This is a genomic window from Delftia sp. WSY_7 (genome assembly GCF_043104845.1).
Lineage (GTDB): Bacteria > Pseudomonadota > Gammaproteobacteria > Burkholderiales > Burkholderiaceae_C > Comamonas > Comamonas tsuruhatensis.
The window spans coordinates 339,905-395,181 of sequence record NZ_JBICLB010000035.1 but is presented as its reverse complement, the minus strand read 5'-3'; the positions used below and the strand labels follow the sequence as shown (position 1 = coordinate 395,181).

Here is a 55,277-nt window from a genome sequence, read left to right as displayed (position 1 = left end):
ATGCAACGGCCTTTTTGCTTGGGTGCGTACACGGATGCCTCCATCCCAAGCACCATCAGGTATCGGCAGGGTCAAAAAAAAGGGAGCCGACGGCTCCCTTTCTTGACGATGAGGGTCTCAACCCCACCCCGTCACTTGCGCAGCAGTTGCTTGAGCACGTTCTGCAGGCGGCGTGCGGTGGCGTCATCGCGTGCCGATGCCAGCACCCGCGCGGCATCGCTGCCCCAGGTTTCCTGCGGGGCCGGATCGTTGCGGCGCGTCAGCAGTTGCAGCTGCAGGGCACGGCGGGCGCTCAGATGCTCTGCAGGCGTGGGCACGTCGGCAGCCATTTCAAGGCGCAGCAGGGCTTCACCCGCATCACCCTTGGGCGCCTGGGCCAGTGCCTGCGACCAGGCGTTGCGCACTTGCGCAGACACGCGACCGCCGAGCTGCTGGGCCGCCGGAATCTGCGTAGCGTCACGCGATTCCCAGGCCGCCATCAGCTGGGTCAGCGCTTCGCCATGGGCCTGGGCCGCGAGCTTGCGCAGAGCGTCCTGCGCATGCTCCATGGCTTCACGCTGGGCACGGAAGGCCGGATCGGCCAGGCGCGGACCGCGCTCTTCACGCGGTTCGCGGCCAAAGCGGCCATTGTCACGGTTGTCGCGTCCGTCCCTTCCATCGCGGCCACGGCCACCGTCGCGGCGGTCGCCAGGACGGGCAGCGCGCGCACCACCCTCTTCCTTCTTCATGCCGGGACGATCATCCCCGCGCACGGCAACCACGGGGCGCACCGGCGCCGGCTTCGCTTGCGATTCTTCCGAGCCGGCCGCAGCCACTGGCGCCTGTTCCGGCTGGGCAGCGTTGACGGAGGCATCGGCACGGCCGCGCAGCGCCTGCTCCAGAGCCTCCACCGCAGCGCGGATTTGCTGCACGTCACCCGATGTGTTGGCAGCTTCCACGGCCTGCGAAGCCTCCAGTACGCGGCGGTCATGGTCGCTGAGCTGCACGGCTGCGGCCCGGGAACCACGCTCGCTGCCCTTGCGGTTGAAAGCCTCGTCCAGGGGCTTGCGGAAGGCGTCCCACAGCTTTTGCTCGTGCTTGCGATCCAGCGGCACGGCCTGTGCCTCGGCCTGCCAGCGCTGCTGCAGTGCCTTGACGGCATCGATGCGCAGGCTGGGTGCGGCGCCCAGCGCCGTGGCCTCGTCGATCATGGCGTGGCGGCGCTGCAGGCTGGCCTTTTGCGCAGCATGCAGCGGAGCCTCGGCCAGGGCCATGGCCTGCTTGAACTGGGGCTGCAGCTCGGCAAACAGTTTTTCACCGATATGACCGCTCTCGCGCCAGCGTTCAGCGAACTGGCGCAATGCGCGGGCCGCACCCTTGAGATCTTCGCTGGCGGCCTGCTGCGCTGCCCAGGCCTTGATCTCTTCGATCAGCGCCAGGCGCTGTGCCTTGGACTGGGTGGTTTCCGTGCGCAGCTTGTCGTGCCAGGACTCGACCACCTTGTGGGCCGCGTTGCAGGCTTCGTCAAACTTCTTCCAGAGAGCGTGGTTGGCCGCGCTGCCCTGGTCGGCCAGCTTCCACTGCTCACGCAGGCTGCGCAGGGATTCCTGGATCTTGCGACCGCCCAGCGCCTGGCCTTCGGGACGGTTCAGCAGAGCTTCCGCCTTGGCAACCAGCTCCTCACGCAGCTTGTCTGCGTTCTGGCGCGGCCAGCCTTCGGCTTCGCCTGCTGCCAAGAGGGCCTCGTGCACCTTGGTGACCAGTGCGTCGTCCACCAGACGACCATGGGCCTTGATGGCGGCACGCACGGCTTGCACGGCAGCGGAGCCAGCCTTGCTTTCGCCAGCAGCCGTCTCGGCCTGGAGCTGTTCCAGCGCCTGGGTCAGGGCAGCGCTGGCGGCAGCCACCTGCTCAGGCGACGTCTTGGCCTTGGGCTGCGCTGCGCTGCGGCCGGCAGGCGCTGGCTTGGACGGCTCGGCGGCCGCTGCCTCGGGAGGCAGGCCACGCGCCACACGCAGTTCATCGGCCCACACGGGCACGGTGGGCAGCGGGGCTGCTTCGTCCGCTGCGGCGGCCTCGGTCAGCGCAAGGGCAGACTGGAAGGCATCCCAGACAAGGATCAGCTGTGCGCTGGCGGCTTCCAGCTGGGGCGGGAAGCGTCCATCCACGCTGGCCCAGTTGGCATCGCCGGTGAGCTCGCCGGCCTGCTCCTGCCAGCGGGCCACGTCGGCGCGCAGGTTGTCGAGGACAGCCTGGGCGTCGCGCCATGGCTTGGTGGACAGGACTTCGATGCGCTGGGCCAGCAAGACAGCCACTTCGCGCTGGACCTGCACGCGATGCTGCAGTTCCTCGATGGCCTTGACGCGCTCGGCCAGTTGGGCCTTGTACTGCGACAGCGGCTCACGCGACAGCGGGGCGCCTGCCTTGGCGGCGTCGCGCTGCCAGGCGATGGCGTCGGCGGCATTGAAGGGCGATGCGACCAGCAGTGCCTGGGCCTTTTCAGCCCATTCCACTGCGATCTTTTCCTGGTCTTTGGTGCGGCGGATTTCATCCAGACGCTCACGCACGGCGCGGGCCGCGCTCTTGTCGCGCGCGCTCAGCTCCTTGAGGACGTCCTGCAATTGCTCGACCGAAGGCTGGGTTGCCAGCCAGTCGCGGATGCGCGAGGCGCGATCACCCGAGGTTTCGGCGGAGAAGGCACCGCCCGTGAGCACATCCAAGGGGTGTTGTTCAGGATTCTTGGCAGAAGCAGGGCTCACTTCAGGTGCATCGGACATGGTGCTGCGGGGGGAAAGAGAAGACATGAATCAATCGTTGAATGCCTGGCTGCTGCGGGCCGCCAGACGCGGCCGGCCGGGCTGCATGCGGGCATGCTAGCCGGGCCGGGAAAACCATATTCTCGCCGTTATTTGAAGCGGAGCCAAAACCGGGCTACTGTGCGGACAGGCTGAGCTGGGCGCGCGGGCTCCATTCCTGGTCGTCGGAATCCAGTTTCGGGGCCCCGAGAAACAGGCGCTCGAGCGGCAACTGCTGCTGCGCCAGATAGTCGCGAACGGCCACGCCGCGCGCCAGCGCCAGCTCGCGCATGGCATCGTCGGGCACGGTGATCTGCTCCAGCAGCAGGCTGCGCATCTGGTCGGTGGGCAAGTCCTTGGCCATGCCGATGACATTGCGCGGCTTGGCAAAGTCGGCACGGCTGTAAAGCGCCTTGGTCAAAGCCGGCACTTCGGCAGCAGGCAACTCGGTCACCGATTCTGCCGATTTGCCCTCGCGCAGCACCTGGCGGCGTTTCTGGGCCAGCAACAGGCGGTCGAGTTCGGCCTGCTTCCAGGCCTCCTTGTCCTGGGCCTCGCGCGCCTCGCCGATCACGGTGAGCCTGAGGGCCGGGCGCTCCTTGAGGGAGGCGACCACCTTGTCCAGGCTTTCGCGGGCCTTGGCATCGATCTGGGATCGGCCCGGCGCAAAGGCCACCACGCCCGACTCGCTGCTGCCGCCAAATGCGCCCGACAGCAGCGAGAACGGCGAGGTGACGGCCTTCATGATCAGGTTGCCGATGATCTTGAAGATGACTGGCGCCAACCTGAATTGCGGGTCGTTGAGCGAGCCGCTGACCGGCAGGTCCAGGTCGATGACGCCGTTGCGGTCGGCCAGCAATGCCACGGCCAGGCGCACGGGCAGCGAGGCCGGCGCACCTTCGACGGCTTCGCCGAAGGTGAGCTGGTGCAGCACCAGCTTGTTGCGCGCCGTGAGCTGACCATCGGGCTCGATCTTGTAGCTGACATCCATGCTGAGCTTGCCGCGCTCGATGCCATGGCCCGCGTACTTGATGGAGTACGGCGACAGCGGCGGCAGCTCCAGATCGCGCATCTGGGCGCGTATGTCCAGGGCCAGCGGCTTGGCCAGCGGATTGACCTGGCCGGTGATCTCCAGCGAAGCCGTGCCCTGGGCGCGGCCGCGCAGCTCCACATCCGCCAGTTGCGGCCCCTGCTCCCCGGCCGGCTGTTCGGACGAGAAGGCGCTCAGGCGGCCGGCCAGCTCGCTGAGGTCAGCCGAGTAGTTGGGCTGGATGAAGTAGTCGGAGAACTGCACCTTGCCGCCCGTCAGCACGATGGGGCCTATCTTGATGACCGGTGCAGGCCCGGAAGCGGCCTTCGGCGGGACGGGCTCGGCAGGAGCCGCCGCGCCATCCGCAGCCGGCGCGGTGTTTTGCTCCAGGGACTGCTGAGACTGGGCCGACTTGACGATGTCCTGCAGATTGATGCGGCCATTGCGCTGCACGATCACGCGTGCAAAGAAGTCGCTGAGCGCCGTCTCGCGCACGCTCAGGCGCAGCGGCTGGGCGGGCTGCATCTGCAGGTCCAGGCCACGCACGGCCAAGGTTTTCCAGGCGACGAGTTCATCGCGCAGGCCCAGGCCCAAGGCAGCCGATCGAGCCTTGGCCCGGTCGGCCGTGGATTCGCTGAGCACGGCTGCCACGGCGCCTGCAGCCGTGCTGGGTGCGCCCTGCACCGCAGCCTCACCCCCGGCTTGCACGGGCGAGGCCAGCGCGGAACGCATGCGCAGATCCACCAGTTCGACATCGCCCTGCACCATCAGCTCGGGGCCGGCAGGCTGGCTGGCAAAGCGCAGCTGACCCAGGAAATTGCCATCGGCGCGCACCAGCTCCACATTGAGCATGTCGGCAAAGTAGGGCTCCAGCGCGTGCAGCGGCAGGCTGCGCGCCTGCAGCCTGCCCTGAAGCGACAGTGGCGCCAGTCCCAGATCGCCGCGCAGGCTCAGCGATCCTGCCTGGACACGCCGGCCCGAGCCGACCTGGGCGGACAGCTCCAGCGGCGTGGGAGCGGACTTGGCCGCCAGCGGCTCGATGGCGCCCAGGCGCAGGCGCAGTGAACTCAGATCCAGGGACACGGTGCGCGCCGAATCAGCGTTGCGCACGGGCGCTTCGTCACGCAGCGCAACGGCGCCACCGTCCACTTCCACGGCCTGCAGCCTCAGACCCCAGGGCCTGGGCTTGTCCTTGGCGGGGTCCGGCGTCGCAGGTGCCGAGGTTGCGGGTGGCAGCCATTGCTCATACATCCACCGGCCCTGGGCGTCGCGCGACACTCCCAGCTGCGGCTTTTGCAGCGCCAGGCGCCCCACGGAAACCTGCTGGCTGGCCAGATTGACCTGTACCTGCTCCAGCAGCAGGCGCGCGATGTCGACCGGCGCGGCCTTGTCCTTGAGGCTCAACTGCTCCACGCCCAGTTCGGCCACCTGCACCACCATGGCGGAGCCGCTCCAGCCCAGGCCGGCGTCGGTGCTCAGCAGGCCGGTCAGCTCCGGCTTGAGATGGGCAGACAGATACGGCGCCGCCAGTTGCAGAGGCAACTGGCGCGCGGAGACGGCCAGTTGCCCCTGCCTGTCGGTCATGGCGCCGCTCAGCCTCAGTTCGGCGGGTTTTGCGCCCTCTCCTGCCGCTGCAGACTGCACCTGCATGCCGGCATCAAATTGCAAAGGCTGCTCCAGCGGCCAGCGGACATCGCGCACTTCCAATGACAGCTGGCGCGCCTGAAGCGCCGCACCCGACTGGCCTGCGCCGGGCGACGCATCGCGCCAATGCACCGTGGCATCGGAAATGGCCAGCCTGTCCAGGCTCACCTTCCAGGGCTGGGGCGCATCGGAGGCAGGCTTTTCCACTGCCGGCCTGGAATCGGAGGCAGAGCGACTGCCCATCGCCATCCAGTTGATGCGGCCTTGCGCATCACGGGCCGCGAAAATCTCTGGAGCGCTCCACTGCACGGACTCCAGCTCCACCACCGACTGCAGGGGCTGCACGTTCTTGAGCACGGCCGCCAGGCGCTCGAAACGCAGCAGGGGCGCCTCATCGCGGTCAAGCAACTCGGCACCGGACAGGTTGACCTCGCCGGTGATCCGCACCACGGCCTGCTCGGCCTGCTCAAAGGAGATGTGCAGATTGGTATCCAGCACGCCGGAGCGCGGCTTGACGGGAGCATTGGCGGGCACATAGCCCAGGTAAGGCGTCAGGTCCACGCCCTGCCAGCTCAGATCGACGGCCGTCTGGCGCTGGTCGGTGAAAGGCGTGCTCTGGGCACTGGATTCAAAGCGGCTGCCGTTGAGCGCGAAGGACAGGTGCGGCAGCACCTTGATCTCGCGCTTGGACTCCAGATTGCTGATGAACGGCAGCTTCAGCTGCAGCTGATCCAGCATGTGCTCACGCTGCTGGACAGCGTCCTGCAATTGCACGCGGCCGTCGCGCAGCGCAATGTTGTACAGCGCAAAGCCCAAGGGCTTGGCCGGCGGCGTATCGCTGGGCTCGGCCAGCCGGGCCAGCACATCATCCACATCGAAGTGCCCCAGGCTCTGCTGCGTGAGGCGCAGCACCGGCGCATCGACCTCGATGGCATCCAGGACAGGCGCCAGCCTGAAGAGGGACTGGATACTGGCATTCACATAGATGCGGTCGACCTGCAGCTGTGGCGACGACGGCGCGGGTTCTGCCTGCCCTGCGCCCGCCGGCTGGCTTTTGGCAATGCGCAGATCACGCAGGGTCAGCTCCAGCGACCAGGGCCGGAACTCCACTGCCCCCACATGGACCTGGCGACCCAGCTTGGCCGATGCCTGCTTTTCCAGCTGGCTTTTGGCGACAACGGGCACCAGCGCCCACAGCAGCAGCCACAGCAAAAGAAACGCTGCAAAGGCGATGGCCAGCCTGCGCAGCCAGCGGTGCTTGAAGAGAAATTGCATGGGGCTCTAATAACTAGTACGGCGCCATCCTGGACAGAGGACGCAGCGGTGGCTGCATTGCATCAGAAATTGGGCTGGCAGCAAGACCTCAACCCGCATCACCGCACATTTCTTGACGTTGCAGTCACCCTGGAACGACAAAGCCCGGAAGCCTTGAACCGGCTTCCGGGCTTTACGGCAGGCACAAGTCCTGGCCGTTTTCCGCAGTCAAGGAGAGGATGGTCCTTGCTGCTCGGAAGCAAGAGATTGCTTCCAGGAAGGCCGCGGAAGAAGACTTGAACGACTGTGCCCGAACCATCGAACACCACTTTTACCCGTCTTCCACCTTGGCGAGACGACTGCAGGAGCAGTCGCCTCCAATATAGAAGGACGCAGGCCAGGCCTGCCAGTGCTTTTGCATTTCATTGCAATTTCATGAAGCCCTGTACAACCGCCGCAAGCGCCCCACATCGGTAGCACGCAACCTGCTCTCAAACACTCAGAAACTGTGTTTGCATCCATGGTTTGTTATTATTCATCGATCTAACAAACGCACTTCATAGTGTTGACCGTGTATTTGGTGAACTCCTAGAATCCGCCAGCGCTCGAATAGAGCGTTTTTTGTTTCTGCTGCCTCACGACTGAGCAGATCCCGCAGGCCTACAACGCAATGGTGCACCAAGCGCCAGCCTCCCGGATCCGCAGCACCCAATCCAGGGTGTCAGCCTCACCGGCCTTCGCTTCGGCGAAGGCCGTTTCGGGTTGGTGCCCCTAGAAAGGAAAAAGCTATGCCAGCGTCAGGAAAATTTTTCGCCGCCGCGCGAACGTTCGCCATCGATGTGGCCAACGGTTTTCTTGCCATCATCCACAACAGCTTCGCCCTTCTGGGCCTGGCTGTGGCCTTCCTGGCCATTACCTTGTTCGCCCGTCCCGACCTGCGCGATGCCGGAGAGAGCCAGCTGCGCTCCTGGCTGACCGCTCGCCAGATGGCAGAGCTGGGTGCGCCCGTCGAACTCGCCGCCAGCGACCGCGCGACGGCGACCAACCCGAAGAACCTGCCCAAGGATCAGGCGGCCGTGGCCTTCTGGCTCAGCAAGAAGTACCGCGTGGCGCCCGAGCCCATCGCGGCACTGGTCAGCGAGGCCTACGACCTGGGCAAGGTCAACCGCCTGGACCCGACGCTGATCCTGGCCATCATGGCCATCGAGTCCAGCTTCAATCCGTTCGCGCAAAGTGCTGTCGGCGCGCAGGGCCTGATGCAGGTGATGACCACGGTGCATACCGACAAGTACGAGAACTTCGGCGGCCAGAACGCCGCGTTCGACCCCGTCAGCAATCTGCGCGTGGGCGTGCGCGTGCTCAAGGAGTGCATTGAGCGCGCCGGCTCCATCGAAGGTGGACTGCGCTACTACGTGGGCGCGGCCAACCTGCCCACCGACGGCGGCTATGCCGCCAAGGTGCTGGCCGAGCACCAGCGCCTGCGCATGGCCGCCGGCCTGCGTGCCGTGCCGCTGATGACCGCCAAGATCGAGCAGCCCAAGCAGGCCGTCCAGATCGCAGCCACCAAGCCGGCCACATCCACGGCCGAGGCAGCCGGACCTGCGGCCTCGGCTGCGTCCGCTGGCACCCCGGCAGTGCCGGTCAGCTCGAGCAGCATGTCCGCGCGCACCGAACAGGTGGCCCTGCAGACACAGGAGCCGGCGCTGTAACCGGGAACCACCGACATGGCGCACGAAGCTGGCTAAGGCCAGCTTTTTTCATGCCTGCCTGCACCCGCTGATCTGCCAGGCAGGCGGCTTCGCCAACGCCCCTCGCCTGTCTTCGGCTCCATCAGCTCAGCTACACTAGCGGGGTACGCAACTGGCGATAGGCGCAGCCGCTTCACGCACCGCTGCCGCTGACGTGGAAACCAGCAGAAGGCCTGAAAAGAACCACCTTCTGTGAACCACCGGGGAGCGTACCGCCCAGCCTCCATGCGCACGCGGGATCTGGAGTGTTCCGCCGTTCGCCTGGGCAGCCCTTGGCCTCAAGGGAATTTCAAGTTCACAGGACTGCCATGTTTCAACGCACCAATACCGTCGAGAAGGTCGACGCCGAAGTCTTTGCCGCCATCCAGGCCGAGAACCTGCGTCAACAAGAACATATCGAGCTGATCGCCAGCGAGAACTACTGCTCGCCCGCCGTGATGGAAGCCCAGGGCTCCCAGCTCACCAACAAGTACGCAGAAGGCTATCCAGGCAAGCGCTACTACGGCGGCTGCGAAAACGTCGATGTGGTCGAGCAGCTTGCCATCGACCGCGTCAAGAAGCTGTTCGGCGCCGAGGCCGCCAACGTTCAGCCCAACTCCGGCTCCCAGGCCAACCAGGCCGTGCTGATGGCCTTTGCCAAGCCCGGCGACACCATCATGGGCATGAGCCTGGCCGAAGGCGGCCACCTGACGCACGGCATGCCGCTGAACATGTCGGGCAAGTGGTTCAACGTGGTCTCCTACGGCCTGAACGCCGAAGAAGCCATCGACTACGACAAGATGGAAGCGCTGGCGCGCGAGCACAAGCCCCGCATCATCGTGGCCGGCGCATCGGCCTACGCCCTGGCCATCGACTTCGAGCGCTTCGCCAAGATCGCAAAGGAAGTCGGCGCCATCTTCTGGGTGGACATGGCCCACTACGCCGGCCTGATCGCCGCGGGCGTGTACCCCAACCCCGTGCCCCACGCCGACGTGGTCACCACCACCACGCACAAGAGCCTGCGCGGCCCGCGCGGCGGCGTGATCCTGATGAAGGCCCAGCATGAGAAGGCCATCAACAGCGCCATCTTCCCCGGCCTGCAAGGCGGCCCGCTGATGCACGTCATCGCCGGCAAGGCCGTGGCCTTCAAGGAAGCACTGTCTCCCGAGTTCAAGGCCTACCAGGAGCAGGTCGTGAAGAATGCCAAGGTCGTCGCCGAAACGCTGACGGCCCGCGGCCTGCGCATCGTCTCCGGCCGCACGGAAAGCCACGTCATGCTGGTGGACCTGCGCGCCAAGGGCATCACCGGCAAGGCGGCCGAAGCCGCGCTGGGTGCCGCCCACATGACGATCAACAAGAACTCCATCCCCAACGATCCCGAAAAACCGATGGTGACCAGCGGCATCCGCGTGGGCACGCCCGCCATGACCACGCGCGGCTTCAAGGAAGAGGAAGCCCGCCTGACGGCCAACCTGCTGGCCGACGTGCTGGAGAACCCCAGCGACGAAGCCAACCTGGCCCGCGTGCGCGCCCAGGTGGCCGAGCTGACGGCCCGCTTCCCGGTCTACGGCGCCTGATTTGAGCGCATAGAGGCCTGCCATGAAGTGCCCGTTCTGCAGCCACCCGGACACCCAGGTCGTGGAGACCCGTGAGGCCGAGGATGGGGGCTTCATCCGCCGCCGCCGCCAATGCGGCGGCTGCGACAAGCGCTTCACCACCTATGAGCGGCCCGAGGTCAGCTTCCCCGCCATCGTCAAGAAGGACGGGCGGCGCATCGAGTACGAGCGCGCCAAGCTGCTGGGTTCGTTCAAGATTGCGCTGCGCAAGCGTCCCGTGAGCACGGAGCAGATCGATGCCGCCATCGAGCGCATCGAGGAACGGCTGCGCAACCTGGGCGAGCGCGAAGTGCTCTCCAGCCGCCTGGGCGAGATGGTGATGCGCGAGCTCAAGCTGCTCGACAAGGTCGGCTACATCCGCTACGCCAGCGTCTACCGCAGCTTCGAGGACGTGGACGACTTCAAGAACGTCATGGATGAAGTCCGCAATCCTGGCTGATCAGGCCGGCAGGACACAAGAAAGCCGCCCTTGGGCGGCTTTCTCTTTGGCGTCCTGGCAGCGCTTTCAGGGCGCCGCGGCAGGAATCGGCGCCAGGCCTGAATCGACGTCGCCGCACTGGGCGCGGTGGCGCAGGGCGTGGTCCATCACCACCAGGGCCAACAACGCTTCGGCGATGGGCGCGGCGCGGATGCCCACGCAGGGGTCATGGCGACCCTTGGTGATGACTTCGGTGCTCTGGCCCTGGGTGTCGATGGACTCGCGCGGCGTGATGATGGAGCTGGTGGGCTTGATGGCGATGCGCACCTCCAGATCCTGGCCCGTGCTGATGCCGCCCACGATGCCACCGGCGTTGTTGCTGCGAAAGCCCTCGGGGCTCAGCGAGTCGCCGTGCGTGGTGCCGCGCTGGACCACGCTGTCGAAGCCCGCGCCGATCTCCACGGCCTTGACGGCGTTCAGTCCCATCATGGCGTAGGCGACGTCGGCATCGAGGCGGTCATACAGCGGCTGGCCCAGGCCCACCGGCATGCCACTGGCCTGCACGCGCAGCGCGGCGCCGCAGGAGTCGCCCGACTTGCGCAGCGCATCCATGTATTCCTCGTAGCGGGACACATCGGCCACCGGCGCAAAGAAGGGATTGTTGCGCACATGCTCCCAGCTCTCGAAGGGCAGCGACAGCTCGCCCACCTGGGTCATGCAGGCGCGGAACTCGGTGCCGAATTTTTCCTTGAGCCACTTCTTGGCCACGGCGCCGGCCGCCACCGTGGGCGCCGTCAGCCGTGCGGAGGAGCGGCCGCCGCCGCGCGGATCACGGATGCCGTACTTCTGGAAGTAGGCGTAGTCGGCATGGCCGGGACGAAAGCTTTGCGCAATGTTGGAGTAGTCCTTGCTGCGCTGGTCGGTATTGCGGATCAGCAAAGCGATCGGCGTGCCCGTGGTACGGCCTTCGTAGACACCCGAGAGGATTTCCACCGCGTCCGGCTCGTTGCGCTGCGTCACGAACTTGCTGGTGCCGGGGCGGCGGCGGTCCAGGTCGTGCTGGATGTCCGCCTCGCTCAGTGCCATGCCAGGCGGGCAACCGTCGATGACGCAGCCGATGGCCGGGCCATGCGATTCGCCGAAGTTGGTGACAGTGAATAGGGTTCCGAAGGTGTTGCCGCTCATAGGCCGATGATTATGCCCGGGTCGCCCCCAGGCGCCGCTCCCGCTGCAGCGGTGCATTGCGCAGGCTGCCATCTCCTGCAAAGAAACAATAAAACTATCAAATTACAAATATTGATAGCTAGAATTGCAGAACATTGTTCTTCAACCGCCTGCGGACCATCCCTCAGGCACCAGCCGCAACTTGCGGGAGATTCGTGAAATGCAGACCTCTTCCGGCTCAACGCAACGCCAGGATCGCAGCGATCCTGCGAGCAGCACTCCACCGCCCTCACCCATCCTTCAACAGGATGCCGGTGACCAGAATCTTCACCCCACCCTGATGACCATGCTGCTGGTCTCAGCCAGGCCCGATGATTTCAGAACCCGCAACCGGCTTGCCCAGGCCAAGCAGTACATGCGGGCCCGGCTGGATGACCCCGAGCTCAAGCCGCTGCAGGTGGCCCAGGGCCTGGGCATGTCGCTGCGCAGCCTGGCGCGCCTGTTCGCCACCGAGGGACTGACTCCCAGCCGCTGGCTCTGGAACGAGCGCCTGGCCCAGGCCCACCTGCTGCTGCAGGCCGACAATGCGCGGCGCGTGACCGATGTGGCGATGGCCTGCGGCTTCACCAGCTTCTCGCACTTCAGCCGCGTCTTCAGGCAGGCCTATGCCGTGCCGCCCAGCGCCTTGCTCAAGCCCCGGCGCAGCAGCGTGCATTGAGCGGGCTTGCGCCCGCCCGTAAAAAGCCAAGGCCTGCGCCGCGTTCTGCGGTCGCAGGCCTTGCTGCATGGGCAGGGACGGTCTTGCCGCGACCGGATGATCAGTCCGCGCCCTGGCGCTCGCCTTCGGGCCAGTCGCGGATATAGGCCTTGAGCATGCGGTTCTCGAAGTTCTGGCTGTCCACCACGGCCTTGGCCACGTCGTACAGGCTGATCACGCCCATCAGCATGCGCTTGTCCATCACCGGCATGTAGCGCGCATGGCGGTCCAGCATCATGCGGCGCACCTCATCCATGTCGGTTTCCATGGTGCAGGTCATGGGAGCGTCGTCCATGGCCGAGCGCACCAGCGTCTCGCCCACGCCGCCGTGCTTGACAAAGCCCTGGATCACTTCGCGGAAGGTCAGCATGCCGACCACGTCGCCGTGCTCCATGACCACGAGGGAGCCGATATCGCGCTCGGACATCACCTGCACCGCGCTGGCCAGGCTTTCGTCCGGCGACACCGTGTAGAGGGTGTTGCCCTTGACGCGCAGGATGTCACTTACTTTCATGCCGTATCTCCAAGATTGTCTGTGTCGCCGTGGTTGCGGCAAGCCCATGTCTGTCGGGAAATATAGCCCACAATGCCCGCTTGCCTTGACAACCATGGAGACAGGAATGCCCGGCTACTCGGATCCCGGCTTTGACACTCTGGCGCTGCACGCGGGCGCACAGCCCGACCCCGCCACCGGTGCGCGCGCGACGCCCATCCACCTCACGACCTCGTTCGTGTTCGAGTCCAGCGACCATGCGGCCTCGCTGTTCAACCTGGAGCGCCCAGGCCACGTCTACAGCCGCATCTCCAATCCCACGAATGCTGTGCTGGAGCAGCGCGTCTCGGCCCTGGAAGGCGGCGTGGGCGCCATCGCCGTAGCCAGCGGCCAGGCGGCGCTGCACCTGTCGGTGGCCACGCTCATGGGCGCGGGCAGCCACATCGTGGCCAGCACGGCGCTGTACGGCGGCTCGCAGAACCTGCTGCACTACACGCTGGCGCGCTTCGGCATAGAGACCACCTTCGTCAAGCCCGGCGACATCGACGGCTGGCGCGCCGCCGTGCGGCCCAATACCAAGCTGTTCTTCGGCGAGACCGTGGGCAACCCGGGCCTGGACGTGCTCGACATTCCCACCATCAGCGCCATCGCGCATGAGGCCGGCGTGCCGCTGCTGGTGGACTCCACGCTGACCTCGCCCTGGCTGATGAAGCCGTTGGAGCATGGCGCGGACATCGTCTACCACTCGGCCACCAAGTTCCTGTCGGGCCACGGCACCGTGGTCGGGGGCATCGTGGTGGATGGCGGCAGCTTCGACTGGGAAAAGTCGGGACGCTTCCCGGAGCTGACCGAGCCCTACGACGGCTTCCACAACATGGTGTTCAGCGAGGAAAGCAGCACTGGCGCCTTCCTTCTGCGCGCACGCCGCGAAGGCCTGCGCGACTTCGGCGCCTGCATGAGCCCGCACACGGCCTGGCTGATCCTGCAGGGCATAGAGACGCTGCCGCTGCGCATGGAGCGCCATATCCGCAACACCGAGAAGGTGGTGCAATTCCTGGCCAGCCATCCGCTGGTGGGCCGCGTGGGCCACCCGCTGCTCGATACCCATCCCTCGCACCAGCTCGCCAAGAAGCTGCTGCCGCGCGGCGCAGGCTCGGTGTTCAGCTTCGACATCAAGGGCAACCGCAACCAGGGCCGCAAGTTCATCGAGACGCTCAAGGTCTTCAGCCACCTGGCCAACGTGGGCGACTGCCGCAGCCTGGTCATCCACCCTGCCAGCACCACGCACTTCCGCATGAGCGACGAGGCGCTGGCCCAGGCCGGCATCGGCCAGGGCACGATCCGCCTGTCCATCGGGCTGGAAGACGCAGACGACCTGATCGACGACCTCAAGCGCGCCCTCAAGGCGGCCGAGAAGGCCGCGTGAATCGGCAAGGGAGACACCAACAATGAAGATCGATGTTCACGGCCACGCCATCTACGCCTATACCGGCGGCAAGGCCTTCCATCCCGCACAGCCGACGGCCATCCTCATCCACGGCGTGCTGTGCGACCACAGCGTCTGGGCACTGCAAAGCCGTTACCTGGCCAACCACGGCTGGAACGTGCTGGCCATAGACCTGCCGGGCCACTGCCGCAGCGCAGGCGATGCGCCGGCCAGCGTGGAGGCGGCGGCGGATTTCATCGGCCAGCTCATGGATGCGGCAGGCATCGAGAAGGCCGCGCTGGTAGGCCACAGCTGGGGCAGCCTGATCGCCATGGAAGCGGCCGCGCGGCTGGGCGCGCGCGTCAGCCACCTGGTGCTGGTGGGCACGGCCTATCCGATGAAGGTCTCGCCCGCCCTGCTGGACTCCGCACTGAGCACGCCAGAGCAGGCCATCCGCATGGTCAATGTGTTCTCGCGCGCCACGCTGGCGCCACCCAGCGGCGCAGGCAGCTGGGTGTTTGGCGCCGGCATGGCGCTGGGCCGGCGCGTGCTGGCCAGCAATGACCGCACCAACCTGCTGCACGCCGGCTTCAAGGCCTGCGACAGCTACGCGGGCGGCGAGGCGGCCATGGCGGCGCTGCAATGCCCGGTCCTGTTCGCCCTGGGCGAGCAGGACCAGATGACGCCGCCCAAGGCCGCCAAGGGCCTGATCGAGGCGGCCCGGGGCGCGCAGCGCCAGGTCAGCATCGTGCACCTGCCCAGCGGCCACAACCAGATGACCGAGGCGCCCGACCAGACGCTGTTCGCCATCCGGGATTTCCTGGCGCGCTGAGACCGGCCGGGTCCTGCCCGCAGGGCAGGCACGCACTCACTCACGCACTCACGCCCCGCGCGCGGGGAAGATGCTCTTTTTCACGAGCGCGTGCACGCCCCAGTTGCCATCCACCACCTGGGTGATGCCGAAGTCCACGGCGATCGACATCAGCGAGATGGCCTCGTCCTCTCCCAGCCCCTGGGTGGTCATGAGGAAGTGGCGCATCTTGTGATAGGCGTCGCGCAGAGCCAGGTCCACGGAAGACTTCTTGAAGATCTGGTTTTGCGCATCCGGCCCCAGCTCCGCCAGGTAGTTGGCGTAGCTGAAGCCGTGCAGCAGCCATTCGTCCTGGGTTTCGAGCAGCGGATAGGCCAGCTCGGCCAGCGGCGTTCCAGGCAGGTCCGCCTTCTTGTGCAGGATCAACTGGAAGGTGCCGGTCAGCGAGCACTCGATGGCCGTGCCGCACAGCTCGGAGTCCCCCTGCGAGGCATGCGGATCGCCCACGGTGAAGTTGGCCCCTGGCACGGCCACGGGGAAATACATGGTCGCCCCCTTGCCGATGCGCCAGTTGTCGATGTTGCCGCCCGTGTGGTTGGGCGGAATGGAGCTGGCCATCTCCACCTCGGCCGGCGCCACGCCGATGGTGCCGAAATGCGGGCGCACGGGAACGCGGATATTGCGCAGCACGTTTTCGTTCTTGCTGATCGTGCGGTGGTCCACGGGCACGCCCGGATAGTCGATGGTCGGGTGGACCACGCCGAAGGGGTCGGTCTGCGGCGTCCAGCGGTAGTTGTAGACGGCGCGGGCCCAGTTGCGCTCGCCGGTCGCATCCACCTCGTAGATGGTGACCACCTCGCGCTTTCGGGGCTCGGTAAGCGTGTCGCCATAGTGAAAGCCCCAGTTCGCCGCCGCATTGCTGCCGAAGGTCCGGCCCTTGAACTGCGGGTTGCCCGAGGGGCGCGGCACCACATCAATGATGCGTACTTCCAGCACATCGCCGGGCTGGGCGCCCTTGATGCGTACCGGTCCCGTGCAGATGTGCACGCCCTGGCCTCCACCTGCGCCGTTCTTGGCATCCATGGGACCGGCGCCCCGGCGATCGACGTTCTTGCGCTGGCTGTCCCAGTGGAACACGCTCTCGGCGCCAGGGTCGCCCCGGACCATGCGTTCGGCATCGTCATTGGCATGGTGGGTCAGCGTCTCCATGGTCACGTAGTCACCCGATTCGACTTCGACCACCGGCTTGGCCGATCTGCTGAAGTAGCCCCAGAGCACGGTGCTGGCAGAGGCGGGAATGTAGTAGTGGCTGGCCATGCCCTGGCCAGCCCGGGCGCCAGGCGCACCCTGGGCAAAGGCCCGGGACGGTGCCATTGCACCGCTGATGGCGCCGGCCGAGACCGCGCCGCCACCGACCACCATGGCGTCGCGCAGGAAGGAACGGCGTGCAACCTGGAATTCCTCGCGGATCAGCGTCTCATCGGCTGGCGAAGCACCGTGCTGGCAGCCCGGGCCGCAGATATGTTCTTGGTGGGGAATGGTCATCGAAAATACTCCTGCTGTTGTGGATCGGTGCCGGCAGCGCCAGTGTCCAGGCGAGCATGTCCAGGCCGGTTGTTCCTGCGCGCACAAAAACTTGTCGCGGCTGCCATCCGGTGCGCCGGGCTTGGACAGGCAGTACGCGGCAGTTCATAGTTCGCCCCTGATGCACGACGATCCAAGACGCTTTTCCACCCACGCATTTCCCGATGCCTTGCGGCAGGCTGCGCTCAATGAGGCGCTGTCCAGGGCAGACATCCATGGCGAAGCGCCCACGCCGCCGGCCACCCACCTGGCGCTGCGCAGCTCGCCACTGGGATCGGTATTCATTACGCTGGCCACCTCGCCACTGACGCTGCGGGCCGTGGCCAAGCGGCTGCGCGGCCCGGGCCTGCTGCTGTGCGCCTTGCTGCAAGGCAGCGCCGATGCGGTGGTCGAGGACGCCGCGTTCCCGCTCAAGGCCGGCTCCGCGCTGCTGCTGGAGTCAGACCGGGACTGGCAGCTGCAGTTGCCCGGCGACGGCCGCCTGCTGCTTGCGCGGCTGGAGTCCTCGAGCTTTCTGCTGCGCCTTCTGCGCTCGTGCCCGCCCGAGGCCAGGCACATCGGCGGGACAGGCGGTGTGGGCGCCATGTGCATGGCGATGGCGGCCTCACTGGCAGAGCAGATCGACACACTGGCACAGGACGATCTGCTGTCGGTGGAGGCCACGCTCACCGACATGCTGGTCACCTGCCTGACACCGCGCGCCGGCAATCCCGACCAGGAGCAGGCCGAGGCGACCGAGCCGCCCAGCGCCGTGCAGCTTGGCCATCTGCGCCGCATCTGCCGCGCCATCGAAACCCGGCTGGGCGATGCCGAGCTGTCCCTCGATGCCATCGCCGAAGCCGAGGGGCTGTCCACGCGCTATCTGCAAAAGCTGTTCAAGGGAGCGGCCACCAGCTTCAGCACCTACCTGCGCGAACGCCGGCTGGAGCGCTGCCGCATGGACCTGAGCAACCGCTCGCTGCAGCATTTCTCCATCGCCGAGCTGTGCTTTCGCTGGGGCTTTGGCGATGCCGCCAACTTCAGCCGTGCCTTCACGGCCCGCTATGGACTGTCCCCCAAGGCCTATCGCGCCAGTCCGGCGCGCGTGCAGGATGCGCCGCCCGGCCAGCGCGGACGCCCCTCGCCCGCAGAGAGCGCTGCGCAGGGTGCAGAACCGGCCGCAGCGCGCCTGGCACACAGCCCGTTCCAGGCCCTGCTGCGCGACCATGCACGCTACGCCCAGGCGCTGGCCCTTGTGCCCAAGCGCTCGGCGCACGCAGACAATGGTGGTGCGTCGCCCCAGCACTACTACCTTCCGGTCTCCGACAAGACCGTGCACTGGGGCTACCTGAGCCGTTCACTCAAGCCAGTGCTTTCGGTGCGCTCGGGTGACGTGGTGACCATGGAGACGCTGACCCAGCATGCCTCGGACGACTGGGAACGCATGATCGAAGGCGATCCGGGCGCCGAAAGCGTGTTCCACTGGACCGCAGCCCAGAAGGCCGTGGACCGGCGCGGCGCGGGCCCGATGGACGCCTCGATCTACGGCCGCGGCGCAGGCGAGGGCTTCGGCGTGCACATCTGCACCGGCCCCGTCTATGTGCATGAGGCCGAACCTGGCGACCTGCTGGAGATACGCATCCTCGACGTGCAGCCACGCCCCAGCTGCAGCCCCGCCCACCACGGCCGTGTCTTCGGCAGCAACGCCGCCGCCTGGTGGGGCTTTCACTACCGCGACCAGATCACGGAGCCCCGCCAGCGCGAAGTGGTCACCATCTACGAAATCGACCACGCACTGCCCGAGGAGCCCACGGCCCGCGCCGTCTACAACTACCGCTGGACGCCGCAGACCGACCCCTTCGGCGTGGTCCATCCGACCATCGACTACCCGGGCGTGCCCGTGGACCCCGCCAGCATCACCCGGCGCTTTGGTGTGCTGGACAAGGCACGCGTGCCGCTGCGTCCGCATTTCGGCATGCTGGCCGTGGCACCGCGAGAGGCCGGCCTGATCGACTCCATACCGCCGAGCTACTTCGGCGGCAACCTGGATAACTGGCGCGCCGGCAAGGGCGCGACGCTCTTCCTGCCCGTATCGGTGCCAGGCGCGCTGTTTTCGGTGGGAGACCCGCATGCATCCCAAGGCGACTCGGAACTGTGCGGCACGGCCATCGAATGCTCGCTGACCGGCAGCTTCGAGCTGCGGGTGCACAAGCGCGCCGCGCTGGACAACCGCTTCCTTGCAGAGCTGGACCACCCTTTCCTGGAGACCGGTTCCGAATGGGTGATACAGGGCTTCAGCTTCACCGACCACCTGGCCGAACTGGGCAGCCAGGCGCAGTCCCAGGTCTATCGCAAATCATCGCTGGAAGGCGCCATGCGTGACGCTTTCCACAAGGCAAGGCGCTATCTGATGCTGGCCCACGGGCTGGACGAGGACGAGGCCGTATCACTGATCTCCGTGGCCGTGGACTTCGCCGTGACGCAGGTGGTGGACGGCAACTGGGGCGTGCACGCCGTGATCAAGAAGAAGCTGTTTCCGCCGGAGCTCTCGGCGTCCGCCCAGGCGGGCCACTGAAGCCCACCCGGGATCAGACCCGTGCCAGGAAGCGGGCGATGCGCTGGGCGATGCGCTCGGGCTGCTCGCGGTGGGGGACGTGGCCGCCACCGGCCACGATCTCCACCTCCACAGGGCCGCGCGCCCGGTCGCGGATGCGCTCGGGGTGGACCAGGGAGCCGAACTCGTCATGCTCGCCGTGGATGGCCAGCACCGGGCAGCGCACGCGCTCCAGCGCCTCGTCCAGCCGGTAGTCGGCAAACGGCTGCGACAGCCAGGTATCGACCCAGGCAGACAGCACCCAGGCGGCCTTGTCGCCGTGGTATTTCTCCAGGCGCGCCAGCTGGCCGGGCCGGGCGAAATCCTGTTGGGCCGCACGAATGCCCTGCAAGGTGCGATCTTCCACGAAGGCCTGGGCGGACTCCGTGACCACCGCCTTGCACTGCGTGCCGTATCGGGCCGCCACCATGGCGGCCATGCCGCCGCCCACGCTGTGGCCCAGCACGATGAAATCCCCAAGGCCCAGCCCCTGGTGCACTGCCGGAAACACGGTCTCTGCCTCCCGGGCCACAAAGCCCGGCCCCAGCGTGCCCGGATAGGGGTCGGACTGGCCAAAGCCCAGCCGGTCGTAGGCCAGCACATCGCGGCGCGTGGCCTCGGCCAGTTGCTGCGGGAAATCACGCCACAGCGCCACCGAGCCCAGCGAGTCGTGCAGCAGCACGATGGGCGCGCGCGCTGGGCCTTGTTCGCCTTCGCCGGCCACTGGCGCCTGCCAGCGCCTGACGTAGATGCTGCCCTGCGGCGTGGGAATGCGGATTTCGTTCAAGGATGCGGGGATGTCGGTCATGCACGAGGAAGGCATCGAAAAAAACTCCATGCCGGTCGGCGCCGGCCCGGCAGACATCATGCGCCTGCATGCCGCCAGAGGGCGACACCGTGGCGACGCGCGGGGCGGAATGCGGCAGCTTTTGTCTCTCTCGGGGCAGCTTTTGCGAACCCGGGCGCGCGGGTTCCTCCGATGGTGAAAGGCCAGGCAGCGGCGTATAAGTTGAAGCCACCCCATGCTCGCGAAGGCCTGCCATGTCACACGCTTCCGCTCCCCTGCCCGGCGCCGCACAGGCTGCCGTGGACCCGCGCCAGTTCAAGAGCTTTGCCGAGTTCTATCCGTTCTACCTGCAGGAGCACAGCAACCGCACCTGCCGGCGCCTGCACTTCGTGGGCTCCACGCTGGCGCTGCTGTGCCTGTTCGCGCTGTTCCTGACCGGCAATTTCTGGTTCCTGCTGGGCGGCCTGCTGTTTGGCTACGGCTTTGCCTGGATAGGGCATTTCGGCTTCGAGAAGAACCGGCCCGCCAGCTTCAAGCGCCCGCTCTACAGCTTTCGCGGCGACTGGGTGATGTGGCGCGACATCCTGACGGGCCGCATCCCGCTCTAGACCGGAGCCTGCGGCCTTTGCTCCAGCAGATCGGCCAGCGTCATGCCTGCCAGCCCCGTGCGATCCCACAGCGGCTGCACGGCCGGCGACGGCGCCAGCAGCAGACGCTGCACCAGCGGCTGCAGCGGCGTGCGATGGGGCTCCACCAGCAGCATGTAGCGGGGCTCGGGGCCTTCGCTGGCCGCCACAGTGCCGGGGGCCTGCACCGTGCCCACCCAGTCCAGCACCGACAGCGCCTGCAGCACCGGATCGATCTGCTGCCAGTCCACACGCAGGCGCCGCGCCAGATCGCTGGCGTACAAGCCCTTGGCGGGCGACTCGCGCTCCTGTGCGAGGTACTGCAGGATCTCCACGGCCATCTCGAACTGCCAGCCCTGCTGGCCCGGCATGCGCTGCACGCCCGCCATCACGATGGGCAGGTAGGCCGTGACCACGGCGCCCAACAGCACGATGACCCAGGCCATGTAGATCCAGATCAGCAGAATGGGCAGCGTGGCGAAGGTGCCGTAGATGACCGAATAGGTAGGCACCGAGGCCAGGTACAGGCCCAGCGCCTTCTTCGCCAGCTCCATGCAGGTGGCCACGAACAGGCCGCCCACCCAGGCATGGCGCCAGCGCACCGCCGTGTTGGGCACGTAGTGGTACAGGCCCGCCATGCCAGCGGCCAGCGCCAGGAACTCGATGGAATCGAAGATGAAGCGCAAGCCTTCGGGCAGCGCATTGACCAGCCCGCGCGAGGCCGACATCACATAGGACGACAGCACCAGGCTCAGGCCCAGCACCAGCGGGCCCAGCGTGATCGCCGCCCAGTAGATCAGCACGCGCTGGCCCAGCGGCCGCAGCTGGCGCACGCGCCAGATGTTGTTGAGCGTGCGGTCTATGGTGAGGATCAGCGCGACCGCCGTGATCACCAGAATGGAAAACCCCGCCATGCCCAGCTGGCTGGCCTTGGAGGCGAACTGCGTCAGATAGCCCAGCACCTGGCGCGCGATGGTCTCGGGGATCAGGCTGTCGATCAGCCAGCGCTCCAGCACGATCTGCACGCGGGAGAAGATGGGAAAGGCCGTGAACAGCGCCAGCGCCACCGTGAAGAACGGCACCAGGGCCAGCACCGTGGTGAAGGTCAGGCTGCTGGCGGTCACGCCCAGCCGGTCCTCGCGAAAGCGTTCGCGCAGCGTGTGTGCGGTATTGCGCCATGGAAAGCAGCGCCAGCGTTCGCGCCACGATCGCGGCACCGCAGGCTCGGGCGGCTCGGCCAGGGACAGGCTGCGCTCCTGGGCAGGAACGGGCAGCGCCAGGGCGCCATCCTCCAGGCCATCGACGGGCTCCTTTTCGGGGCCGCCGCTCATCGCCCCATCTCCGCCGCAAGGCGCATGTCTGCAGCGGGCGCGGCCATCCAAGCAATCACATGTTCAAAGGTCAAGACCATGGCCGATATGATGCCACCCCGATGACTGATTCCATTTCTCGCCCCGGCGCCGATGTCGCCGCCACCCGCTGGCTGGCGGTCTCCAGCCTCATGGGCCTGATCGTGCTGAGCCTGGCCTGGGAACTGTGGCTGGCGCCCATGCGGCCCGGGGGCTCCTGGCTGGTGCTCAAGGCCCTGCCGCTGGCGATTCCGCTGATCGGCCTGCTCAAGCACCGCATGTATACCTACCGCTGGGTCAGCCTGCTGGTGTGGATCTATTTCACCGAGGGCGTGGTGCGCGCCTGGAGCGACCCCGCGCCCGGGCGCTGGCTGGCGCTGCTCGAAGTTTTCCTGTGCCTGATGCTGTTCACCGCCTGCGCCCTGCATGTGCGCTGGCGCCAGCGCAGCGCGCGCCGCGCGGCCCAGGCGGCCGGCGGCTGAGCCCCCCGTTTTCATGCCTTCACGTCTTTGAAAGAAGTTGCAACATGACTGCACTGCTTGAACGCCTGCGCCAGATCGTCGGCGAAGCCCATGTCCTCACCGAGGGCGACCTCGTCGCCTATGAACAGGACTGGCGCCGCCGCGTGCGCGGCAAGTCCCTGGCCGTGGTACGCCCGGCCAGCACGGCCGAGGTGGCTGCCGTGGTGCGCGAATGCGCGGCCGCAGGCACCAGCATCATCCCGCAGGGCGGAAACACCGGCCTGTCGGTGGGCTCCACGCCGGACGACAGCGGCACGCAGGTCGTGCTCAGCCTCACGCGCATGAATGCCGTGCGCAACATCGACCGCGACAACCTGAGCTTCACCGTCGAGGCCGGCTGCATCCTGCAAAGCCTGCAGGAGCTTGCCGAGAAAGAGGGCCTGCTGTTCCCGCTGTCGCTGGCCGCCGAAGGCAGCTGCACCATTGGCGGCAACCTGGGAACGAACGCGGGCGGCACCCAGGTGGTGCGCTACGGCAACACGCGCGAGCTGTGCCTGGGCCTGGAAGTGGTCACCCCGCAGGGCGAGGTCTGGGACGGCCTCAAGGGCCTGCGCAAGGACAACACCGGCTACGACCTGCGCGACCTGTTCATCGGCAGCGAAGGCACGCTGGGCATCATCACCGCCGCCACCATGAAGCTGTTCCCCCAGCCTGCGGCCCAGCTCACGGCCTTCGCCGCCGTGCCCTCCATGGAAGCGGCCGTGCGCCTGCTGGGCATGGCGCACCAGTACCTGGGTGCGGGCCTGACGGGCTTCGAGGTCATGGGCCAGTTCGCGCTGTCGCTGGTGATCAAGCACATGCCCCAGCTGCGCGTGCCCTTTGCCGGGCTGATCGGCGCGCCGCCCTACTACGTGCTGGTCGAGAATTCGGACAGCGAGTCCGAGCAGCATGCGCGCGAGCGTTTCGAGGCGCTGCTGGAGCTGGCCTTCGAGGACGGCTGCGTGCTCGACGCCGTGGTGGCCGAAAGCCTGTCGCAGGCCCATGAGCTGTGGCACATCCGCGAAAGCATTCCGCTGGCCCAGGCCGAGGAAGGCCTGAACATCAAGCACGACATCTCCATCGCCGCATCGCGCATCCCCGCCTTCGTCGAGCACACCGATGCCGTGCTGCAGCGCGAGATCCCTGGCGTGCGCCTGGTCAACTTCGGCCACCTGGGCGACGGCAACCTGCACTACAACGTGCAGGCGCCCGAGGGCGGTGACGCCAAGGCCTTCCTCAACGAGCGAGAGCACTTGGTCAACCACCTCGTCTATGAAGCCGTGGCCGAATTCGGCGGCTCGTTCTCGGCTGAGCACGGCGTGGGTGCGCTCAAGGTGGACAAGCTGCAGAAGTACCAGTCCCCCGTGGCGCTGGGCATGATGCGCGCCATCAAGCAGGCGCTGGACCCGCAGGGACTGATGAACCCGGGCTGCATCCTGCCAAGGCAAGCCTCCTGAGCGCAACGCCGCCCCTTCTGGGGCAGCGCCGGGTTTGCACGCGCCGTCCTGAGCCAGGAGCGGCACGTGCCTGCCTTGTCAGGAAACCGGTTTGGCCTCGATATTGGCCATCGTCTTGTTGACCTGTTCGGGCCAGGCGATGTCGGCACCGGCCGCGTCGGAGAAGTCGGTCTGCTTGCCATCGGTCAGCAGCCACACGCGCAGTGCGTTGCGCGCAGGATCGATCACGATGGCTCCCATCTCCTCGCCGCCCTGGTGGGGGCGCAGGCCGACGATGCTCCACACATCGCCTTCCTTGGTCAGCGGGCCCACGGTACGCATATTGCTCAGCAGGGTCGGGTAGCTGGTGCCCAGCAGCGCCTTGAGCCGGTCGGCCAGCACGCCCTGCTCCAGGTAGTTGGTGCCGTCGTAGGGATACTTGCCCACGTACTCGGCCAGGCTGTCCAGGCCGGGTTCCCCCGCCTTGGCGGTGGAGGGCATGCGCGTGCGCGCGGGAAACGCCAGCACCAATTCCGGGGCTGGCGCAGCCACATCGAGTGCGACGGACTGCGCGGCCTTGGGAGTCGGGACGGAGGGAGAACGCGGATCGCAGGCTGTCAGCGCCAGCATGGCGACACCCAATGCAACGGCGGCCTGCCAGGGGGAGAGCATGGAAGACATGCGCAAGCTCCTTGTCAAAGCGGATGCGAAAAAAGCGGTGACGCCGGTGCGAAAGCCTGGGCAATGCACCGGCACCAGTCTGCGGGCATTTTCGCACCCGGGGCGCCAGACCTTGTTTCAAGGGGCATGGATACCGTCGGACAAGGCGCCGTATTCATCAAGGGATAATCCGGAAGATGAACACGACTCCTGCGCCCCGCCCAGCCCGCTCCCAGTACGAAGATTTCATGCGCCATGTGTACGAGCACGGCGTGTCCAAGACCGACCGTACCGGCACGGGCACGCGCAGCGTGTTCGGCCACCAGATGCGCTTCGACCTGTCCGAAGGCTTTCCGCTGGTCACCACCAAGAAGGTGCACCTCAAGTCCATCATCCTGGAACTGTTGTGGTTCCTGCGCGGCGACAGCAATGTGCGCTGGCTGCAGGAGCGCGGCTGCACCATCTGGGACGAATGGGCCCGCGAGGACGGCGACCTGGGCCCGGTCTATGGCATGCAATGGCGCAACTGGCCGACGCCGGACGGCGGCCACATCGACCAGATCGCCGAAGTGGTCAAGCAGCTCAAGAGCAACCCGGACAGCCGCCGCATCATCGTCAGCGCCTGGAACGTGGCCGACCTGCCGCAGATGGCGCTCATGCCCTGCCACGCCTTCTTCCAGTTCTACGTGGCCGACGGCAAGCTCAGCTGCCAGCTGTACCAGCGCAGCGCGGACATCTTCCTGGGCGTTCCCTTCAACATCGCCAGCTACGCGCTGCTGACCCACATGCTGGCCCAGCAATGCGACCTGGAGGTGGGCGACTTCGTCTGGACCGGTGGCGACTGCCACATCTACAACAACCACTTCACCCAGGTCGAGACCCAGCTGGCGCGCCAGCCCTTCGCCTACCCGACGCTTCAGATCAAGCGCCGGCCCGACTCCATCTTCGGCTACGAGTACGAGGACTTCGAGGTCGTCGGCTACCAGCACCACGAGCCCATCAAGGCCCCCGTGGCCGTCTGAGGCAGCAGAAAGACCCGCCCGATGGCCATCCATCTCATCTACGCACGCGCCGCCAACGGCGTCATCGGCAAGGACAATGCCATGCCCTGGCACCTGCCCGAGGACCTGGCGCACTTCAAGCAATTGACCCAGGGCTCGGCCGTGGTCATGGGCCGCAAGACCTGGGACTCGCTGCCGGCCCGCTTCAGGCCGCTGCCCGGACGCACCAACATCGTGGTCACGCGCCAGGCGGACTGGGCGCCCGAGCCAGCCGCCCCCGGCGTGCAGCATGCCACCAGCCTGGAGCAGGCCCTGGCGCTGGGCCGCCAGGCATCCGCCGACGTGTGGGTCATGGGCGGTGCCCAGATCTACGCCCAGGCCCTGCCGCTGGCCGACAGCATCGAGGTGACTGAAATCGAACGCGACTACGAAGGCGACGCCTTCGCGCCCACGCCGGGCCCCGAGTGGCAGGAAGTCTCGCGCAGCCGCCATGTGGCAGACAATGGCCTGCCCTACAGCTTTGTGCGCCTGCAACGGCGCTGACACGGTCCTGTCGCAAACGGGGCTGGCGGGCACGGCGGGTCTGTGCAAATAATGTCGGTTTTCCAAGCCTGCGCCGTCTTTTGCATCTTTCCGCCATGAGCCTCGTCCAGCCCCTGCCCCCCGGTCCGCTCGACATCGTCGGCGACATCCATGGCGAAGCCGAAGCGCTGGAGCATCTGCTGGGGCACCTGGGCTACGACGCGCTGGGCCGCCACCCCCAGGGCAGGCGCCTGGTCTTCGTGGGCGACTTCTGCGACCGGGGTCCAGACAGCCCGGGCGTGCTGGCCCGCGTGGTGCCCATGCTGGAGTCGGGCCATGCGCTGGCCGTGCTCGGCAACCACGAAATCAACCTGCTGCGCGAGGACGCCAAGGACGGTTCCGGCTGGTTCTTCGACAGCCGCGTGGCCTCCGACACACCCAAGTACGCCCCGTTCGCACGCATGCCGCTGTGCGATATCCCCGACACCCTGGCCTTGCTGGAGCGGCTGCCCATCGCCATGGAGCGCGAGGACCTGCGCGTGGTCCACGCGGCCTGGCGCCCGCAGCAGATCGCCATGGCGCGCGAGCTGCCGCCGGGCAGCGCGCGCAGCGCCTATGACCACTTCGAGGCCGTGGCCGCCCAGCAGGCCCAGGTCAACAAGGTGGCCGAGCGCATGCGCGCCGAGCGCCGGCAATGGCCGCATGACCTGGAAGACCGCAACTGGCTGCCGCCCTTCCTGCCCGCGCACAGCGAAAGCGAACTGGCCAAGGCCATGGTCAATCCGCTGAAGGTGCTGACCTCGGGCGTGGAGCGCGAATGCCGCAATCCCTTCTACGCGGGCGGCAAGTGGCGCTTCGTCGAGCGCGTGGCCTGGTGGAACGAATATGAGGATGCCCAGGCCGTGGTCGTGGGCCACTACTGGCGGCGCCTGAACCGGGGCGGCCCGTCCTTCCACGGCGCCCAGGCCGAGAACCTGTTCGGCCAGACGGGCCCACTGTCCTGGCACGGCCGGCGCGGCAATGTGTTTTGCGTGGACTACTCGGTCGGCGGCCGCTGGAATGCCCGCCTGGCGGGCGAGGACCCGCAGCAGCGCTTCAAGCTTGCCGCCATGCGCTGGCCTGAGCGCCGCCTGGTGTTCGACGACGGTGCCCAGGCGGACAGCGAGGAGTTCGGCGTTGCGGCGGCCGCTGCCGCATAGCACGCGCCAGATACGCGGCGCTTAGCGTCAGCAGCAGCGAGCGCGGTGCGCCGTAGCAGTTGTTGCCCGACACCGTGTTGAACGAAGGCACGTAGCAGCGCCTGTCCAGCAGGTTGCTGGCGTTGGGCGCCACGCCCAGAGGGTGTCCGCCCCCCTCCGAAGAGAGGGGGAAGCGGCGCAGCCGCTCAGGGGTGCCTCAGAACGTTCCGCGCAGTGTCAGCATCACATTGCGAGGCTCGCCATACCAGTTGTTGCCGCCGCTGGTGCCCACTGTGCGGTAGTAGACCTTGTCGAACAGGTTGTTCAGGTTGAGCACGGCCTGCCAGTTGCGGTTGATGCGGTACTGCACGCTGGCATTCCACACGGCATAGCCGCCCTGGCTGAACTTGAAGGGCACGGCCGCGCCGTCGAACTTGCCCGTGTCAGGATTGAAGGCATTGGCCGAGCCGCTGACGAAATGCGCGCTCTGGATATTGGCGCCGCCGCCAATCGTCCATTGCGACAGCTCGCCGGGCAGGCGGTAGGTGCTCCACAGCTTGAACAGATGCTTGGGCGTGACGGAGTGGTAGATGCCTTCGATGCCCGGCGTCTTGTTGTGGTTGCGGTTGAAGGTGTAGCCGGCAAACAGCTGCCAGCCGCGCGCCAGCTCGCCCGAGATCTCGCCTTCCACGCCCTGGCTGACCACCTTGCCCTTGCTCAGCCAGCAGCAGTTCAGGCCCGCGTCGCCGATGTCGGTGTTGGGGTAGGAGGGATCGGCCACGGCCTCGCCATTGCGCTCTATGCGGTACAGGGCCATGGAGGCCATCAGCCGGCCCTCGTTGAACTCGCCCTTGGCGCCCAGCTCGAAATTGCGGCCCTTGATGGGGTCCAGCGGCGTGCCGGGAAAGGGCCCGCCCAGCTTGTCGGCCTGGGACTTGTGGATCTCGGCGACGCTGCCGTAGGCCGTCCAGCGGTCGTCGATGTCGTAGACCAGGCCGCCATAGGGCGTGAAGATACCGCTCTCGCTATTGGACGACACGATGCGGCTGGTGAGATTGCCGGCCTGGTCGAAGCGCAGCCAGGGTGTCTGCGTTGCATAGCTGGCGCGGCGTGCGCCGACGATGGCCGTCAGCCGGTCCGTCAGGCTCAGGTTGAGCCGGCCGTACAGGCCCTTCTGCGTGGCGCCATAGCCCGCGAAGCTGCGCGTCTTCCAGACGGAGCTGGGCAAGGGAATGGCGCCCGGGTCGAAGCCGAACACGTTGATGCCCCCCGGCATGTCCACCTCGGACAGAAAGGTGTCCTGCGTGTCGCGGATCTTGGCCCAGTCCGCGCCCAAAAGCAGCCGGTGCCTGCGCCCCAGCAGGGAGAACGTTCCGCTGACGTTGGCATCCAGCGCCTTCTTGGTGGAATAGAAGTCGTTGGAGAAGCCGTTGAGCGTGGCTCCCAGGCCCGTCGTCGGATCGACCGCGCCGGTGACGTCGGCCAACCGGCTGTCGCTGTCCACCTTGACATAGTTGGCATGGGCGCGGACGCGCCAGTCGCCCTCCAGCTTCTGTTCCAGCTGGGCGAACAGCTCCTTGTTGGTCCTGTCGTAATGGCCCCAGCCCGCCATCAGCGCCGTGCTGCGCGGCAGGTGCAGATCGTCGCCATTGGCCGCGCGCGGCAGGCCGCTGCGCCAGGGCAGGCTGGCCGACTTGTCGTAGCTGCCGCCCAGGGTCAGCTTGGTCGCAGGCGTGAGATCGGCTTCCACAATGCCGTAGAGCAAGGTGTTGCGCGCATCGGCGTAGTCATAGAAGAACTCGCGGTCGCTGTGCGCCAGCACGGCGCGGCCGCGCACCCGGCCATCGGCGGCCAGCGGGCCCGCCACATCAAGTTCGGCACGGCGCTGGTTCCAGCTGCCCACCGAGGCCGAGGCCAGCACCTGCGGCTGTGCCGTGGGGCGCTTTCTCACCAGGTTGATGGAGCCGCCGGGCTCGCCATTGCCGCTGTACAGGCCGTCCGCGCCGCGGATCACCTGCACGCTGTCGTACATGGCCATATTGGGGTCGAAGGTGCCCTGGCTGAAGGCGTCCACCGCCGCTCCGTCGATCTGGACATTGCTGATCTGGAAGCCCCGCGCGTAAAAGCTGTTGGCCGTGCCGCCCAGGCCACCCGAGCCCGCGTAGTCCACCGTCACGCCCGTGGTCTGCTGCATCACGTCGCCCACGGAGACCAGGCCCTGGTCCTCGATGCGCTGGCGCGTGACCACGGAGATGGACTGCGGCGTCTCGCGCACGCTCTGCCCCTTGCCCAGCGACACGCGCGAGGCCGCATAGGAGCCCGAACCCTCCGTGGTATCGCCAGCGTGCGCCTGGGCCGTGACCAGCACCGTGCCCAGCGCAGCATCGGCTGCCGGCGACGGCTCCCTGGCCGGGGCCTTCAGCGTGTAGGCGCCCGGTACGGCATCGATCACGGTCACGCCGGTGCCGGCCAGCAGCCGGTCCAGCGCCTGGCGCGGCGTGAAGCGGCCCTGCAAGGCCGGCGAAGTGCGGCCTGCAACGATCTGCGGATCGAACAGCACCTGGTGCTGGGCCTGCTGCGTGAACTGGCGCAACGCGCCGGCCAGCGGCTGGGGCGCAATGCTGAAGGCCAGCTCCCCTGCCTGGCCTGCCTGGCCCGCCTGCCCCGCCTGCCCCGCCTGCACGGACGATGGCTGCTGCGCCTGCACCGCCGGCTGCGCCAGCGCAACCAGGGCTGCGGCCACCAGCGACGGCATCCTTGCCCGCCGCCATGGCCTGCCCCTGTGCTGAAACTCTCCTCCCCAAATGCCCGCGCCCATGGCGGCGCTGCCGTGTTCTTTTCCTGCTTGCATCCCTGCTCCTGCTGCACTGTGTCCATTGCCCGCTGTCGCGGTGTGCGCGGTGGGTGGCAGGCAGACAGTTGAGCGTCCTCCCACCACGCGCGTGCGCGGCCGTCGCGGTTGTTGGCTGAGCTGTGCACTGGGCAGCGGCCTGGCTGGCAACCATGGAGGCGAGAAAGCCCGCCCTCCATGAAGGTAAAACCCGCCTTCGCGCCAAAGTGGGAATGTGGCAAGACCAGGAAAACGGGTAATTTACATTTATTTACAAAAGAAGAAAAAGAGCACTCAGTGCGCCGAGATCCGCCAGCCGCCTTGCGCATCGCCCTGCACACGCACCGGCAACAAGTGCGGCAGCGAGCGCAGAAACACCTCGGGCTTGCCGGTCAGCGCCACGCCGGACACGGACAGCGCGGCCAGCCGCGCATCGCCGTCCACGCGCACGGGCCGGCCCAGGTAGCGGGCCAGATCGGCTGCTACCTGGGTCAGCGGCGCCTGCTGGAACACCAGCTGGCCGCTGCGCCAGTCACCCACGGTGTCCGCGCCCGCGGCCAGCGGCTGCCGTGTGCCGTCGCGGGCATCGACGGACATGCCGGCACCCGCGCCCAGCAGCAGGCGCCGGTCGTCCGCCGCATGGCGATCGGGGCGCAGCTCCACCTTGCCCTCCAGCACCTTGACCACCAGCGCTGGCGGCCCGGCGCGCACATTGAAGGCCGTGCCCACCACGCGGATCTGGCTGGCGCCGCTGTCCACGGTGAAGGGCCGCGACCGGTCGGCGGCGACCTGGAAGAAGGCCTCGCCCTGGTCCAGCACCGTCTCGCGGCGGCGCGGGTAGTAGCGCACCTGCAGCCTGGAGGAAAAATTCAGCGTGACCCGCGTGCCATCGGGCAGTTCGGCCTCGCGCACCTCGCCGGGGCCGGTGGCCATCTCGATCACATGGCTTGCGTGGTTGTCCCAGGCATACCAGCCGCCGCCCAGGGCCAGCGTCGTGACCAGAGCCACCGACAGCAACGCCGGCATCAGGCCGCGGCGTGTGCGCTGACGTGCCGGCGCGGGCAAGTGGGCCTGTGTCTGCGCATGCGGCCCGCTCGCCCTGGCTTGCGGCGCAGCAGCCGCGTCGCAGGCCAGCGCCTGCCTGCGCAACTGCTGCAGGTCCAGCACCGTGCGCCCCAGGCTCTCGAAGATGCTGCGGTGCTGCGGGTCGGCGGCCAGCCAGGCGTCGAGTTCGCGCTCGTCGGCGCCGGTCCAGTCGGCTTCACGGCGGCGGGCGAAGTAGTCGGCGGCGCGGGCATGCAATTGCAGGCGTTGCGGGGTCAGCGTCATTCCCGGCCCTCCCCGTCCGTCGCGGCCTGCGCCAGCAGGCCCTGCATCAGGCGCATGTCTTCGGCGCTGCCGTACTGCACGCGCAGCTCGCAATAGGCCATGGCCAGCGTCACATGGTTGTGCACCATGCGGCGCGAAATGCCCATGCGCTGCGCCACCTCGGTCTGCGTGAGCCCGTCGATGCTGTGCAGCACGAAGGCCTCGCGGCGGCGCTCGGGCAGCTCGGCCATGGCCTGCTCCAGCCGGCCCAGGCGCTCGCGGTGGTGCGCCGCCTGAAGGGGGTCCGACCCCTCGCCGGCCGGCAGTTGCTGCGCCAACTCCATGTGTTCATCCAGCGAGACCGATTCGCGCCCCGGCGCGCCCGCCGAGCGGCGCCAGGCATCGTGCGATACATGGCGGGCGATCACGCGCAGATAGGGCTCCTGCTCCTCGGGCGGCAGGGCCTTGCCCGAGGCCGCATAGCGCACGAAGACCTCCTGCACCGCATCCTCGGCATCCTCGCGGTTGCGCATCTGCCGGCCCAGCAGGCGGCGCAGAGGCTGGTGCCAGCGCGCATACACGCGGGCCAGCAGCGAGGGAGCGGCATCATCGTCCGCGCCTGGCACGCGCGCGCTCACGGGCAGGCTCCCGGCACGGCGGTCTGGACGCGGGCAGGCACGCCAGCATGGAAAACGGACAGGACGAAGAAGAACGGCACGGGCGGCGATTGTACTGAGAATGGTTCTCATCAACACCCTTGCGGCCGGCACGCGCCATGCGATGCGGGTGCTGCGGATGCCTTACCGGCCCGCTGCCCCATGCAGCGCCACCAGCGTGGGCACCACCCAGTTCGGCGCAGGCTGCGCCCCGTCGAAGCACTGGTCCTCGGACGGCACGGCGATGACGGTCATGCCGGCCTGCCGCGCCGCATGTGTTCCCGAGACCGAGTCCTCGAACACCAGGCAGCGCCCGGCCGGCACGCCCAGGCGTTGCGCCGCGAAGTGGTAGATGTCGGGCGCGGGCTTGCCGCGCACCACCTGCTCGGCCGAGACGATGGCGTCGAACGCCGGCCGCAGGCCCAGCGCATCCAGGGTGTGGTGGCACAAAGACAAAGGAGAGTTCGAGGCCAGCGCCACGCGCCAGCCCAGGGCGCGGCAGGCGCTCAGTGTTTCGCGCACGCCGGGCAGGGCCTGTCCATGCGCGCTGACCAGGGCCGCCACGCGCGCGACCACGCGGCTCTCCAGCTCGCGCTGGCTGGGCCCCTGCCAGGGCCGGTGGGCATACCAGTGCGCGGCGACCTGCGCCGTGGTCATGGGCGCCGTCACGCGGGACATCTCGGCCGTGATGTCGATGCCGACCTCGGCAAAGGACTCGCGTTCGGCACGCTTCCAGAAGGGCTCGGAGTCTATGAGCAGGCCGTCCATGTCGAAGATGGCGGCGCCGAATCCGGCCTGGCCAAGGCCCGCGAACGAGGGAGCGGCTTCAGGGATTTGCATGGCGCGCATGCTAGCGCAGGCGGCAAGTGAAAGCAGTTGCTGTTAGCCTGTGCCGGCTGGCGACGGATGCAGGTGCATGCGATTGCCAGCCCTTCACAATCCTTAGCGAGCCCGCAATGACCAGCCCCCTGTACACCGCCTCCATTCCCGTCCTGCAGCAGATGCTGAAGGCCCTGTCCGACGTGCTCAAAAAGGCCGAGGAACACGCCGCGCAGAAGAACATCGATCCCGACGCCCTGCTGCAGGCCCGCCTGTTCCCCGACATGTTCCCGCTGGTGCGCCAGGTGCAGATTGCTGCGGACTTCGCCAAGGGCATCGCCTCGCGCCTGGCCGGCGCCGAGGTGCCTTCGTGGCCCGACACGCAGACCAGCTTTGCCGAACTGCAGGCGCTGATCGCCAAGGCGCTGGACCATGTGGGCTCGTTCGCACCCGAGCAGTTCGCGCAAAGCGAGTCCCGCGAGATCGTGCTGCGCCCCGGCACGCCCAAGGAAAAGAAGCTGACCGCCAGCGCCTACCTGCTGCACTACGGCCTGCCGCAGTTCTTCTTCCATGTGACCACCGCCTATGCCCTGCTGCGCCACAACGGCGTCGAGGTCGGCAAGCGCGACTACATGGGCAGCTACTGAGCGTGCCGGGGCCGGTCTGGCCAGCGCTTCACTGCGCGGCCAGATCCCGGCCTCGCGTCTCCGGCAGGCACATGGCAAACAACACCACCATCACGTAGCCCGCCGTGGCGCAGATGCCGATGGCCATGCCCAGCGACAGTCCCAGCCGGTCGCTGAGCACGCCCACCAGCGCAGGGAAGGTGGCCCCGATGCCGCGGCCGAAGTTGTAGCAAAAGCCCTGGCCAGAGCCTCGCAGTTCGTTGGGGAACAGCTCGGCCAGGAAGGCTCCGGCGCCGCTGAAGATGCCCGACATGAAAAAGCCCAGCGGAAAGCCCAGCACCAGCATCCAGGCATCGGTGATGGGCAGCAGCGTATAGGCATAGGCCAGGCTGCCGGCGCCGATGGCGAACAGCGTGAAGGCCAGGCGCCGGCCCAGCCGGTCGGAAGCGTAGGCACCGCACAGGTAGCCGGCAAAGGCGCCAAAGATGAACATGAACTGGTAGCCGCCCGAGCCCAGCACCGTCAGGTGGCGCTCGTTCTTCAGGAAGGTGGGCAGCCACACGGCAATGGCGTAGTAGCCGCCCTGCATGCCGGTGAACATCAGGCTGGCCAGCACCGTGGTCTTGAGCATGCCGCCCTTGAAGATGTCCAGGAAGTGCCCGCTGCGCTCGCCCCGGCCCACGGCGGCGCGGGTCTTCAGGTAGACCTCGGGGTCCTTGACGGAACGGCGGATGAACAGGATCAACAGGGCCGGCAGCAGGCCCAGCAGGAACATGGCCCGCCATGACATCTCGGGCGGCAGAAACGAGAACAGCGCCATGGACACCAGCACGGCCGCCCCCCAGCCTATAGCCCAGCTGCTTTGCACCAGCCCCACCGCCTTGCCACGGAAAGCCGGCCGTATGGTCTCGGCGATCAGCACCGAGCCCACGGCCCATTCGCCGCCAAAGCCCAGCCCCTGCAGCGTGCGGGCCAGCAGCAACTGGCCCGGCGTCTGCGCCAGGCCGCAGGCGAAGGTGAAAAGCGCGAACACGAGGATGGTCCACTGCAGCACACGCACGCGCCCGTAGCGGTCCGCCAGGATGCCGGCCATCCAGCCGCCGATGGCCGAGGCCACCAGCGTCGAGGTGCCGATCAGGCCGACCTCGGTCTTGCTCATGCCCCACAGCGACAGCAGGATCGGGGTGACCAGGGGCAGCGTGTAGTAGTCGAAGGCGTCCACGGCATAGCCGCCGAACGAGGCCGTCAGCGCCCGCTTTTCCTTGGGCTCGAGCTGGCCCAGCCAGTGGCCCCGGGGCTGCTCTGCGGCCAGGGTCCTTGCGTTGTCAAGGCTTGTCATTTGTTGTCTCCTTGCACTTCGGCTGCGCGAAGCGTCTTGCATTCAATGGCACTCCATCGGTTGTGATCCGGGCCTGGCCGGGCGGCCCTCCCCCGCCCGCGCCATGCCCCCTGCTGGCGGCGTGTCAGGCCGCCGTTCCGTAGCCGCCGCCCCCCGGCGTGCAGACTTCGAAGATGTCGCCCGGCTGCATGTGCACGGCGCCGATGTGGTCCAGTTCCTCGACCTGGCCATCGGCACGCAGCACACGGTTGATGCCCGGCTGCCCCGGCTGGCCACCTGCCATGCCGAAGGCCGGATTCAGGCGCCCGTTGGACAGGATGCTGGCCGTCATGGGCTCCAGGAAGCGCACGCGCCGCACGCCGCCGTTGCCGCCGTGCCAGCGCCCGCCGCCGCCCGAGCCGTCGCGGATCTCATAGCTGTCCAGCATCACGGGGAAGCGGAACTCCAGCACCTCCGGATCGGTCAGGCGCGAATTGGTCATGTGCGTCTGGACGACGCTGGTGCCGTTGAACCCGCGCTCCACCCGGCCCTCGGCGTCCAGCACCGCGCCCGCGCCGCTGCCGCCGGCAATGGTTTCGTAGTACTGGTGGTGCGCATTGCCGAAGGTGAAGTTGTTCATGGTGGGCTGACTGCCCGCCATCACGCCCAGCGCGCCGAACAGCGCGTTGGTGATGCAGGTGGAGGTCTCCACATTGCCCGCGACCACCGAAGCGGGCGGGTTGGGGTTGAGCATGCAGCCTTGGGGGATGATGACTTTCAAAGGCTTGAGGCAGCCCGCGTTGAGCGGGATGTCGTCGTCCACCAGCGTGCGGAACACATAGAGCACGGCCGCCATGCACACGGCGCGCGGCGCATTGAAGTTGTTGGTCTGCTGGACGCTGGTGCCCGAGAAATCGATGACGGCACTGCGCTCGGCCGTATCGACGGTGACGGCCACGCGGATCTGCGCGCCATTGTCCAGTTCCAGCGTGAACTGCCCGTCCCTGAGCCGCGTGATGACGCGGCGCACCGACTCCTCGGCGTTGTCCTGCACATGGCCCATGTAGGCCTGCACCACGGGCAGGCCGAACTGCGCCACCATCTTGTGCAGCTCCTGCACGCCTTTTTCATTGGCCGCGATCTGGGCCTTCAGGTCGGCCAGGTTCTGCTGCGGGTTGCGGCTCGGATGCTCGCCGCTTTGCAGCAGCTCGACCATCTCCTGGGCGCGCAGCACGCCGCGATCGACCAGCTTGAAGTTGTCGATCTGCACGCCCTCTTCCTCGATGCGCGTGGAAAACGGCGGCATGGAACCGGGCGTGATGCCGCCCACATCGGCATGGTGGCCCCGGCTGCCGACGTAGAAGGTCGGAGATGCCTCGCCGGCGATATGGACCGGCGTGATGACGGTGATGTCCGGCAGATGGGTGCCACCCTGGTAGGGGTCGTTGAGCACATAGACATCGCCCTGGGCCATGCGCCCGGCGTTCCTGCGGATCACCGTCTGGATGCTTTCGCCCATGGAGCCCAGATGGACGGGCATGTGCGGCGCGTTGGCGATGAGATGGCCCCGGGCATCGAACAGCGCGCAGCTGAAATCCAGCCGCTCCTTGATGTTCACCGAATAGGCGGTGTTCTGCAGCTGCAGGCCCATCTGCTCGGCGATGTTCATGAACAGGTTGTTGAAGACCTCCAGCAGCACAGGGTCCACCGTCGTGCCGGCCGCGTACTCGACCTTGCGCGGCACCACCCGGTCCAGCACCAGGTGATCCAGCCCGGTGAGCCTGGCCGACCAGCCAGGCTCGATCACGGTGGTGGCGTTGCGCTCGGCGATGATGGCCGGGCCGGCAATGACGTCGCCGGGCCGCAGGTCCTCGCGCACCACCAGGGCCGCGCCATGCCAGGCGCCGCCGGAGTACATGCGCACGGTTTCGCGGCGCGGATGCTCGCGCGGCGGATGCTCCGGCTGCAGCGGCTCGCCGGGCGCATCGCCCGCAATCACGGCTTCGACCGACACGGCTTCCACCACCAGCCCCTTGCCCGCCATCAGAAAGGCGAAACGCTGGCGGTAGGCCTCCTCGAAAGCCGACTGAATGCCCGGCAGGGAGCCAAAGGGCACGACCAAGGCGGAATCGGAGCCCTCGTAGCGCACATGCACGTTGTGCCGCACCTGCACGGGGCCTGCGCCGACCTGCCGGCGCTCCAGCTCCGCCTGCGCGCCCGTGCCCAGCGCATCCAGGCATTCAGCGATCAGCGGCAGGGCCTCGGCAGTCAGCGCCAGCTCCATGGCCTGCTCGCGGATCACGGTCTGGTCCGCCAGGCCCATGCCATAGGCGCTGAGCACGCCGGCCAGCGGATGCACGAACACGCGGGACATGCCCAGCGCATCGGCCACCAGGCAGGCATGCTGGCCGCCCGCGCCGCCGAAGCACTGCAGCGTATAGCGCGTGACGTCATAGCCGCGCGCCACGCTGATCTTCTTGATGGCGTTGGCCATCTGCTGCACGGCGATGCGGATGAAGCCCTCGGCCACGTCCTCGGGAGTGCGCCCCGTCTGCCGCGCCAGTTCCTCGAAGCGGACACGCACGGCCTCGCCGTCCAGTCGCTCGTTGGCGGCAGGCCCGAACACGCTGGGAAAGTAGCGCGGCTGGACCTTGCCGACCATCACGTTCGCATCGGTCACGGCCAGGGGGCCGCCGCGGCGATAGCTCGCCGGGCCGGGATGGGCACCCGCGCTCTCGGGTCCCACGCGGAACCGCGAACCGTCGTAGGCCAGCACCGAGCCGCCGCCGGCGGCCACGGTGTGGATGCTCATCATCGGCGCGCGCATGCGCACGCCGGCCACCTGGGTCTCGAACTCGCGCTCGAAGGCGCCTGCATAGTGGCTGACGTCGGTGGATGTGCCACCCATGTCGAAACCGATGACCCTGTCGTGCCCGGCCAGGCCCGCCGTGCGCGCCATGCCCACGATGCCTCCGGCCGGCCCGCTCAGGATGGCGTCCTTGCCCTGAAAACTGCCCGCGTCGGACAGCCCTCCGCAAGACTGCATGAAGAACAGCCGCACTCCCGGCATCTCTGCAGCCACCTGCTGCACATAGCGGCGCAGGATGGGAGACAGGTAGGCATCGACCACCGTGGTATCGCCCCGGCTCACGAACTTCATCAGCGGACTGGTCTCGTGCGAAGTGCTGACCTGCGTGAAACCCAACTGCCGCGCAATGCGCGCCGCCATCTGCTCATGCCGCGTATGGCGGTAGCCATGCATGAAGACGATGGCCACGCTGCGCAGGCCGCGCGCATGGGCTGCTGCCAACGCCGTGTGCAGGTGCAGCCCGTCCAGCTCGCGCAGCACCTTCCCATGGGCATCCACACGTTCCACGGCCTCGACCACCTCGCTGTAGAGCAGTTCGGGCAACTGGATATGGCGGTCGAACAGGCGCGGACGGTTCTGGTAGGCGATGCGCAGCGCATCGCGAAAGCCCCGCGTGGTCACCAGCAGCGTGGGCTCGCCCTTGCGCTCCAGCAGCGCATTGGTGGCCACCGTGGTGCCCATCTTCACGCACTCCACAAGGTCCGGCGTGACCGGCTCGCCGGGCTTGAGGCCCAGCAGGTGGCGGATGCCGGCCACGGCCGCGTCCCGGTACTGCTCGGGGTTCTCCGACAGCAGCTTGTGCGTGACCAGGCTGCCATCGGGCCGCTTGCCCACCACATCGGTGAACGTACCGCCACGGTCTATCCAGAATTGCCAGCGCCTGTCATGGGGAATGGAGCGTTCTTGCATGGTGTCGGAACCCGTTTGTCTCGAAGTTGAAGTCAGGAAAACCGTGGCCTGGAGCACGGCCCTCCGCCGGTGCCCGCCACTGGCGTCCAATCTAAAAGTGCCCCTGGACCGCGTCCATCGAGAAGTTTTCGCCCCCTCTGTTCACGAAAACTGAACAGGAGCGGCCCCTTGCCGGCCGGCGACGCAAAGAAAAAGGCCCGCCGAAGCGGGCCCCAAGCCAGGCAGGCAGGCCGTCAGAACGCGGCCAGATGGCTGTTGCGCAACTCCGTCACCAGCATGTGGCCCGGCTCGTGCGTGATGGCGAATGGCAGGGCCGCCGAGCGTATGGCCTGCTGGGGCGTCACGCCGCAGGCCCAGAACACGGGAATCTCTCCCGGCCTGAGCGCCATGGGCTCGCCGAAGTCCGGCCTGTCGATGTCGGCAATGCCTATCTGCGCGGGATCGCCCAGGTGCACGGGCGCCCCATGCACGCTGGGAAAGCGCGAAGTGACCTGGATGGCGCGGATGGCGTGGGCCGTCGTCATGGGCCGCATGCTGACCACCATGCTGCCGCCGAAGCGGCCGGCCCGGCCGTTGGGAATACTGGAGATGAACATGGGCGCGCCCCGGCCTTCATCGATGTGGCGCACGGGCACGCCCGCCTCGCGCAGCGCATCCTCGAAGGAATAGGAGCAGCCGATGACGAAGCCCACCAGGTCGTCGCGCCACAGGTCGGTGAGGTCATTCACCTGCTCGGCCCTGTGACCATCGCGAAACACCCAGTACGAGGGCAGGTCGGTCTTCAGATCGATATCGCCCAGTTCGGGCACGCGGCTGCTGCCGGGCTCGGTCACGCCGATCAGCGGGCAGGACTTGGGGTTGAGGCGAGCAAAGCGCAGGAACTCCTCGCTGCACTCGCGCGGCAATATCGCCAGGTTGCCCTGGGTGTAGCCGGGGCACTGCCCTGCCGTCTGCCCGCGAAAGCGGCCGGCGCGCACCTCCTGTCGGAACTCGGTCGGATGGGTCCAGTGCGTCATGGGTGAGCCTCTATTGAGTGGAGATGCCTCCCAATGTAAAAAGCAGCAGGCCACCGGTCCACTCAGGAATTGTGCGCAGCCTCTCCCAGAAAAACTGAACAGCCACCGCAGCCCGCGCAGACCCCCATGAACATCCGCTTTCTGGAAACCTTTGTGCTGCTGGCACGCATCGGCAGCGTGCGCCGCGTGGCCGAACTGGTGCATGCCAGCCCCGGCGCCGTCTCCATGCGCATACGCGGGCTGGAGTCGGACCTGGGCGTGACCCTGTTCCACTGGGACCGCAAGACGCTGCAGATCACCGACGCCGGCGCCCGGCTGCTGCGGCATGCGGAGGCCGTCATCGAAGCCGCACGCACCCTGGAGCGTGCCGCCAGGTCCGACGACGCCATCGGCTGCCGCCTGCGGGTCGGCGTGCTGGAGACGGCGGTACACACCTTCCTGCCCGAATTCGTCAAGGCGATGGGTGCCAGCCTGCCGCATATCGAGCTGGACCTGACCGTCGATCTGAGCACCCACCTGTCGGAGCAGATGATGCGGCGCGATCTGGACCTGATCGTGCGCACCGGCAGCGGCGTGGACCCCCAGTTCGCCGTGGTCGAGAACCTGCTGGAGGTGCCCGTGCACTGGATTGCCAGGCGGGGCCTGGTGCCCAGGAAGGATGGACTGCACAAGGCGCTGGGCAAGCAATTGCTGACACAGATGCGCGGCACCGGCCCCTACGAGCAGGCCGTGGCCATGGCACAGCAACTGGCCGTGCAAAGCGGCATGGTCTCCAGCGATCTGCGCATCTCGGGATCGCCCTCGCTGGCGGCCCTGGTCTCGCTGGTGCGCGAGGGCCTGGGCGTCGCCATCATGCACGGCATGCTGGTGGCGCCGCAGCTGGCAAGCGGGGAGCTGGTGGAGCTGGATCTGCCCACGCCACCCTCCTTTCGCATCACCACCTGGTACCCCAAGTGCCCGTCGCCCGGCGTCACCGACACCGCCCAAGTGCTGCGCCGCGTCTGCAAGAGCTACTGCAAGCGGGTCAGCCCGCATCTGGTGCGGTACATCGGCTAGGGCGCGGATGCCGGCGGCGGCTCCTGCCCGTGCAACAGCGCCAGAAAGCTGGCGGCCGCCTGGCTCAGCGGCCGGTCGCGGCGCACCAGGCTGCCGTAGGACTGCAGGTTGCGGCGCATGCGGTAGGACAGGATGCGGACCATGCCGTGCTCGGCATGGTCGCGGGCCACGGCCTGCGGTATCACGGCCACCAGATCGGAGTTGCGCACCAGGTTCATGGTGGTGAGGATGGAGCCCGTCTCGATCAGGCCGCGCGGCAGCGGCAGGCCGTGGGCCTGGAACTCCTGGTCGATCAGCGCGCGCATGGGGCTGCCCGGCGGCTGCAGCACCCAGCCATAGGCCTGCAGCTGCGCAAAGCCCACGCTGCGGGCACGCGCCAGCGGATGGCTGCAGCCCGCGATGATGGACAGGGCCTCATCATCGAGCGAGCAAAACCGGTGATCCGCGTCGGACGGCCCGGCCGGACGGCCCACCACCACCTCCAGCACCCCGTCCTGCAACTGCGCCAGCAGCCGGTCGCTGGTGTCCACGGCCACCTCGATGGACAACAGCGGCCACTGGCGCTTGAGCGCCAGCAGCGCCTGCGTGAGGCGGCCCGGCGACGCCGCCATGATGCTGCCCACGGCCAGCCGCCCCGCGCTGCCTTCGCGCAGTTCCTGCAGCTCGCGGTTCAGCGCCTCCATGCCGCCGCGCAGGTGGCGGAAGTAGCCCGTCACGCGCTCGCCGGCGGCGTTCAGTTGCAGGCCGCGGCCCACGCGCTCGAACAGCGGCAGGCCCAGCGCGCCTTCCAGCTCATGCAGCATCTTGGTGGCCGCCGGCTGGCTCAGGCCCAGCCGGGCTGCAGCGCCGCGCAGCGTGCCCTGCTCCTCTATGGCCAGCATCAGCGCCACCTGCCGCATGCGCAGGCGGTTGAGCAGTTGCGGCGTGCTGTCCCTGCGGTCGATGGAGCCCATGGAAGTCCCTTTGAATTGATTGCCTGGAGTTATCCATTCATCAGCAATTTTCAGTTTACGGCAATCAATTGCCTGCCTAGCATGGGCCCACAACAAAAGCACCGGAGACAAGACATGCAACGCCGCATCCTGCTGGCCGCAGCCGCCCTGCTGCCCTCGCTCGCCACCGCTCAAACCCCGCCAACCCCGCCCGACTGGCCCGCGCGGCCCGTGCGCATGCTGGTGGGCTCGGCCCCGGGCGGCGGCACGGATGCCATGGCACGCGCCGTGGCCGACCGGCTCGCGCCGCTGCTGCGCCAGCCCGTGATCGTGGAAAACCGCCCCGGCGTCTCCAACACCCTGGCCGTGGACATGACGGCCAAGTCCACGGACGGGCACACCATGGTGATGGGCGTGGTCACGGCCCATGCCATTGCCCCGCACCTGCTCAAGCTGGGCTACGACAGCAACCGCGACCTGGTGCCTGTGGCCTATGTGGGCGCAGTGCCCAATGTGCTGGTGGTGGGAAACAACCTGCCCGCGAACTCGGTGCAGGAACTGGTCGCCCTGGCCCGCAAGGAGCCCGGCAGGATCAACTTCGCCAGCAGCGGCACGGGCAGCACCCAGCACATCGCGGCCGAGATGTTCAAGGACGCGGCCGGCATTGAACTGACCCACGTGCCCTACAAGGGCAGCGCCGCCGCCCTGGTGGACCTGGTCAGCGGCCAGGTGCAGATGAGCTTCGACACCATGCCTTCGGTGATCGGCCAGATCAAGGCCGGCAAGCTGCGCCCGCTGGGCGTGACGTCACCGCGCCGCAACGCCCAGCTGCCCCAGGTGCCGACGCTGGCCGAGGCCGGCCTGCCGGGCGTGGAGATAGGCGCCTGGTACGGCATCTACATGCCAGCGGCCACACCCCGCGCCGTGCAGGCACGGGTGCACGACGAGGTCAACAAGGTGCTGGCCATGCCCGAGACGCGCACGCGCCTGGAGGCCGTGGGCGCCGAGCTGCAGCCCATGGGCCAGGCGGAGTTCATTGCCTTGCACAACGCCGAGTACCAGCGCTTTGGCGAAATCATCCGCAAGAACCACATCAAGATCGACTGAGCCGCACATGCCCGCATCCGAACTTCCCGTCGTCGCCCTGACCCTGGGCGATCCCGCCGGCATAGGCGCCGAACTGATCGCACGCCTGCTGGCGCGGCCCGAGGCCATGCAAAAGGCCAACATCGTGCTGGCCGGCGACCCCTGGCTGTGGCAGCAGGGCCAGCGCATCGCGGGCCTGCAGGTGGCCACCGCGCCCATCGCCAGCATGGCCCATGCACGGGGCCGCACCGACACCGCCCTGCCCGCCTTCCTGGCCCTGGACACGGTGGCCCCCGATGCCGTGCACCAGGGCCGTGCCGAAGCCGCAGGCGGGCGCTCGGTGCTGCAGGTGCTGGACCGGTGCATGGACGCGGCCCAGGCCGGCCAGATCGACGCCATCTGCTTTGCGCCGCTCAACAAGCAGGCCATGAAGCTGGGCGGCCTGCGCCATGAGGACGAGCTGCACCACTTTGCCGAGCACCTGGGCGTCACCGGCTATTTCTGCGAATTCAATACGCTGGGCGATCTGTGGACCTCGCGCATTTCGTCGCATGTGCCGCTCAGGGACGTGGCCAACTATCTGAGCCAGGAGCGCATCGCGCAGGCGGCCGAGCTGATCTACCGCGCACTGCTGGCCAGCGGCATGGCGGCCCCCAAGGTGGCGGTGGCGGGCTTCAACCCGCACAACGGCGACGGCGGCACCTGCGGGCGCGAGGAGATCGACATCATCGCACCGGCCGTGCGCGCGCTGCAGGCCCGCGACTGGCCTACGCCCGATCCGTTCCATGGTCCCTTCCCGGCCGACACCATCTTCCTGAAGGCCCAGGCGGGCGAGTACCAGGCCATCGTGACCATGTACCACGACCAGGGCCAGATCGCCATCAAGCTGCTTGGCTTCTCGCGCGGCGTGACCGTGCAGGGCGGCCTGCCGATCCCCATCACCACGCCGGCCCACGGCACGGCCTATGACATCGCGGGCCAGGGCCGGGCCAGCGTGGAGGCCACCTGGCAGGCCTTTCTGATCGCCTGCCGCATGGGCGCCGCGCGCCTGCCCTGACTGACTTCACTCCCTCGCCATCACCATCATGAAAATCAAATCCGTCCGCGCCCGCGTCTACGAATGGCAAGGCAAGACCGTGCCGCCCCAGGGCAACTTCTGCTCCAACGCCATGGACCTGCTCTATGCGCCGCAGGAGACCATGTCCACCTTCCGCTTCCATTCCTGGACGGTGGTGGAGATCGAGACCGACGACGGCATCGTCGGCCTGGGCAACGTGGCGCTGGCGCCGCGCATCGCCAAGGCCATCATCGACGAGTACCTGGCGCCCCTGGTCATCGGCCAGGACCCCTGGGACTACGAATACCTGTGGCAGCGCATGTACCGCGCCACGCAAGCCTGGGGCCGCAAGGGCGTGACCATGGCCGCCATCTCGGCCGTGGACCTGGCCATCTGGGACATCCTGGGCAAGAGCGTGAACAAGCCCGTGTTCAAGCTGCTGGGCGGGCGCACCAAGGAAAGGATTCCCTGCTACTACAGCAAGCTCTACCGCACCGACCTCAAGGCCATGCAGCAAGAGGCGCAAAAATTCCTGGACCAGGGCTTCAAGGCCTTCAAGATGCGCTTCGGCTACGGCCCGGCCCATCTGCAGGAAGGCGTGCGCGAGAACCTGCGCTCGGTCGAGGCCGTGCGCGAAGTCATAGGCTACGACTGCGACCTGATGCTGGAGTGCTACATGGGCTGGAACCTGGAGTACGCCAGGCGCATGCTGCCCAAGCTGGAGAAGTTCGAGCCGCGCTGGCTGGAGGAGCCCGTGATCGCCGACGACATCGACGGCTACGCCGAACTCAGCCGGCTCAGCGGCATTCCGATCTCGGGCGGCGAGCACGAGTTCAGCCTCTACGGCTTCAAGCAGCTGCTGGACAAGAAGGCCGTCAGCGTCGTGCAGTACGACACCAACCGCGTGGGCGGCATCACGGCCGCGCACAAGATCAATGCGCTGTGCGAGGCGTTCAGCGTGCCTGTGATCCCGCATGCGGGCCAGATGCACAACTACCACCTGACCATGAGCACGCTGGCCTCGCCCATGGCCGAGTACTTCCCCATCTTCGACGTGGAAGTGGGCAATGAGCTGTTCTGGTACATCTTCGACGGCGAGCCCGTGGCCGAGAACGGCTTCCTGCAGCTCAGGGACGATGTGCCGGGCCTGGGCCTCACGCTCAAGACCGAGTACCTGGACCAGTTCCGCATCGTCGAATAAGGGAGCACGCCATGCCCGGAATTTCTCGGCCGCGCTACAGCGGCATCTTCCCCGTGGTACCCACCACCTTCCACGAGGACGGCACGCTGGACCTGGCCAGCCAGAGGCGCTGCCTGGATTTCATGATCGACTCGGGCGTGGATGGCCTGTGCATCCTGGCCAACTTCTCCGAGCAGTTCCTGCTGGCCGATGACGAGCGCGAGGTCCTCACGCGCACGGCGCTGGAACATGTGGCGGGCCGCGTGCCCGTGATCGTCACCACCACGCACACCTCATCGCGCGTGTGCGCCGAGCGAAGCCGCCGCGCGCAGGACATGGGTGCGGCCATGGTGATGGTCATGCCGCCCTACCACGGCGCCACCTTCCGCTTCGGCGAGGCCCAGGTCCACGGCTTCTTCCAGGCCGTGTCCGATGCCATCGCCATTCCCATCATGGTGCAGGACGCGCCCGCCGCAGGCACGCCGCTGTCCCCCGCCTTCCTCGCGCGCATGGCCCGCGAGATCGAGCAGGTCTGCTACTTCAAGATGGAAACCTCAGGCGCCGCCGGCAAGCTGCGCGAACTCATCGCCCTGGGCGGCGAGGCCATCGAAGGCCCCTGGGACGGCGAGGAAGGCATCACCCTGCTGGCCGACCTGGAGGCCGGCGCCACGGGCTCCATGACGGGCGGCGGCTTTGCCGACGGCATACGCCCCATCATCGAAGCCCACAGAAACGGCGACCCCGACACCGCATTCGCCCTCTACCAGCGCTGGCTGCCCCTGATCAACCACGAAAACCGCCAGGCCGGCTTCCTGGCCGCCAAGGCGCTGATGAAGGCCGGCGGCGTGATCGCCTGCGACGCGCCGCGCGCGCCCTGGCCGCCCATGCACCCCGAGGTGCGCCGCCAGCTGCTGGACATTGCGCGGCGGCTGGATCCGCTGGTGCTGCGCTGGGGGGGTTGAGGCAGTTGAGGTCTCAGCAGAAGAAAACCGCCGCCTGTGCATGGGCTATGCTGCCGCTCTGTGCCTGCCAGCCCCACCGATCAGACTGCCGCCCATGTCCGCAACCTCTTTGTCCCCGTCCAACGTCGAACTGGACGACGCGCTGTATGCCAGAGTCCTGTCCTGGAGCGACGCCCAGGCCCTTGCCCAGCAGACCGTGAGCTTCTTCATGGCGGAGGGAGAGCACACCATCGGCATCGATATGCAAGTGCTCAGCGCAACGCAGACATCGGCCGACACGCCCGGCATGCTGCAGTTCTCCCTGGTGTTTCGCGGTCCGCGCCAGCCGCAGCTGCCGCAGCGCACTTACCGCGTGCGCCATGCGCAGCTCGGTGACTACGCCATCTTCATCACGCCCATTGCGCAGTCGGCAGGCCATGTCGATTACGAGGCCTGCTTTTCCCATGCCGTCTGAGCCGTTCGTGCCCGAGCTGCCGCCGCTGTATCTGGAGGATGTGCGGCTGCGCCTGGCCGAAGAAGCCGACTACGCTTTTCTCCGCGCCCTGTACCGCCAGGTACGCGCTGCCGAACTGGCGCCCGTGCCCTGGAGCGAAGCAGAAAAGCATGCCTTCTGCGATTCGCAGTTCGCTTTGCAGGACCAGCACTACCGCAAGCACTACGCACACGGCGCGTTTTTCGTGATCGAGAGGGCAGGTCTGCCTATAGGCCGGCTCTACCTCAATCTCGCACCCGGGCCGTTGGGAGTGATGGACATCTCGCTCGACGCCGCTGTTCAAGGCCAGGGACTGGGCACGGCCCTCATGCAATGGCTGGCCGGCTGGGCAGATCAAGAAGGGCGCGACATGCAGCTGTTCGTGGAAGCCAACAATCCAGCCCGGCGCCTGTATAAGCGCCTGGGCTTTGTCGAGCAGGACCAGGAAGGCATCTACCTGCGCATGCGCAGGACCGCGGCGCTCAGCCGCGGTTGAACACGGCTTCCAGCAGACCGCCTCGCGCGTCGCTGGGGCTCAGGAAGACGGCGTGGCTTCCCAGAGCCGGATGAGAGATTTCCCAGGTGTCCTGCAGCAACGCGCCAGGGCGGGACAACTCGAACAGTGCGCTGAAAGAGCGGTCGCCGTGCAGTGTGTGCGGCAGCGCCGCCAACGAAACCAAACGTAACTCGGAAACTTCTCCTGCTACCGAGAAGCTATGGCCCAGCAGCGGCTGAAAGTGGCTGCGGCGCAACTCCATGCCAGCCGCACAGGCGATCACTGGAATCCCGGAAACGGCCGCTGCAGCGGGAAAGGCCCCTGCAACCTGCATGAAAGCACGGCGTCCTGTCTTCATCGTGGCCCTTCCTGCCCAAGCAACAGAAGCAAAATATTTTTGCTGCGAAACAGGTTGCCATACTAAACTATTTTGCAATTATTAACGTTTACTAACCCCACCCTGTCATGGCTCAACCCTTTGTTGGGGAAATCCGCATGTTTGCCGGCAACTTCGCGCCGGCAGGCTGGATGTTCTGCGAAGGGCAGCAAATGCCCATCTCGGAATACGAAACCCTTTTCACTCTGATCGGCACGACATACGGCGGTGATGGCCAAAGCACCTTCGCCCTGCCAGACATGCGTGGCCGCATCCCCCTGCACGCAGGCAACGGATTCCCGCTGGCTCAGGCCGCTGGAGTCGAAGACGTCACGCTGACCGTCAATCAGATTCCAGCCCACACGCACGGCGTTCCCGCGTCCTCGGGCACAGGCTTTCTGGCCTCGCCCGCCGAGGCAGTGTTTGCCAAGCACAGGGATCACAAGGCCTTTGTGAACGGCGTCCCCGCCACGCCCATGGCTGCATCGATGGTGAGTTCGGTAGGAGGGTCGCAGCCGCATACCAATATGCCGCCCTTCCTTTGCGTGAACTTCATCATCTCGCTGTTCGGCATCTATCCCTCCCCCACCTGATGTCTACCCCCTTTCTCGGAGAGGTTCGCGTCTTCTCCTTCAACTTCGCCCCCAAAGGCTGGGCTCTTTGCAATGGGCAGTTGCTGCCCATCAACCAGAACCAAGCACTGTTCTCGCTGCTGGGCACCACCTACGGTGGCAACGGGCAGACCAACTTTGCACTGCCCGACCTGCGCGGCCGCATGCCCATGCACATGGGAGCCGGCCATACGCAGGGAGAGAGAGCAGGCGAGCAAGCCCATACCCTGACCCTGCCAGAGATACCGCAGCACAGCCACGCCATGGCCGCTTCCGGCACTACGGGCCAGGCGACATCGGGCAACGGCAACCTGCCTGCAGCGGCGCGCGGCCACTATGCGCAAAGCGGTGATACGACCATGCCAGCCCTGCTGGCCAATGTGGGCGGCGGCCAGCCACACCTCAATATGCCGCCCTATCTGGCACTGAGCTTTTGCATGGCCATGCAAGGCCTCTTTCCTTCTCCGACCTGAAGACCATGTCCGATCCCTTCGTCGCCGAAATCCGCATTGGCGGATTCAACTTCGCACCCAAGGGCTGGGCCTTTTGCGATGGTCAGCTCATACCGCTTTCTCAGAACACGGCGCTGTTTTCCCTGCTGGGAACGGCATATGGTGGAGATGGCAAGTCCAACTTCGCGCTTCCCGACTTGCAGGGCCGCATGCCCATGCACCCGGGCCAAGGACCTGGACTGTCACTGCGCGATCTGGGCGAATCCGGCGGTGTTGAAACCGTGACGCTGCAGGCATCGGAAATTCCCGTCCACAGCCATCTGGCCCGAGCGGGCACGCCTGCGGATCCCGCTGTAGCAAGCCCGGCAGGCGCCGTCCTGGGCACCGCACCGACGCGCCCCTACATCGCGCCAGCCTCCAACACCTCTGCGGTCACCATGGCTCCCCCTCAAGCTGCGGGCGACAGCCAGCCACACAACAATCTTCCGCCCTACCTGGTCATGAACTTCATCATCGCCTTGCAGGGCATCTTCCCCGCACGGAGCTGAGTACACCTATGCGCAGTTCCATTGCGGCCTTGACCCTGTTGACCTTGACCACGGGGGCTCAGGCCGATCCCCTGGTGCAACGCGAGTTCTCTGGCAGGGACAACCGCTTCATAGAAATGCCCGGGGCCGGCTTTCGCGCCATGGCCTCAGGCAAGCGCATCAGTTTCGACGCGCAAGGCATGAGCATCGACCTGCCCGGCCGGGCCACCAGCGTGCAAGGCCGGTCGGTGGCCGCATCCGGCGTGGCCCGGAGCCTGAGCCTGCGCCCGGATTCGCGCCTGCGCTACAGCTTCGAGAACGGGACCATGTCGGCGCCGCAGGGCATGCAGCCTTCGCCCACGCTGTACCACTGGCTGGTCGGCGAAGCCGCGCAATGGCGCACGGGCCTGCGCAGCTTCGGTGCCTTGGGCTACCGCAGTGTCTGGCCCGGCATTGATGCCGTTTTCCAGGGCGAGCCCGGCGGTCTGAAGTACCAGTTTGAACTGGCTCCTGGTGCCGATGCCGCACAGGTCTGGCTGCGCGTGGAAGGTGCGACGGATGCACGCATCCTGCCCACGGGAGCGCTGCAGTGGAGCATAGGCAACGACCTTTTCACCGACGATGCACCGCTGGTCTACCAACCCCGGGGCAATGGCCGCGTGGACGTGCCCGCCCGCTATCGGCTGGAGCAGGTGGACGCCACCACCTGGCGCGTGGGCTTTGAGCTGGGCAGCCATGACAAAGGCCTGCCGCTGGTCATCGATCCGGCCTGGACCGGCTACTCGGGCCTGGTCGGAGGCAACTCGGCCGACCAGGTCAACGCCGTGGCGCGAGACAGCGACGGCAACACCTACGCCTGTGGCGTGACGCAATCGTCCGACCTGCCCAACGCGGGCAGTAGCAAAGGTGGCGAGGATGCCTTCGTCGTCAGATTCGATCCCAAGGGTGTCCCCTTGAGCGTGACTTATGTGGGCGGATCGGGAGACGACGCCTGCAACGGCCTGGCCGTGGACATACAAAACCGCATCCACCTGGCGGGCAGCACGGAATCCACCGGCTTCCCCCTGCTTGGCACAGATGCCAACCAACGCTTTCGGCGCAGCAAGAGCACGACGGATAGGGATGCCTTCGTCATGCGCCTGACCCCAGACGGTGCCGGAATTCTGTATTCGGGCCTGATTGGTGGAACGGGTGACGATCAGGCCAATGCCCTGGCTCTGGACACCCTTGGCCGGGTCTACGTGACCGGATTCACGGAAGGCAAAGGCTTTCCTGCCGTGAACGGGCCGCAGCTCAACCACGGCTCCGGCCCTGCGCAGTCAGAAATGCGGGATGCCTTCGTGGCCCGCATCGACGCTTCAGGCAGCGGGCTGGAGTACGCCGGATACATCGGCGGCGACGGCGGTGCCGACATCGGATATGCCATTGCCGTGGACAGCACCGGCGCGGCCTATGTGGCAGGCGCTACCGACTCTGTCTCGGGGATGCCGGGCGCCACGGGCCTCAGGACACAAATCAATTCGCGCGCCATCGATGGATCAGACGGCTTCGTCGCCAAGATCCGGGCCGACGGCAGCGCCTTCGACTACTTCACGCTGCTGACAGGCTCGGGCGCCGGTGCGGACCGTGCACTGGCACTGAACCTGATGTATGACGGCTCACTGCTCGTGGGCGGGGAGACCGGGTCAGACAACTTTCCTGCCGACAACGGCGGACTGCGCAAGGGCCTAGGGCCGCAGACCGCGCGCAGCACCGGCATGGACGGCTTTGTGCTGCGTCTGAATGCATCAGGAGACCAGGTGCTGGACGCCACCTACCTGGGTGGCAATGGCTACGACAGCGTGGAAGGGCTGGCCGGCGACGGCGTGCAGTGGTTCGCCACGGGCAGCACCAGCAATGGAGCAGGCTTTCCCGTCAAGGCACAAAGCGGCCTATCCACCACGCCAGGAGGCAAGCAGGACGGCTTCCTGGTCAGCATCGCAACCAGCGATCCGAACAACTGGAACTATGCAGGGTTCCTGGGCACCTCGGAAAACGAGGCCATGCGCAGCCTGGCCGCAACCAATGTGCAGGGCAGGACCCTTCTTTCCGTGGGCGGCGCCACCACCACATCGGGCACCAACGGCCTGACCAACCCTGCGAACAGCGCCCTCAGCGCAAACGAGAGCCTTTCGAATGGTCTGGTATTTCGCATCGATCCTTTCGGCCCACCTGCGGCCATGGCGGTGCTCACTGGCTCTCAACAGTCCACCCGCATCCAGCAGCCTTTTGCCACGCCGTTGTCGGTCAAGGTCACCGACATCGACGACCAGCCGCTTGCCGGCATCATGGTGGACTTCAATGCGCCTGCCGCATCGGGGCCATCCACCACCTTTGCCACAAGAACCTCGGTCACGACCAACGACCAGGGCATCGCATCGCTGAGTGCCACGGCCAACCTGTTCGCCGGCAGCTATACCGTGACGGCGCAGGCAGGGGCGGCCAGCACCTCGTTCTCGCTGACCAATGACAAGAGCCCGCAGGCTGCACTGACGGCAAGTGCAGCACTGCAGACCCTGCCCTATGCCGGCACCACCACGCTGAGCGCCAACGGCGGCTCTGGCGCAGGCGCCATCAGCTACGCCGTAACTGCAGGCGCGGCCTATTGCACCCTGACAGGCAACACGGTCACAGCCACGGCTGTGGGCGATTGCACCGTGACGGCGACCAAGGCGGGAGACGCCAGCTACCTGGCCGCCACGACCACCGTGGACATCTCGGTGATCAAGGCCCAGCAGCCTGCGCTGACGGCGATGGCAACACCCAGCACGCTGGCGGCCTTCAGCACGGCCGCGCTGTCAACCAGTGGCGGCGCAGGGTCCGGCGCCGTGGGCTTTTCCATCACGGATGGAGCCGCCTTTTGCTCCGTCAACGGCAACACGCTCACTGCGGAAGGCACGGGCTCCTGCACAGTGACCGCCACCAAGCTGGGCGATGCCAACTACCAGGACACGCTGGCCACCACCGTGGTGACCGTGACCCCTGCAGCCCAGGTCACCCTGAGCGTGCAGTCCACGCCTTCGACCCTGACCTTCGGCGCCACGGCAACCCTGGCGACCACTGGGGGTTCGGGCAGCGGCGCCGTCACCTACGCCGTGACGGGTGGTGCCCAGTTCTGCGCGGTGACGGGCAACCAGTTGAGTGCCATTGGCGCCGGCAGTTGCACCATCACGGCCACCAAGGCTGGCGACATCAACCACCAGGCCATCAGCGCCAGCACCACCGTCATCGTGGCCAAGGCTGGACAGACAGCACTGTCGGTGCAGGCCAGTCCTGCAGCCATCAGCTTTGGCGGCATTTCGCAACTGAGCACCACGGGCGGCTCGGGCACCGGCGCCATCGGCTTGAGCGTCGCGGGCCCCTGCAGCATCGCGGGCTCCACGCTCACCGGCCTGGGTGTCGGAACCTGTACGGTCACGGCCACCAAGGCAGCGGATGCCGACCATGAAGAGGCCACGGCCAGCACTTCGGTGACGGTGTCACAGGCAAGCCAGGTGGCCCTGTCCGTGGTGGCATCACCCGCCAGCATTCCCAAAGGCGACTCCAGCACGGTCACCGTCACTGGCGGCAGCGGCAGCGGTGCACTCACGCTGGCGCTGACGGCAGGCGCTGGCAACTGCGCGCTGTTCGGCAACACCGTCACCGGCACGGCCGTAGGCAGCTGCACGGTGACGGCGACCAAGGCGGCCGATGCCAACCATGCACAGGCCACCGGCTCGGTACAGATTGCAGTCGGCAAGGCAATCCAGAACATCACCTTCGATTTCTCGTCCCTGCGTTATCTGAGCCCCCAGGCCCTGTCGCTGGCAAACGCCGCCGCAACCAACTCCAACCTGCCGATCAGCTTCAGCAGCCTCACTCCTCAGACCTGCGTGGTCACGGGCACCTCGCTGCGGCTGATGCGCACGGGAGATTGCACGCTGCAGGCCAGCCAGGCCGGCGATGCCGAGTACGCCGCGGCAACGCCCGTGAACCAGACCTTCACGATCACCCTGCCCCCCCACTCTCTGAGCACCATCACCGGTGCCGTGGGCGGAACGACGGTCTCAGCAGAGATTGCTGCGGGAAGCCCATGGGTCTTCACACCCATGGGAACAGGCCCGGCGCAGACTGCGGGCTTCATCCCGCTGCAGGGGCACATCAGGTCACCTGCCGATGCACCGCCTGCCAATCTCCAGTTCCCGCTGGGCCTGTTCGATTTCGCTGTCCACAACGGTGCGCCGGGATCCACGGTGAGCATCAAGCTCACGTTCCCGAACAATCTGCCCCGCAATGCACAGTACTGGAAGTACGGCCCCACGTCCGACAACGCAACGCCGCACTGGTATCACTTCACCGGCGCGCAGTTCAACGCCAGCGACAACAGCGTGACGCTGACGATTGAGGACGGCAGGAACGGCGATGACGACCTGGATGTGAACGCCTTCATCAGTGACCCGGGCGGCGTGGCCGTGCTGGCCGCCGCTGCCGGCGGCAGCCCCGCGGCCATTCCCACGCTTTCGCAATGGGGCCAGTGGACGCTGGCAGCGCTGATGCTGGGCGTCGCAGCCCTGGCCGGACGCCGCACGCGAATGCGCAAGCCGCGCTGAGTCCTACACGGTAGCCGGGGCCGCTCACGCGCCCCCGACTACCCGAGTCAAGCCTGCACGATCCCCGACACATCCAGCACATACATCTGCCGCTGGTGCTCGTGCACGGAGTCGATGCAGACCTGGCGCCCGTCACGGCTCCAGCGCGGGTGCAGGTCGCAGCGGTTTTCCTTGCTGAGATCGGGAGAGGCGTAGAAGCTGCCCAGGTCGTGGCGCTCGCCCGTGTGCATGTCGTACAGGAAAAGGAAGCGCTCGTGCGTTCGGTCGTCGGGATAGGTGTCGCTGAGCAGCCAGCGCGTGTCCACGGGCGAGAAGCTCATGTGGCCGTTCTCCACCAGCACGCCTGCGCCCACCACTTGCACGTCACCGCCGTCCACATCGTCATAGAGGTGATAGTGGATCTCCCCGGCATGCGGGCCCCACACAATGATGTGGCTGTCGTCCTGCCATAGCGGATGCGAGATCTGGTATTCGGACTTTTCGTAGTCGAACGTGCCCACGGCCATCGGGTCGAAGTCGTCGGCCAGCTGGGGCAGCGGATGGTCCGAGCATTCGAGCAGGCGCATGTCGGAGCCGTCGGGCGCCATGGTGATGAGGCGGTGCAGAAAGCAGGTTTCGTCCTTGACGCGTTCGGTCCAGCGGTGCAGGAACAGGATGCGCGATGACGACGGGTTGACCTCGATATGGCTGACCCAGTGGATGGCCTTGTCCATCGATGTGCGGTGATGAAATGCCTTGAGGCGCGCATAGCTGGCCAGCAGCCTTGCCTCGCCCGTCGCGACCTCCATGCGCCAGATGCCGTCGTCCTCGGGCGCCAGGGGCAAGGCGAAGGGACCACCCTCTTCGCTGTAGCCGATGGTTTCGTGCGTGACGTACAGACGACGGTAGTCCACGCACAGCGCCCAGGCACTGCTGGGCGCCACCACATACACAGGCATGGGCAGGGTGCGCCGCGCGCCGCTGTCCACATCGATGACCACGGAGCCGAACCCCGGATAGCGCCCCCCGGAATCTGCCGTCCTGTCGTTGTGGATCAGCTGGCGGCCCGCCAGCCCGTCCAGCCACTGCAGCTGGCTGCCCATCTGCCAGTTCCAGGCGCCGGTCTCGCCCACGGCGTGGAAGCGGTCGCCGTTTTCGGTATCGAAGTAGCCGATGGACGCCCGCGCCTGGGGCGTGAGGTACTGGTCCATCCACGGCGTTTGCTGCGCCAGCACCAGGCGATTGCTGCGGTCCCAGCTGGACTTGTTGTAGTAGCCGAAAAAGTGGTGCTGGCGGCCATCGCCCAGGCGGTGGCAGGGGACGAAGGATGCGGGGGTGTTCGAAGTCATGGAGCGTTTCATTGGGCGGAGATGTGGCCTTCGGCGATCACGCGGTCCCAGCGCTGCTTTTCGCGGGCAACGAAGGATTGCGCCTCAGGCCGGCTGTTGGCGACGGCGCTCATGCCCTGCTCTTGCAGGCCCTTGCGGAACTCGGGTGTGGCCACGACCTTTCGGATGTCGTCATTGAGCTTTTTGACGATGGCCTCGGGCACCTTGGAGGAGACGGCCACGGTGGTCCAGGAGGTGGCCACAAAGTCCTTGAGACCGGACTCGGCCGCCGTGGGCACGTCCGGCAGGGCCGGCAGTCGCTGGCTGCCCGTGACGGCCAGCGCCTTGAGCTTGCCGCCGCGTATGTGCGACAGCACCGTGGGCGGGTTCTCGAACATGAGCTGGATCTGGCCGCCCAGCAGGTCGTTGATCGCGGCCGAGCTGCCGCGATAAGG

44 protein-coding genes and 1 riboswitch (1 of these 45 cut by a window edge) are annotated in these 55,277 nt (G+C 67.1%); of the genes, 25 read left to right on the top strand and 19 right to left on the bottom strand.

Annotated features, from left to right (window positions below; genetic code table 11):
• Positions 1–131 precede the first annotated feature (131 nt).
• A complete protein-coding gene (locus ACF8ME_RS21505; RefSeq protein ID WP_043792014.1) occupies positions 132–2,756 on the bottom strand; it encodes a DUF349 domain-containing protein in 2,625 nt (874 codons plus the stop codon).
• Positions 2,757–2,910: 154 nt separating this feature from the next.
• Positions 2,911–6,723, bottom strand: coding sequence for a DUF748 domain-containing protein (locus tag ACF8ME_RS21500; protein ID WP_392418145.1), 3,813 nt, complete (start codon positions 6,721–6,723; stop codon positions 2,911–2,913).
• A 767-nt stretch (positions 6,724–7,490) separates the two neighbouring features.
• Here ACF8ME_RS21500 and ACF8ME_RS21495 point away from each other — a divergent pair.
• From ACF8ME_RS21495 to nrdR, 3 genes are all read left to right on the top strand, one after another.
• Positions 7,491–8,411 (top strand): lytic transglycosylase domain-containing protein, encoded by a 921-nt coding sequence (locus ACF8ME_RS21495; RefSeq protein ID WP_016447496.1) that lies wholly within the window; start codon positions 7,491–7,493, stop codon positions 8,409–8,411.
• Positions 8,412–8,548: 137 nt separating this feature from the next.
• Positions 8,549–8,724, top strand: a riboswitch (ZMP/ZTP riboswitch).
• A 34-nt stretch (positions 8,725–8,758) separates the two neighbouring features.
• Complete coding sequence (glyA, locus tag ACF8ME_RS21490) at positions 8,759–10,006, top strand: serine hydroxymethyltransferase (protein WP_392418144.1); 1,248 nt, start codon at positions 8,759–8,761, stop codon at positions 10,004–10,006.
• Between the two features lie 22 nt (positions 10,007–10,028).
• Positions 10,029–10,484, top strand: a complete 456-nt coding sequence (gene nrdR / locus ACF8ME_RS21485; protein ID WP_012206755.1) for a transcriptional regulator NrdR — start codon at positions 10,029–10,031, stop codon at positions 10,482–10,484.
• 66 nt (positions 10,485–10,550) lie between these two features.
• Here the strand turns inward: nrdR and aroC are convergent, their stop codons facing one another.
• Entirely contained in the window at positions 10,551–11,648 is a 1,098-nt protein-coding gene (gene aroC / locus ACF8ME_RS21480) for a chorismate synthase (protein WP_016447498.1), read from the bottom strand.
• Positions 11,649–11,967: 319 nt separating this feature from the next.
• Between aroC and ACF8ME_RS21475 the strand changes: the two genes are divergently transcribed.
• A complete protein-coding gene (locus ACF8ME_RS21475; protein ID WP_223275132.1) occupies positions 11,968–12,345 on the top strand; it encodes a helix-turn-helix domain-containing protein in 378 nt (125 codons plus the stop codon).
• A gap of 100 nt (positions 12,346–12,445) precedes the next feature.
• Here ACF8ME_RS21475 and ACF8ME_RS21470 read toward each other — a convergent pair whose 3' ends face one another.
• Positions 12,446–12,898 carry a CBS domain-containing protein gene (locus ACF8ME_RS21470; RefSeq protein ID WP_012206758.1) on the bottom strand — a complete coding sequence of 151 codons (453 nt, stop codon included), beginning with the start codon at positions 12,896–12,898 and terminating at the stop codon, positions 12,446–12,448.
• Between the two features lie 106 nt (positions 12,899–13,004).
• On the opposite strand from ACF8ME_RS21470, the gene ACF8ME_RS21465 reads away from it, so the two are divergent.
• Both ACF8ME_RS21465 and ACF8ME_RS21460 read left to right on the top strand, forming a co-directional pair.
• Positions 13,005–14,303: an O-acetylhomoserine aminocarboxypropyltransferase gene (locus ACF8ME_RS21465; RefSeq protein WP_017406117.1), complete on the top strand. Its 1,299-nt coding sequence runs from the start codon at positions 13,005–13,007 to the stop codon at positions 14,301–14,303.
• 22 nt (positions 14,304–14,325) lie between these two features.
• On the top strand, positions 14,326–15,135 hold the full coding sequence (locus ACF8ME_RS21460) for an alpha/beta fold hydrolase (protein ID WP_392418141.1): 810 nt from the start codon (positions 14,326–14,328) through the stop codon (positions 15,133–15,135).
• Between the two features lie 48 nt (positions 15,136–15,183).
• On the opposite strand, the gene ACF8ME_RS21455 is transcribed toward ACF8ME_RS21460, so the two are convergent.
• Complete coding sequence (locus tag ACF8ME_RS21455; RefSeq protein ID WP_034367320.1) at positions 15,184–16,659, bottom strand: acetamidase/formamidase family protein; 1,476 nt, start codon at positions 16,657–16,659, stop codon at positions 15,184–15,186.
• A 160-nt stretch (positions 16,660–16,819) separates the two neighbouring features.
• Between ACF8ME_RS21455 and ACF8ME_RS21450 the strand changes: the two genes are divergently transcribed.
• Positions 16,820–19,252 carry an acetamidase/formamidase family protein gene (locus ACF8ME_RS21450; RefSeq protein ID WP_392418139.1) on the top strand — a complete coding sequence of 811 codons (2,433 nt, stop codon included), beginning with the start codon at positions 16,820–16,822 and terminating at the stop codon, positions 19,250–19,252.
• A 13-nt stretch (positions 19,253–19,265) separates the two neighbouring features.
• On the opposite strand, the gene ACF8ME_RS21445 is transcribed toward ACF8ME_RS21450, so the two are convergent.
• Complete coding sequence (locus ACF8ME_RS21445; protein ID WP_392418137.1) at positions 19,266–20,093, bottom strand: alpha/beta fold hydrolase; 828 nt, start codon at positions 20,091–20,093, stop codon at positions 19,266–19,268.
• Positions 20,094–20,311: 218 nt separating this feature from the next.
• Between ACF8ME_RS21445 and ACF8ME_RS21440 the strand changes: the two genes are divergently transcribed.
• On the top strand, positions 20,312–20,665 hold the full coding sequence (locus ACF8ME_RS21440; protein ID WP_016447505.1) for an Mpo1-like protein: 354 nt from the start codon (positions 20,312–20,314) through the stop codon (positions 20,663–20,665).
• Here ACF8ME_RS21440 and ACF8ME_RS21435 read toward each other — a convergent pair.
• Entirely contained in the window at positions 20,662–22,014 is a 1,353-nt protein-coding gene (locus tag ACF8ME_RS21435; RefSeq protein WP_392418135.1) for a YihY family inner membrane protein, read from the bottom strand. The genes ACF8ME_RS21440 and ACF8ME_RS21435 overlap by 4 nt on opposite strands.
• A 101-nt stretch (positions 22,015–22,115) precedes the next feature.
• Here ACF8ME_RS21435 and ACF8ME_RS21430 point away from each other — a divergent pair, with 101 nt between their 5' ends.
• Together ACF8ME_RS21430 and ACF8ME_RS21425 are read left to right on the top strand one after the other, a co-directional pair.
• Complete coding sequence (locus ACF8ME_RS21430; protein WP_016451330.1) at positions 22,116–22,514, top strand: DUF2069 domain-containing protein; 399 nt, start codon at positions 22,116–22,118, stop codon at positions 22,512–22,514.
• A gap of 44 nt (positions 22,515–22,558) precedes the next feature.
• Complete coding sequence (locus ACF8ME_RS21425; RefSeq protein ID WP_016451329.1) at positions 22,559–23,989, top strand: FAD-binding oxidoreductase; 1,431 nt, start codon at positions 22,559–22,561, stop codon at positions 23,987–23,989.
• A 78-nt stretch (positions 23,990–24,067) separates the two neighbouring features.
• On the opposite strand, the gene ACF8ME_RS21420 is transcribed toward ACF8ME_RS21425, so the two are convergent.
• A complete protein-coding gene (locus ACF8ME_RS21420) occupies positions 24,068–24,649 on the bottom strand; it encodes a hypothetical protein (RefSeq protein ID WP_392418133.1) in 582 nt (193 codons plus the stop codon).
• Positions 24,650–24,825: 176 nt separating this feature from the next.
• Between ACF8ME_RS21420 and ACF8ME_RS21415 the strand changes: the two genes are divergently transcribed.
• The 3 genes from ACF8ME_RS21415 to ACF8ME_RS21405 all read left to right on the top strand — a co-directional run bounded on the left by ACF8ME_RS21415 (position 24,826) and on the right by ACF8ME_RS21405 (position 27,350).
• A complete protein-coding gene (locus ACF8ME_RS21415) occupies positions 24,826–25,650 on the top strand; it encodes a thymidylate synthase (RefSeq protein WP_392418131.1) in 825 nt (274 codons plus the stop codon).
• A gap of 21 nt (positions 25,651–25,671) precedes the next feature.
• Entirely contained in the window at positions 25,672–26,172 is a 501-nt protein-coding gene (locus ACF8ME_RS21410) for a dihydrofolate reductase (protein ID WP_392418129.1), read from the top strand.
• Positions 26,173–26,267: 95 nt separating this feature from the next.
• Entirely contained in the window at positions 26,268–27,350 is a 1,083-nt protein-coding gene (locus ACF8ME_RS21405) for a metallophosphoesterase (RefSeq protein ID WP_016447512.1), read from the top strand.
• A 196-nt stretch (positions 27,351–27,546) separates the two neighbouring features.
• On the opposite strand, the gene ACF8ME_RS21400 is transcribed toward ACF8ME_RS21405, so the two are convergent.
• From ACF8ME_RS21400 to hxpB, 4 genes are all read right to left on the bottom strand, one after another.
• Positions 27,547–30,180 (bottom strand): TonB-dependent siderophore receptor, encoded by a 2,634-nt coding sequence (locus tag ACF8ME_RS21400; protein ID WP_392418128.1) that lies wholly within the window; start codon positions 30,178–30,180, stop codon positions 27,547–27,549.
• A gap of 273 nt (positions 30,181–30,453) precedes the next feature.
• A complete protein-coding gene (locus tag ACF8ME_RS21395) occupies positions 30,454–31,488 on the bottom strand; it encodes a FecR family protein (RefSeq protein WP_392418126.1) in 1,035 nt (344 codons plus the stop codon).
• The gene (locus tag ACF8ME_RS21390) at positions 31,485–32,105 is read right to left on the bottom strand and encodes an RNA polymerase sigma factor (RefSeq protein ID WP_013801422.1); all 621 of its coding nucleotides are present in this window, start codon (positions 32,103–32,105) and stop codon (positions 31,485–31,487) included. Before ACF8ME_RS21390 ends, ACF8ME_RS21395 begins: the two co-directional genes overlap by 4 nt.
• Before the next feature lie 162 nt (positions 32,106–32,267).
• On the bottom strand, positions 32,268–32,963 hold the full coding sequence (gene hxpB / locus ACF8ME_RS21385; protein ID WP_227469503.1) for a hexitol phosphatase HxpB: 696 nt from the start codon (positions 32,961–32,963) through the stop codon (positions 32,268–32,270).
• Positions 32,964–33,079: 116 nt separating this feature from the next.
• Between hxpB and ACF8ME_RS21380 the strand changes: the two genes are divergently transcribed.
• Positions 33,080–33,589: a DUF1993 family protein gene (locus tag ACF8ME_RS21380; protein ID WP_047473888.1), complete on the top strand. Its 510-nt coding sequence runs from the start codon at positions 33,080–33,082 to the stop codon at positions 33,587–33,589.
• A 28-nt stretch (positions 33,590–33,617) separates the two neighbouring features.
• On the opposite strand, the gene ACF8ME_RS21375 is transcribed toward ACF8ME_RS21380, so the two are convergent.
• The 3 genes from ACF8ME_RS21375 to ACF8ME_RS21365 all read right to left on the bottom strand — a co-directional run bounded on the left by ACF8ME_RS21375 (position 33,618) and on the right by ACF8ME_RS21365 (position 39,680).
• Positions 33,618–34,907, bottom strand: a complete 1,290-nt coding sequence (locus ACF8ME_RS21375) for an MFS transporter (protein WP_392418124.1) — start codon at positions 34,905–34,907, stop codon at positions 33,618–33,620.
• 124 nt (positions 34,908–35,031) lie between these two features.
• Positions 35,032–38,664 carry a hydantoinase B/oxoprolinase family protein gene (locus ACF8ME_RS21370; RefSeq protein ID WP_047326715.1) on the bottom strand — a complete coding sequence of 1,211 codons (3,633 nt, stop codon included), beginning with the start codon at positions 38,662–38,664 and terminating at the stop codon, positions 35,032–35,034.
• A gap of 233 nt (positions 38,665–38,897) precedes the next feature.
• Positions 38,898–39,680, bottom strand: a complete 783-nt coding sequence (locus tag ACF8ME_RS21365) for a putative hydro-lyase (RefSeq protein ID WP_043790761.1) — start codon at positions 39,678–39,680, stop codon at positions 38,898–38,900.
• A gap of 126 nt (positions 39,681–39,806) precedes the next feature.
• Between ACF8ME_RS21365 and ACF8ME_RS21360 the strand changes: the two genes are divergently transcribed.
• A complete protein-coding gene (locus ACF8ME_RS21360) occupies positions 39,807–40,736 on the top strand; it encodes a LysR family transcriptional regulator (protein ID WP_392418121.1) in 930 nt (309 codons plus the stop codon).
• Here ACF8ME_RS21360 and ACF8ME_RS21355 read toward each other — a convergent pair.
• Entirely contained in the window at positions 40,733–41,689 is a 957-nt protein-coding gene (locus ACF8ME_RS21355) for a LysR family transcriptional regulator (protein WP_392418120.1), read from the bottom strand. The two genes, ACF8ME_RS21360 and ACF8ME_RS21355, sit on opposite strands and share 4 nt — an antisense overlap.
• Positions 41,690–41,803: 114 nt before the next feature.
• Here ACF8ME_RS21355 and ACF8ME_RS21350 point away from each other — a divergent pair, with 114 nt between their 5' ends.
• From ACF8ME_RS21350 to ACF8ME_RS21325, 6 genes are all read left to right on the top strand, one after another.
• A complete protein-coding gene (locus ACF8ME_RS21350; RefSeq protein ID WP_034367281.1) occupies positions 41,804–42,775 on the top strand; it encodes a tripartite tricarboxylate transporter substrate binding protein in 972 nt (323 codons plus the stop codon).
• 7 nt (positions 42,776–42,782) lie between these two features.
• On the top strand, positions 42,783–43,811 hold the full coding sequence (locus ACF8ME_RS21345) for a 4-hydroxythreonine-4-phosphate dehydrogenase PdxA (protein ID WP_392418117.1): 1,029 nt from the start codon (positions 42,783–42,785) through the stop codon (positions 43,809–43,811).
• A 28-nt stretch (positions 43,812–43,839) separates the two neighbouring features.
• Positions 43,840–45,012, top strand: a complete 1,173-nt coding sequence (locus tag ACF8ME_RS21340) for an L-rhamnonate dehydratase (protein ID WP_392418115.1) — start codon at positions 43,840–43,842, stop codon at positions 45,010–45,012.
• An 11-nt stretch (positions 45,013–45,023) separates the two neighbouring features.
• On the top strand, positions 45,024–45,953 hold the full coding sequence (locus ACF8ME_RS21335) for a dihydrodipicolinate synthase family protein (RefSeq protein WP_392418113.1): 930 nt from the start codon (positions 45,024–45,026) through the stop codon (positions 45,951–45,953).
• A 94-nt stretch (positions 45,954–46,047) separates the two neighbouring features.
• A complete protein-coding gene (locus ACF8ME_RS21330) occupies positions 46,048–46,407 on the top strand; it encodes a DUF6916 family protein (RefSeq protein ID WP_026062124.1) in 360 nt (119 codons plus the stop codon).
• Positions 46,397–46,921, top strand: coding sequence for a GNAT family N-acetyltransferase (locus ACF8ME_RS21325; protein ID WP_016447527.1), 525 nt, complete (start codon positions 46,397–46,399; stop codon positions 46,919–46,921). The genes ACF8ME_RS21330 and ACF8ME_RS21325 overlap by 11 nt, the downstream gene beginning before the upstream one ends.
• On the opposite strand, the gene ACF8ME_RS21320 is transcribed toward ACF8ME_RS21325, so the two are convergent.
• The gene (locus ACF8ME_RS21320; protein WP_016447528.1) at positions 46,908–47,279 is read right to left on the bottom strand and encodes a DUF6916 family protein; all 372 of its coding nucleotides are present in this window, start codon (positions 47,277–47,279) and stop codon (positions 46,908–46,910) included. The genes ACF8ME_RS21325 and ACF8ME_RS21320 overlap by 14 nt on opposite strands.
• Before the next feature lie 137 nt (positions 47,280–47,416).
• On the opposite strand from ACF8ME_RS21320, the gene ACF8ME_RS21315 reads away from it, so the two are divergent.
• Genes ACF8ME_RS21315 through ACF8ME_RS21300 form a run of 4 tightly spaced genes read left to right on the top strand, consistent with a single transcriptional unit; the run spans position 47,417 to position 53,515 of the window.
• Positions 47,417–47,890 (top strand): tail fiber protein, encoded by a 474-nt coding sequence (locus ACF8ME_RS21315; protein ID WP_312841326.1) that lies wholly within the window; start codon positions 47,417–47,419, stop codon positions 47,888–47,890.
• Complete coding sequence (locus ACF8ME_RS21310) at positions 47,890–48,381, top strand: phage tail protein (protein WP_392418111.1); 492 nt, start codon at positions 47,890–47,892, stop codon at positions 48,379–48,381. Before ACF8ME_RS21315 ends, ACF8ME_RS21310 begins: the two co-directional genes overlap by 1 nt.
• Positions 48,382–48,386: 5 nt before the next feature.
• A complete protein-coding gene (locus ACF8ME_RS21305) occupies positions 48,387–48,908 on the top strand; it encodes a phage tail protein (RefSeq protein ID WP_392418109.1) in 522 nt (173 codons plus the stop codon).
• Between the two features lie 8 nt (positions 48,909–48,916).
• Positions 48,917–53,515: an IPTL-CTERM sorting domain-containing protein gene (locus tag ACF8ME_RS21300; protein WP_392418107.1), complete on the top strand. Its 4,599-nt coding sequence runs from the start codon at positions 48,917–48,919 to the stop codon at positions 53,513–53,515.
• A gap of 47 nt (positions 53,516–53,562) precedes the next feature.
• Here ACF8ME_RS21300 and ACF8ME_RS21295 read toward each other — a convergent pair whose 3' ends face one another.
• Positions 53,563–54,855 (bottom strand): hypothetical protein, encoded by a 1,293-nt coding sequence (locus ACF8ME_RS21295; protein ID WP_392418105.1) that lies wholly within the window; start codon positions 54,853–54,855, stop codon positions 53,563–53,565.
• On the bottom strand, positions 54,852–55,277 hold the end of the coding sequence (locus ACF8ME_RS21290) for a Bug family tripartite tricarboxylate transporter substrate binding protein (protein WP_392418103.1). Its footprint extends 576 nt past the window's final position; only the last 426 of its 1,002 coding nucleotides appear in the window; the start codon falls outside the window, past its right edge; its stop codon occupies positions 54,852–54,854. The genes ACF8ME_RS21295 and ACF8ME_RS21290 overlap by 4 nt, the downstream gene beginning before the upstream one ends.

Excerpts from the sequence above, each read along its gene's own strand:
- ACF8ME_RS21505 (WP_043792014.1), bottom strand. The coding sequence starts at position 2,756 with ATGTCCGATGCACCTGAAGTGAGCCCTGCTTCTGCCAAGAATCCTGAA.
- ACF8ME_RS21500 (WP_392418145.1), bottom strand. The coding sequence starts at position 6,723 with ATGCAATTTCTCTTCAAGCACCGCTGGCTGCGCAGGCTGGCCATCGCC.
- ACF8ME_RS21495 (WP_016447496.1), top strand. The coding sequence starts at position 7,491 with ATGCCAGCGTCAGGAAAATTTTTCGCCGCCGCGCGAACGTTCGCCATC.
- glyA (WP_392418144.1), top strand. The coding sequence starts at position 8,759 with ATGTTTCAACGCACCAATACCGTCGAGAAGGTCGACGCCGAAGTCTTT.
- nrdR (WP_012206755.1), top strand. The coding sequence starts at position 10,029 with ATGAAGTGCCCGTTCTGCAGCCACCCGGACACCCAGGTCGTGGAGACC.
- aroC (WP_016447498.1), bottom strand. The coding sequence starts at position 11,648 with ATGAGCGGCAACACCTTCGGAACCCTATTCACTGTCACCAACTTCGGC.
- ACF8ME_RS21475 (WP_223275132.1), top strand. The coding sequence starts at position 11,968 with ATGACCATGCTGCTGGTCTCAGCCAGGCCCGATGATTTCAGAACCCGC.
- ACF8ME_RS21470 (WP_012206758.1), bottom strand. The coding sequence starts at position 12,898 with ATGAAAGTAAGTGACATCCTGCGCGTCAAGGGCAACACCCTCTACACG.
- ACF8ME_RS21465 (WP_017406117.1), top strand. The coding sequence starts at position 13,005 with ATGCCCGGCTACTCGGATCCCGGCTTTGACACTCTGGCGCTGCACGCG.
- ACF8ME_RS21460 (WP_392418141.1), top strand. The coding sequence starts at position 14,326 with ATGAAGATCGATGTTCACGGCCACGCCATCTACGCCTATACCGGCGGC.
- ACF8ME_RS21455 (WP_034367320.1), bottom strand. The coding sequence starts at position 16,659 with ATGACCATTCCCCACCAAGAACATATCTGCGGCCCGGGCTGCCAGCAC.
- ACF8ME_RS21450 (WP_392418139.1), top strand. The coding sequence starts at position 16,820 with ATGCACGACGATCCAAGACGCTTTTCCACCCACGCATTTCCCGATGCC.
- ACF8ME_RS21445 (WP_392418137.1), bottom strand. The coding sequence starts at position 20,093 with ATGCCTTCCTCGTGCATGACCGACATCCCCGCATCCTTGAACGAAATC.
- ACF8ME_RS21440 (WP_016447505.1), top strand. The coding sequence starts at position 20,312 with ATGTCACACGCTTCCGCTCCCCTGCCCGGCGCCGCACAGGCTGCCGTG.
- ACF8ME_RS21435 (WP_392418135.1), bottom strand. The coding sequence starts at position 22,014 with ATGAGCGGCGGCCCCGAAAAGGAGCCCGTCGATGGCCTGGAGGATGGC.
- ACF8ME_RS21430 (WP_016451330.1), top strand. The coding sequence starts at position 22,116 with ATGACTGATTCCATTTCTCGCCCCGGCGCCGATGTCGCCGCCACCCGC.
- ACF8ME_RS21425 (WP_016451329.1), top strand. The coding sequence starts at position 22,559 with ATGACTGCACTGCTTGAACGCCTGCGCCAGATCGTCGGCGAAGCCCAT.
- ACF8ME_RS21420 (WP_392418133.1), bottom strand. The coding sequence starts at position 24,649 with ATGTCTTCCATGCTCTCCCCCTGGCAGGCCGCCGTTGCATTGGGTGTC.
- ACF8ME_RS21415 (WP_392418131.1), top strand. The coding sequence starts at position 24,826 with ATGAACACGACTCCTGCGCCCCGCCCAGCCCGCTCCCAGTACGAAGAT.
- ACF8ME_RS21410 (WP_392418129.1), top strand. The coding sequence starts at position 25,672 with ATGGCCATCCATCTCATCTACGCACGCGCCGCCAACGGCGTCATCGGC.
- ACF8ME_RS21405 (WP_016447512.1), top strand. The coding sequence starts at position 26,268 with ATGAGCCTCGTCCAGCCCCTGCCCCCCGGTCCGCTCGACATCGTCGGC.
- ACF8ME_RS21400 (WP_392418128.1), bottom strand. The coding sequence starts at position 30,180 with ATGCAAGCAGGAAAAGAACACGGCAGCGCCGCCATGGGCGCGGGCATT.
- ACF8ME_RS21395 (WP_392418126.1), bottom strand. The coding sequence starts at position 31,488 with ATGACGCTGACCCCGCAACGCCTGCAATTGCATGCCCGCGCCGCCGAC.
- hxpB (WP_227469503.1), bottom strand. The coding sequence starts at position 32,963 with ATGCAAATCCCTGAAGCCGCTCCCTCGTTCGCGGGCCTTGGCCAGGCC.
- ACF8ME_RS21380 (WP_047473888.1), top strand. The coding sequence starts at position 33,080 with ATGACCAGCCCCCTGTACACCGCCTCCATTCCCGTCCTGCAGCAGATG.
- ACF8ME_RS21375 (WP_392418124.1), bottom strand. The coding sequence starts at position 34,907 with ATGACAAGCCTTGACAACGCAAGGACCCTGGCCGCAGAGCAGCCCCGG.
- ACF8ME_RS21370 (WP_047326715.1), bottom strand. The coding sequence starts at position 38,664 with ATGCAAGAACGCTCCATTCCCCATGACAGGCGCTGGCAATTCTGGATA.
- ACF8ME_RS21365 (WP_043790761.1), bottom strand. The coding sequence starts at position 39,680 with ATGACGCACTGGACCCATCCGACCGAGTTCCGACAGGAGGTGCGCGCC.
- ACF8ME_RS21360 (WP_392418121.1), top strand. The coding sequence starts at position 39,807 with ATGAACATCCGCTTTCTGGAAACCTTTGTGCTGCTGGCACGCATCGGC.
- ACF8ME_RS21355 (WP_392418120.1), bottom strand. The coding sequence starts at position 41,689 with ATGGGCTCCATCGACCGCAGGGACAGCACGCCGCAACTGCTCAACCGC.
- ACF8ME_RS21350 (WP_034367281.1), top strand. The coding sequence starts at position 41,804 with ATGCAACGCCGCATCCTGCTGGCCGCAGCCGCCCTGCTGCCCTCGCTC.
- ACF8ME_RS21345 (WP_392418117.1), top strand. The coding sequence starts at position 42,783 with ATGCCCGCATCCGAACTTCCCGTCGTCGCCCTGACCCTGGGCGATCCC.
- ACF8ME_RS21340 (WP_392418115.1), top strand. The coding sequence starts at position 43,840 with ATGAAAATCAAATCCGTCCGCGCCCGCGTCTACGAATGGCAAGGCAAG.
- ACF8ME_RS21335 (WP_392418113.1), top strand. The coding sequence starts at position 45,024 with ATGCCCGGAATTTCTCGGCCGCGCTACAGCGGCATCTTCCCCGTGGTA.
- ACF8ME_RS21330 (WP_026062124.1), top strand. The coding sequence starts at position 46,048 with ATGTCCGCAACCTCTTTGTCCCCGTCCAACGTCGAACTGGACGACGCG.
- ACF8ME_RS21325 (WP_016447527.1), top strand. The coding sequence starts at position 46,397 with ATGCCGTCTGAGCCGTTCGTGCCCGAGCTGCCGCCGCTGTATCTGGAG.
- ACF8ME_RS21320 (WP_016447528.1), bottom strand. The coding sequence starts at position 47,279 with ATGAAGACAGGACGCCGTGCTTTCATGCAGGTTGCAGGGGCCTTTCCC.
- ACF8ME_RS21315 (WP_312841326.1), top strand. The coding sequence starts at position 47,417 with ATGTTTGCCGGCAACTTCGCGCCGGCAGGCTGGATGTTCTGCGAAGGG.
- ACF8ME_RS21310 (WP_392418111.1), top strand. The coding sequence starts at position 47,890 with ATGTCTACCCCCTTTCTCGGAGAGGTTCGCGTCTTCTCCTTCAACTTC.
- ACF8ME_RS21305 (WP_392418109.1), top strand. The coding sequence starts at position 48,387 with ATGTCCGATCCCTTCGTCGCCGAAATCCGCATTGGCGGATTCAACTTC.
- ACF8ME_RS21300 (WP_392418107.1), top strand. The coding sequence starts at position 48,917 with ATGCGCAGTTCCATTGCGGCCTTGACCCTGTTGACCTTGACCACGGGG.
- ACF8ME_RS21295 (WP_392418105.1), bottom strand. The coding sequence starts at position 54,855 with ATGAAACGCTCCATGACTTCGAACACCCCCGCATCCTTCGTCCCCTGC.